The sequence below is a fragment of the Streptomyces sp. NPDC006643 genome (assembly GCF_042870175.1).
GTDB lineage: Bacteria > Actinomycetota > Actinomycetes > Streptomycetales > Streptomycetaceae > Streptomyces.
In genome coordinates this window covers 1-55,298 of record NZ_JBIAHA010000015.1, presented here as the reverse complement: position 1 = coordinate 55,298, position 55,298 = coordinate 1, and the positions used below count along the sequence as shown (strand labels likewise).

General features: G+C 69.4%; 66 protein-coding genes, 2 tRNA genes and 1 pseudogene (1 of these 69 running past the window's edge). 57 read left to right on the top strand and 12 right to left on the bottom strand.

Annotated elements, in window-relative coordinates; genetic code table 11:
• The 3 genes and pseudogenes from arsB to ACFYNU_RS20945 all read left to right on the top strand — a co-directional run.
• On the top strand, window positions 1-194 hold the 3' portion of the coding sequence (gene arsB / locus ACFYNU_RS20955; protein WP_356590507.1) for an ACR3 family arsenite efflux transporter. Its footprint begins 898 nt before the window's first position; 194 of the gene's 1,092 nt are visible here — the last part of the coding sequence; its start codon lies off the left edge, out of view; the stop codon is at window positions 192-194.
• A pseudogene (locus ACFYNU_RS20950) lies at window positions 187-594 on the top strand (arsenate reductase ArsC); the annotation flags it as partial. The gene arsB and the pseudogene ACFYNU_RS20950, both read left to right, overlap by 8 nt.
• Before the next feature lie 21 nt (window positions 595-615).
• The gene (locus ACFYNU_RS20945; RefSeq protein WP_356590700.1) at window positions 616-1,104 is read left to right on the top strand and encodes an N-acetyltransferase family protein; all 489 of its coding nucleotides are present in this window, start codon (window positions 616-618) and stop codon (window positions 1,102-1,104) included.
• A 173-nt stretch (window positions 1,105-1,277) separates the two neighbouring features.
• Here the strand turns inward: ACFYNU_RS20945 and ACFYNU_RS20940 are convergent, their stop codons facing one another.
• A complete protein-coding gene (locus tag ACFYNU_RS20940) occupies window positions 1,278-1,670 on the bottom strand; it encodes a DUF3883 domain-containing protein (protein ID WP_356590505.1) in 393 nt (130 codons plus the stop codon).
• A gap of 185 nt (window positions 1,671-1,855) precedes the next feature.
• Between ACFYNU_RS20940 and ACFYNU_RS20935 the strand changes: the two genes are divergently transcribed.
• The 3 genes from ACFYNU_RS20935 (at window position 1,856) to ACFYNU_RS20925 (ending at window position 5,605) form a co-directional block, all read left to right on the top strand.
• The gene (locus ACFYNU_RS20935; protein ID WP_356590503.1) at window positions 1,856-3,085 is read left to right on the top strand and encodes a TerD family protein; all 1,230 of its coding nucleotides are present in this window, start codon (window positions 1,856-1,858) and stop codon (window positions 3,083-3,085) included.
• Between the two features lie 167 nt (window positions 3,086-3,252).
• A complete protein-coding gene (locus ACFYNU_RS20930; RefSeq protein WP_356590501.1) occupies window positions 3,253-4,713 on the top strand; it encodes an alpha/beta fold hydrolase in 1,461 nt (486 codons plus the stop codon).
• Complete coding sequence (locus tag ACFYNU_RS20925; protein ID WP_356590499.1) at window positions 4,613-5,605, top strand: RES domain-containing protein; 993 nt, start codon at window positions 4,613-4,615, stop codon at window positions 5,603-5,605. The genes ACFYNU_RS20930 and ACFYNU_RS20925 overlap by 101 nt, the downstream gene beginning before the upstream one ends.
• A gap of 468 nt (window positions 5,606-6,073) precedes the next feature.
• Here the strand turns inward: ACFYNU_RS20925 and ACFYNU_RS20920 are convergent, their stop codons facing one another.
• Window positions 6,074-6,328, bottom strand: a complete 255-nt coding sequence (locus ACFYNU_RS20920) for a hypothetical protein (RefSeq protein ID WP_356590497.1) — start codon at window positions 6,326-6,328, stop codon at window positions 6,074-6,076.
• 143 nt (window positions 6,329-6,471) lie between these two features.
• On the opposite strand from ACFYNU_RS20920, the gene ACFYNU_RS20915 reads away from it, so the two are divergent.
• Window positions 6,472-7,758, top strand: coding sequence for a serine/threonine-protein kinase (locus ACFYNU_RS20915; RefSeq protein ID WP_356590495.1), 1,287 nt, complete (start codon window positions 6,472-6,474; stop codon window positions 7,756-7,758).
• A 391-nt stretch (window positions 7,759-8,149) separates the two neighbouring features.
• On the opposite strand, the gene ACFYNU_RS20910 is transcribed toward ACFYNU_RS20915, so the two are convergent.
• The 3 genes from ACFYNU_RS20910 to ACFYNU_RS20900 form a co-directional block, all read right to left on the bottom strand.
• Window positions 8,150-8,542, bottom strand: coding sequence for a hypothetical protein (locus tag ACFYNU_RS20910; protein WP_356590493.1), 393 nt, complete (start codon window positions 8,540-8,542; stop codon window positions 8,150-8,152).
• A gap of 253 nt (window positions 8,543-8,795) precedes the next feature.
• On the bottom strand, window positions 8,796-9,224 hold the full coding sequence (locus ACFYNU_RS20905; protein WP_356590491.1) for an ATP-binding protein: 429 nt from the start codon (window positions 9,222-9,224) through the stop codon (window positions 8,796-8,798).
• Window positions 9,225-9,270: 46 nt separating this feature from the next.
• Window positions 9,271-9,678, bottom strand: coding sequence for an NUDIX domain-containing protein (locus ACFYNU_RS20900; protein WP_356590698.1), 408 nt, complete (start codon window positions 9,676-9,678; stop codon window positions 9,271-9,273).
• A 115-nt stretch (window positions 9,679-9,793) separates the two neighbouring features.
• Between ACFYNU_RS20900 and ACFYNU_RS20895 the strand changes: the two genes are divergently transcribed.
• On the top strand, window positions 9,794-10,582 hold the full coding sequence (locus ACFYNU_RS20895) for a GntR family transcriptional regulator (protein WP_356590489.1): 789 nt from the start codon (window positions 9,794-9,796) through the stop codon (window positions 10,580-10,582).
• A 293-nt stretch (window positions 10,583-10,875) separates the two neighbouring features.
• Here the strand turns inward: ACFYNU_RS20895 and ACFYNU_RS20890 are convergent.
• Together ACFYNU_RS20890 and ACFYNU_RS20885 are read right to left on the bottom strand one after the other, a co-directional pair.
• Window positions 10,876-10,948: transfer RNA gene (locus ACFYNU_RS20890), tRNA-Arg, on the bottom strand.
• A gap of 175 nt (window positions 10,949-11,123) precedes the next feature.
• A tRNA-Ser gene (locus tag ACFYNU_RS20885) sits at window positions 11,124-11,214 on the bottom strand.
• Between the two features lie 217 nt (window positions 11,215-11,431).
• Between ACFYNU_RS20885 and ACFYNU_RS20880 the strand changes: the two genes are divergently transcribed.
• Together ACFYNU_RS20880 and ACFYNU_RS20875 are read left to right on the top strand one after the other, a co-directional pair.
• Window positions 11,432-11,908 (top strand): SSI family serine proteinase inhibitor, encoded by a 477-nt coding sequence (locus ACFYNU_RS20880; RefSeq protein WP_356590487.1) that lies wholly within the window; start codon window positions 11,432-11,434, stop codon window positions 11,906-11,908.
• A 248-nt stretch (window positions 11,909-12,156) separates the two neighbouring features.
• Window positions 12,157-16,287, top strand: a complete 4,131-nt coding sequence (locus ACFYNU_RS20875; protein ID WP_356590485.1) for a PAS domain-containing protein — start codon at window positions 12,157-12,159, stop codon at window positions 16,285-16,287.
• 76 nt (window positions 16,288-16,363) lie between these two features.
• Here the strand turns inward: ACFYNU_RS20875 and ACFYNU_RS20870 are convergent, their stop codons facing one another.
• The 4 genes from ACFYNU_RS20870 to ACFYNU_RS20855 all read right to left on the bottom strand — a co-directional run bounded on the left by ACFYNU_RS20870 (window position 16,364) and on the right by ACFYNU_RS20855 (window position 20,562).
• Window positions 16,364-18,028 carry a long-chain fatty acid--CoA ligase gene (locus ACFYNU_RS20870; protein WP_356590483.1) on the bottom strand — a complete coding sequence of 555 codons (1,665 nt, stop codon included), beginning with the start codon at window positions 18,026-18,028 and terminating at the stop codon, window positions 16,364-16,366.
• 75 nt (window positions 18,029-18,103) lie between these two features.
• Window positions 18,104-19,729, bottom strand: coding sequence for a recombinase family protein (locus ACFYNU_RS20865; protein WP_356590481.1), 1,626 nt, complete (start codon window positions 19,727-19,729; stop codon window positions 18,104-18,106).
• Entirely contained in the window at window positions 19,726-20,091 is a 366-nt protein-coding gene (locus tag ACFYNU_RS20860; RefSeq protein ID WP_356590479.1) for a hypothetical protein, read from the bottom strand. Before ACFYNU_RS20860 ends, ACFYNU_RS20865 begins: the two co-directional genes overlap by 4 nt.
• A gap of 15 nt (window positions 20,092-20,106) precedes the next feature.
• Window positions 20,107-20,562 carry a helix-turn-helix transcriptional regulator gene (locus ACFYNU_RS20855; RefSeq protein ID WP_356590477.1) on the bottom strand — a complete coding sequence of 152 codons (456 nt, stop codon included), beginning with the start codon at window positions 20,560-20,562 and terminating at the stop codon, window positions 20,107-20,109.
• Window positions 20,563-20,784: 222 nt separating this feature from the next.
• Between ACFYNU_RS20855 and ACFYNU_RS20850 the strand changes: the two genes are divergently transcribed.
• The 27 genes from ACFYNU_RS20850 to ACFYNU_RS20720 all read left to right on the top strand — a co-directional run bounded on the left by ACFYNU_RS20850 (window position 20,785) and on the right by ACFYNU_RS20720 (window position 37,555).
• Complete coding sequence (locus ACFYNU_RS20850; protein WP_356590475.1) at window positions 20,785-21,030, top strand: hypothetical protein; 246 nt, start codon at window positions 20,785-20,787, stop codon at window positions 21,028-21,030.
• Window positions 21,027-21,218 carry a hypothetical protein gene (locus ACFYNU_RS20845; protein WP_356590473.1) on the top strand — a complete coding sequence of 64 codons (192 nt, stop codon included), beginning with the start codon at window positions 21,027-21,029 and terminating at the stop codon, window positions 21,216-21,218. The genes ACFYNU_RS20850 and ACFYNU_RS20845 overlap by 4 nt, the downstream gene beginning before the upstream one ends.
• Window positions 21,219-21,284: 66 nt before the next feature.
• Entirely contained in the window at window positions 21,285-21,659 is a 375-nt protein-coding gene (locus ACFYNU_RS20840; protein ID WP_356590471.1) for a hypothetical protein, read from the top strand.
• Window positions 21,656-22,036 (top strand): hypothetical protein, encoded by a 381-nt coding sequence (locus ACFYNU_RS20835; RefSeq protein WP_356590469.1) that lies wholly within the window; start codon window positions 21,656-21,658, stop codon window positions 22,034-22,036. The genes ACFYNU_RS20840 and ACFYNU_RS20835 overlap by 4 nt, the downstream gene beginning before the upstream one ends.
• Complete coding sequence (locus ACFYNU_RS20830) at window positions 22,033-23,109, top strand: ERF family protein (RefSeq protein WP_356590467.1); 1,077 nt, start codon at window positions 22,033-22,035, stop codon at window positions 23,107-23,109. The genes ACFYNU_RS20835 and ACFYNU_RS20830 overlap by 4 nt, the downstream gene beginning before the upstream one ends.
• The gene (locus tag ACFYNU_RS20825; RefSeq protein WP_356590465.1) at window positions 23,106-23,750 is read left to right on the top strand and encodes a hypothetical protein; all 645 of its coding nucleotides are present in this window, start codon (window positions 23,106-23,108) and stop codon (window positions 23,748-23,750) included. Before ACFYNU_RS20830 ends, ACFYNU_RS20825 begins: the two co-directional genes overlap by 4 nt.
• Before the next feature lie 152 nt (window positions 23,751-23,902).
• Entirely contained in the window at window positions 23,903-24,523 is a 621-nt protein-coding gene (locus ACFYNU_RS20820) for a DNA methylase (RefSeq protein ID WP_356590463.1), read from the top strand.
• Window positions 24,520-24,666, top strand: a complete 147-nt coding sequence (locus ACFYNU_RS20815) for a hypothetical protein (protein ID WP_356590461.1) — start codon at window positions 24,520-24,522, stop codon at window positions 24,664-24,666. The genes ACFYNU_RS20820 and ACFYNU_RS20815 overlap by 4 nt, the downstream gene beginning before the upstream one ends.
• 74 nt (window positions 24,667-24,740) lie before the next feature.
• Window positions 24,741-25,730 carry a mucin-2 gene (locus ACFYNU_RS20810; RefSeq protein WP_356590459.1) on the top strand — a complete coding sequence of 330 codons (990 nt, stop codon included), beginning with the start codon at window positions 24,741-24,743 and terminating at the stop codon, window positions 25,728-25,730.
• A complete protein-coding gene (locus tag ACFYNU_RS20805) occupies window positions 25,727-26,422 on the top strand; it encodes a cell surface glycoprotein (RefSeq protein ID WP_356590457.1) in 696 nt (231 codons plus the stop codon). Before ACFYNU_RS20810 ends, ACFYNU_RS20805 begins: the two co-directional genes overlap by 4 nt.
• Complete coding sequence (locus ACFYNU_RS20800) at window positions 26,419-26,898, top strand: hypothetical protein (protein ID WP_356590455.1); 480 nt, start codon at window positions 26,419-26,421, stop codon at window positions 26,896-26,898. The genes ACFYNU_RS20805 and ACFYNU_RS20800 overlap by 4 nt, the downstream gene beginning before the upstream one ends.
• Window positions 26,895-27,059, top strand: coding sequence for a hypothetical protein (locus tag ACFYNU_RS20795; protein ID WP_356590453.1), 165 nt, complete (start codon window positions 26,895-26,897; stop codon window positions 27,057-27,059). Before ACFYNU_RS20800 ends, ACFYNU_RS20795 begins: the two co-directional genes overlap by 4 nt.
• Before the next feature lie 109 nt (window positions 27,060-27,168).
• Entirely contained in the window at window positions 27,169-27,669 is a 501-nt protein-coding gene (locus ACFYNU_RS20790) for an HNH endonuclease signature motif containing protein (RefSeq protein WP_356590451.1), read from the top strand.
• A gap of 3 nt (window positions 27,670-27,672) precedes the next feature.
• A complete protein-coding gene (locus ACFYNU_RS20785; protein WP_356590449.1) occupies window positions 27,673-28,164 on the top strand; it encodes a single-stranded DNA-binding protein in 492 nt (163 codons plus the stop codon).
• A gap of 94 nt (window positions 28,165-28,258) precedes the next feature.
• Window positions 28,259-28,930 (top strand): hypothetical protein, encoded by a 672-nt coding sequence (locus ACFYNU_RS20780; RefSeq protein ID WP_356590447.1) that lies wholly within the window; start codon window positions 28,259-28,261, stop codon window positions 28,928-28,930.
• Window positions 28,930-29,259, top strand: coding sequence for a hypothetical protein (locus ACFYNU_RS20775; RefSeq protein WP_356590445.1), 330 nt, complete (start codon window positions 28,930-28,932; stop codon window positions 29,257-29,259). The genes ACFYNU_RS20780 and ACFYNU_RS20775 overlap by 1 nt, the downstream gene beginning before the upstream one ends.
• The gene (locus tag ACFYNU_RS20770; RefSeq protein ID WP_356590443.1) at window positions 29,256-30,005 is read left to right on the top strand and encodes a hypothetical protein; all 750 of its coding nucleotides are present in this window, start codon (window positions 29,256-29,258) and stop codon (window positions 30,003-30,005) included. The genes ACFYNU_RS20775 and ACFYNU_RS20770 overlap by 4 nt, the downstream gene beginning before the upstream one ends.
• On the top strand, window positions 30,002-30,274 hold the full coding sequence (locus tag ACFYNU_RS20765; protein WP_356590441.1) for a hypothetical protein: 273 nt from the start codon (window positions 30,002-30,004) through the stop codon (window positions 30,272-30,274). The genes ACFYNU_RS20770 and ACFYNU_RS20765 overlap by 4 nt, the downstream gene beginning before the upstream one ends.
• Window positions 30,275-30,292: 18 nt before the next feature.
• Window positions 30,293-31,156 (top strand): hypothetical protein, encoded by an 864-nt coding sequence (locus ACFYNU_RS20760; protein ID WP_356590439.1) that lies wholly within the window; start codon window positions 30,293-30,295, stop codon window positions 31,154-31,156.
• Between the two features lie 166 nt (window positions 31,157-31,322).
• Window positions 31,323-32,477, top strand: coding sequence for a hypothetical protein (locus ACFYNU_RS20755; protein ID WP_356590437.1), 1,155 nt, complete (start codon window positions 31,323-31,325; stop codon window positions 32,475-32,477).
• A gap of 62 nt (window positions 32,478-32,539) precedes the next feature.
• Window positions 32,540-33,166, top strand: a complete 627-nt coding sequence (locus ACFYNU_RS20750; RefSeq protein ID WP_356590435.1) for a hypothetical protein — start codon at window positions 32,540-32,542, stop codon at window positions 33,164-33,166.
• An 80-nt stretch (window positions 33,167-33,246) separates the two neighbouring features.
• Complete coding sequence (locus ACFYNU_RS20745) at window positions 33,247-33,678, top strand: hypothetical protein (RefSeq protein WP_356590433.1); 432 nt, start codon at window positions 33,247-33,249, stop codon at window positions 33,676-33,678.
• Window positions 33,679-33,721: 43 nt separating this feature from the next.
• Complete coding sequence (locus ACFYNU_RS20740) at window positions 33,722-33,976, top strand: hypothetical protein (RefSeq protein WP_356590431.1); 255 nt, start codon at window positions 33,722-33,724, stop codon at window positions 33,974-33,976.
• A 180-nt stretch (window positions 33,977-34,156) separates the two neighbouring features.
• Window positions 34,157-34,684 (top strand): helix-turn-helix domain-containing protein, encoded by a 528-nt coding sequence (locus tag ACFYNU_RS20735; RefSeq protein ID WP_356590429.1) that lies wholly within the window; start codon window positions 34,157-34,159, stop codon window positions 34,682-34,684.
• Window positions 34,674-35,906, top strand: coding sequence for a PBSX family phage terminase large subunit (locus ACFYNU_RS20730; protein WP_356590427.1), 1,233 nt, complete (start codon window positions 34,674-34,676; stop codon window positions 35,904-35,906). Before ACFYNU_RS20735 ends, ACFYNU_RS20730 begins: the two co-directional genes overlap by 11 nt.
• Window positions 35,907-35,919: 13 nt before the next feature.
• The gene (locus ACFYNU_RS20725; RefSeq protein WP_356590425.1) at window positions 35,920-36,102 is read left to right on the top strand and encodes a hypothetical protein; all 183 of its coding nucleotides are present in this window, start codon (window positions 35,920-35,922) and stop codon (window positions 36,100-36,102) included.
• Entirely contained in the window at window positions 36,089-37,555 is a 1,467-nt protein-coding gene (locus tag ACFYNU_RS20720) for a phage capsid protein (protein ID WP_356590423.1), read from the top strand. The genes ACFYNU_RS20725 and ACFYNU_RS20720 overlap by 14 nt, the downstream gene beginning before the upstream one ends.
• A gap of 7 nt (window positions 37,556-37,562) precedes the next feature.
• Here the strand turns inward: ACFYNU_RS20720 and ACFYNU_RS20715 are convergent, their stop codons facing one another.
• Complete coding sequence (locus tag ACFYNU_RS20715; RefSeq protein ID WP_356590421.1) at window positions 37,563-37,691, bottom strand: hypothetical protein; 129 nt, start codon at window positions 37,689-37,691, stop codon at window positions 37,563-37,565.
• A gap of 200 nt (window positions 37,692-37,891) precedes the next feature.
• On the opposite strand from ACFYNU_RS20715, the gene ACFYNU_RS20710 reads away from it, so the two are divergent.
• The 20 genes from ACFYNU_RS20710 to ACFYNU_RS20615 all read left to right on the top strand — a co-directional run bounded on the left by ACFYNU_RS20710 (window position 37,892) and on the right by ACFYNU_RS20615 (window position 54,712).
• Window positions 37,892-40,105: a phage minor capsid protein gene (locus tag ACFYNU_RS20710; RefSeq protein ID WP_356590419.1), complete on the top strand. Its 2,214-nt coding sequence runs from the start codon at window positions 37,892-37,894 to the stop codon at window positions 40,103-40,105.
• A gap of 9 nt (window positions 40,106-40,114) precedes the next feature.
• Window positions 40,115-40,285, top strand: a complete 171-nt coding sequence (locus ACFYNU_RS20705) for an Rmf/CrpP fold protein (RefSeq protein ID WP_356590417.1) — start codon at window positions 40,115-40,117, stop codon at window positions 40,283-40,285.
• 118 nt (window positions 40,286-40,403) lie between these two features.
• Complete coding sequence (locus tag ACFYNU_RS20700) at window positions 40,404-41,147, top strand: hypothetical protein (RefSeq protein WP_356590416.1); 744 nt, start codon at window positions 40,404-40,406, stop codon at window positions 41,145-41,147.
• A gap of 66 nt (window positions 41,148-41,213) precedes the next feature.
• The gene (locus ACFYNU_RS20695) at window positions 41,214-42,071 is read left to right on the top strand and encodes a phage head protein (RefSeq protein ID WP_356590415.1); all 858 of its coding nucleotides are present in this window, start codon (window positions 41,214-41,216) and stop codon (window positions 42,069-42,071) included.
• Between the two features lie 18 nt (window positions 42,072-42,089).
• Complete coding sequence (locus tag ACFYNU_RS20690) at window positions 42,090-42,230, top strand: hypothetical protein (RefSeq protein WP_356590413.1); 141 nt, start codon at window positions 42,090-42,092, stop codon at window positions 42,228-42,230.
• A 4-nt stretch (window positions 42,231-42,234) separates the two neighbouring features.
• Window positions 42,235-42,627, top strand: coding sequence for a hypothetical protein (locus ACFYNU_RS20685; RefSeq protein WP_356590411.1), 393 nt, complete (start codon window positions 42,235-42,237; stop codon window positions 42,625-42,627).
• Window positions 42,624-42,941 carry a hypothetical protein gene (locus ACFYNU_RS20680; protein ID WP_356590409.1) on the top strand — a complete coding sequence of 106 codons (318 nt, stop codon included), beginning with the start codon at window positions 42,624-42,626 and terminating at the stop codon, window positions 42,939-42,941. Before ACFYNU_RS20685 ends, ACFYNU_RS20680 begins: the two co-directional genes overlap by 4 nt.
• Window positions 42,938-43,291 (top strand): minor capsid protein, encoded by a 354-nt coding sequence (locus ACFYNU_RS20675; RefSeq protein WP_356590407.1) that lies wholly within the window; start codon window positions 42,938-42,940, stop codon window positions 43,289-43,291. Before ACFYNU_RS20680 ends, ACFYNU_RS20675 begins: the two co-directional genes overlap by 4 nt.
• Window positions 43,284-43,712, top strand: a complete 429-nt coding sequence (locus ACFYNU_RS20670; protein ID WP_356590405.1) for a minor capsid protein — start codon at window positions 43,284-43,286, stop codon at window positions 43,710-43,712. The genes ACFYNU_RS20675 and ACFYNU_RS20670 overlap by 8 nt, the downstream gene beginning before the upstream one ends.
• 13 nt (window positions 43,713-43,725) lie before the next feature.
• Entirely contained in the window at window positions 43,726-44,178 is a 453-nt protein-coding gene (locus ACFYNU_RS20665; protein WP_356590403.1) for a phage tail tube protein, read from the top strand.
• On the top strand, window positions 44,175-44,663 hold the full coding sequence (locus ACFYNU_RS20660; protein ID WP_356590401.1) for a hypothetical protein: 489 nt from the start codon (window positions 44,175-44,177) through the stop codon (window positions 44,661-44,663). Before ACFYNU_RS20665 ends, ACFYNU_RS20660 begins: the two co-directional genes overlap by 4 nt.
• 263 nt (window positions 44,664-44,926) lie before the next feature.
• Window positions 44,927-47,155, top strand: a complete 2,229-nt coding sequence (locus ACFYNU_RS20655; protein ID WP_356590399.1) for a hypothetical protein — start codon at window positions 44,927-44,929, stop codon at window positions 47,153-47,155.
• 2 nt (window positions 47,156-47,157) lie between these two features.
• Window positions 47,158-48,468: a phage distal tail protein gene (locus tag ACFYNU_RS20650; protein WP_356590397.1), complete on the top strand. Its 1,311-nt coding sequence runs from the start codon at window positions 47,158-47,160 to the stop codon at window positions 48,466-48,468.
• 13 nt (window positions 48,469-48,481) lie between these two features.
• Window positions 48,482-49,483: a hypothetical protein gene (locus ACFYNU_RS20645; protein ID WP_356590395.1), complete on the top strand. Its 1,002-nt coding sequence runs from the start codon at window positions 48,482-48,484 to the stop codon at window positions 49,481-49,483.
• A gap of 13 nt (window positions 49,484-49,496) precedes the next feature.
• Entirely contained in the window at window positions 49,497-50,597 is a 1,101-nt protein-coding gene (locus ACFYNU_RS20640; RefSeq protein ID WP_356590393.1) for a hypothetical protein, read from the top strand.
• Between the two features lie 81 nt (window positions 50,598-50,678).
• A complete protein-coding gene (locus ACFYNU_RS20635) occupies window positions 50,679-51,416 on the top strand; it encodes a hypothetical protein (RefSeq protein WP_356590391.1) in 738 nt (245 codons plus the stop codon).
• A gap of 1 nt (window position 51,417) precedes the next feature.
• Window positions 51,418-52,992 carry a hypothetical protein gene (locus ACFYNU_RS20630; protein WP_356590389.1) on the top strand — a complete coding sequence of 525 codons (1,575 nt, stop codon included), beginning with the start codon at window positions 51,418-51,420 and terminating at the stop codon, window positions 52,990-52,992.
• A 77-nt stretch (window positions 52,993-53,069) separates the two neighbouring features.
• A complete protein-coding gene (locus tag ACFYNU_RS20625) occupies window positions 53,070-54,149 on the top strand; it encodes a peptidoglycan-binding protein (RefSeq protein WP_356590696.1) in 1,080 nt (359 codons plus the stop codon).
• 75 nt (window positions 54,150-54,224) lie between these two features.
• Window positions 54,225-54,455: a hypothetical protein gene (locus ACFYNU_RS20620; RefSeq protein WP_356590387.1), complete on the top strand. Its 231-nt coding sequence runs from the start codon at window positions 54,225-54,227 to the stop codon at window positions 54,453-54,455.
• Complete coding sequence (locus ACFYNU_RS20615) at window positions 54,452-54,712, top strand: hypothetical protein (RefSeq protein WP_356590385.1); 261 nt, start codon at window positions 54,452-54,454, stop codon at window positions 54,710-54,712. The genes ACFYNU_RS20620 and ACFYNU_RS20615 overlap by 4 nt, the downstream gene beginning before the upstream one ends.
• Window positions 54,713-55,298 lie beyond the last annotated feature (586 nt).

The following is a 55,298-nucleotide window of genomic DNA, read 5'->3' as shown; positions in this document are numbered from 1 at the left end:
GCAACAACTTCGAGCTGGCCATCGCGGTGGCCATCGCCACGTTCGGCGCCACCTCCGGCCAGGCTCTCGCCGGTGTCGTCGGCCCGCTGATCGAGGTGCCGGTCCTGATCGCCCTCGTCCACGTCGCGCTGTACGCGCGCCGCTTCTTCCCCTCCCCAACAGCCATCACCGAGGAAGCCCCCTCCCATGCCTGACACCGCCCGGCCCTCGGTCCTCTTCGTCTGCGTCCACAACGCGGGCCGCTCACAGATGGCCGCCGCCTTCCTCACGCACCACGCGGGCGACCGCGTACAGGTGCGCTCAGCGGGATCGGCCCCCGCCGACGCGGTGAACCCGTCCGTCGTCGCGGCCATGGCCGAACTGGGCATCGACATCGCGGCCGAAACCCCCAAGATCCTCACCACCGAGACCGTGCGGTCCTCCGACGTCGTGATCACAATGGGCTGCGGCGACGCCTGCCCCGTCTTCCCCGGAAAGCGCTACCTCGACTGGCAGTTGCCCGACCCCGCCGGCCGGGGCATCGACGCGGTCCGCCCCATCCGCGACGACATCGAACGACGCGTACACGCCTTGATCGCCGAAATCGCCCCGGCCGCCCGCAAGCACATCGTGTCCATGACCCCGGACCACGCAGAGGAAGTCCTGGCGATCTACCAACTCGGCATCGACGAGGGCGACGCCACCTTCGAAACGACCGCCCCCACCTGGCAGAAGTTCGACGCCACCAAACTGCCCGACCACCGCCACGTCGCCGTCGACGCGACGGGCAGAGTCCTGGGCTGGGTCGCCGCGGCACGGGTCTCCGACCGATCCGCCTACGCCGGCGTGGTCGAGCACTCGGTCTACGTCCACCCGGCCGCCCGCGGCCAGGGCATCGGCGCCGCGCTCCTGCGCGAACTGATCGCGTCGACGGAGGCGGCGGGCATCTGGACCATCCAGTCCGGCATCTTCCCCGAGAACACCGCCAGCCTCGCTCTGCACCAGAGCCTGGGTTTCCGCATCATCGGCACCCGCGACCGCATCGCCCACCACCACGGCACCTGGCGAAACGTCACCCTCCTCGAACGCCGCAGCCCCACAGTCCTCCAGCCCCACCGAGCCTGACCACCACCCGCCACACCCCACAAGCCGGCTCCAACGCATACGACGCCTAGGAGTCGAACCTCTTCGGCTGGAACGAATGATTGGTCCGAACGGGATACGCAGAGGGCTGTCAGACCGGTAGTGGGTGCTGACTATTGCTGGGGCCGCCGTACTTCGTTGTTGTACGGCGGCGCTCAGAGCAGCCGTTCTGCCTGGTCGTACTCGGCTGCTCTGAACGTGGGCCAATACGTGATCTGGGGTCGGGTCCGCTCGATCATCGCCCGAAGCTCGTCACCGTGCACGATGCGGACACCGGTCGCCGCCCCGTCGCGACCCGCAAGGTTGTCGACCACATAGAGGTAGTAGTGCTCGGGATTCGCCTTGAAGGCCTCCACCTGCCGGTGCTCCAGCGGCAGCGCCTCACTGCGCGCCGAACGGCTGAATGCCTTCACCTCGATCATGCGCGGCGGACTCTCCACGTCGTACGGGAGTCCCGAGGTACGAACATCCTTCGGCTCCCGTCCGGCGGCCCGCTCCAGGGCCATCACATGCCCAATGGCAGCCAGTTCCGTCTCCTGATTACCCACGACACCTCCCTGTGTGCCCCATCGCGCCGTGGAGGCCCTCGACTTGGGATGGGGCCGGCCATTGATGCGGGGACGGCTCCCGGCACATGGTCGTCGCGGACACGTTCTCCGCACGACATCAGCGTTTGCCCTGCACGGATCGACCAGGAAGACCAGTATGTACGAACCACCATGAGAGGCCACGCATGACTACGACTCTCACCAAAGGCGGCAACGCTGTCTTGCCTACAGCGGTGTGCCGCGTCACTCTCAGCTCCTCAAGCACCGGCGTAGACGTGTCTGCCGTCCTTCTCGGCCAGGACGGCAAGGTGCGGAGCGATGACGGTTTGGTCTTCTACAACCACTTGTCACAGGACATGGTTGAACTGAACGGCCAGACGATCGTCGCGGATCTGCCCGCGATCCCTGCGGCAGTCGACCGCATTGTGGTTGTCGCCAGCATCGACCCCGAGCTGCGAGCCACTCACTTCGACGCGAGCAACACCCCCCGGGCGGTCGTCGAATGCGGAAGCGCACGAATCACCTTTGAGCCGCCGCCACTCACGCACCGGGAGACGGTGGCAATTCTCATCGAGCTCTACCGACGCGCAGACACGTGGAAGGCAAGAGCCGTCGGCCAAGGATGGGACACCGGGCTGGCAGGTCTCGCCTCGGACTTTGGCATTGTTGTAGATGACCCGGAGCCTGCCGCAGTACAGGTCTCGCCTTTGATGCCCACACAGGGCCAACACACCACTGCACCGCCGGTGGTCCCACCGGCTCCATCCACGACGCCGGTTCGTCCTCTCGTCCCGCTGGGTAAGGTCGCCCTCTCCAAGGCCGGACAGGCGACCATCGACATGCGCAAGGACGACCCGAGCCTCGTCGTGACAGCCACACTTGAGTGGAACGGGGGAAGCGCTGCTCGAAGACAGGCCGGTGCCGACCTCGATCTGTATGCCCTCTACGTCCCTGAGAGTGCTGTCACACCACTCGGCAAGCGTCCGAACAAGTCAGATCAGGTCGTCTACTACGGGCAGCTCGGAACATCCGCCGCGCCGCCCTACATCGCGTTGGACGGCGACTCCAGGACCCCGGGCCGCGAGACGATCACCATCCGTCGCCCAGACCTCCAGGGGTACGTCCTCCTCTGCGCGTACAGCGCAGTGGAGAACGGGACGGGTTCGTTCAAGTCCTTTGGCGCTCGGGCGGTTGTCACCGACGGGCGAGGCTCCACCGTAACGGTGCCACTATTCAACAACCGCAACTTGTCCTATTGGGTCGCCATCGCCTTGATCGATTTCACAGTACCGGGCGGCGCCCAGATCCGACATGTGGAAAAGTACAGCGGCAACCATGTCGAGGCCCGTCCCACGCTGTACTCGAACGGGAACTTCCGAATGAGCACCGGAAAGGTCGAGTTCAAAACGAGTTAGCCGTTGGGCGATTTTCGTACGCTCGCTCGCGAGCAATTGGCGTGCGAGGCCGAAGAACGCGGCGCATGCACGAAGCAGTGACCCTGGGTGGGACTCAGATATCGGGGTGAGGGTTGCCGTTCCGTCAAGAACAGCACGCACACTCTGACCGAGATCGAGGAAGAACCTTGAACAAAGCCGTCATTGTGTTTATCCATGGGCTCTTCTCTTCGGCGTCCACTTGGGATAATTTGACGAATGAACTCTCTAAATTGAACGGAGTTCGCGAGCAATTTGATATCGAGTGTTTCGAATATGCCACCCCTCGCTTCGCGTGGAATCCTTTAAGGCGAATGCCCGACCTCAACGTGGTGGCCGAGAACCTTCGAGGATTTATAACCGATGTGGCAGAGTCGCACGAGCGGATCGTGCTGGTCACGCATAGCCAGGGAGGTCTGGTCGTCCAGCGATTCTTGTCTCGCATGCTGGCCGATGGGCGGGCCGCCGAACTGGCGAAAATTCGACGGTTAGTGATGTTTGCATGCCCCAATAGCGGATCGGAGCTTTTCCTACTTTCCAGGCGAGGACTACTGTCATTTACCCGCAACAGTCAAGAAAGAGAGCTCAGACCCCTGCAATCCTCAGTCGTGGATGCCCAACGGAGAGTCATGCACGGCGTGGTGCAGGCCACGGAACTTTCACACAACAAATGCCCGATCCCAATAGTTTCTTACGCCGGGGAAACTGACAACGTCGTCGCACCCGCATCAGCGTTGAGCATCTTCCCTAATTCAGCGGTACTTCCCGGTGACCATTTTTCCATCATCAAGCCCAACTCCAATGGAAGGTTGCTCTCTGCGATGCGGAGGGAATTGTCCGAAGGGCTGATGGAGCCGTTCCCAGAGAAATACTCGGACGATCTGCCCTCACGCCGCCGGCTACCCAAGGACCAAGATGGAGGATTTCTGACCGAACAAGAGCTCCTCGGTCCTATTTCCATTCGTACCGCTCCTGGCATAACTACCCGTTTTTTTGTGCATGGTGGACCTGTCGAGCAACTCTCCAATGTCGATGTGGTTCTGTCCTCCGAGAACACCTATCTTCAGATGTCTCAGTTCTTTAAGTCGTCGACGTCAGGCAGCCTGCGCTTTGCTTCTGCCATAAAAGGAGCCGGCGGTGAGATACTGGAGGATGTGGCCGGAGATCACCTCGTTGCTTGGTTACGCAGCCATGCCACGTATGGGCTGCAAGTGCAAGAGGGAACAGTTGTGCCAACTCCCGCCGGGGCTCTCGCGGCCAAGAATGTGCACAGAATTTACCATGCCGCCATCGTGAGTCCGGTTTCAGGTACGAATAATTACACAGTCAACCCATTGGCTGTGACGAGAGCCGTTCACAACATTTTCAATCTGGCACGACGGGAGCGAGAGGAGCTGAAAGTTCAGCTTACTTCGATCTGCATCCCTCTGTTTGGTGCCGGCCGGGGCGGTATTAACATCAACAAAAGCTTCGACCTCATCTGGGACCCGCTGATGAGCGAACTCTCCAATGACGCCTCGTGGGAGATTCACTTCACCACGCGGCGTCGACAGAATTTCGATCAGGTCTACAAACTTCTACAGGCGAAGAAGGACGCCGAACAACTTTAGCCGCTCATGGCTGACGGGATCTACCTGGGGAGCGTCGCCGCCGCACTTCCACTCACCTGCTGATGCAGTCACAACAGAGGTCGTGGAGTTTTTCATGGTTTGTATCTGCGCCAGGGGGAGTATCTTGCTGGAGACCTGGGAAGCATTCTGTTATCAAGTGAAACACCACAGACGCTACTCTCTCTTGTCGGATGATTCCCATCCAACAAGTCCCGCAGAGTTCACCCCTTCCATCTCTCCGGTTGAGAGATTGCGCGATTTATCTTCCACTATTAGCGAGGTCGGGCTCCTCTGCCAGGTTCCCTCGGGGCAACTAATCTGGCGCGGCCGAATGCGTTCGGATCGAGAAAAGGTAGAATATACGGCTGCCACTCTGGGGTCCACGCCTCACAGCAGGGCCGCCAGCAACAGAATGAGCCCTGCCGGAATCTCAATGTTCTACGGTTCGGACGACCCTCAGACAGCGGTAAAAGAAATATCTGCGCATGATACGCGTCCATACGCAGCTGTTGCAGCCTTCGCGTTGACTCGTTCAGCCACCGTAATCGATCTCATCGACCTCCCGCCGCGAATCAGCAACTTCGACGGCGGGCGAATTGAGTCCTCGTGGCCCATCAACTTCATCCGCTCATTCGCCAAGGATCTGAGCAGGCCCGTGACGCTGGATGGCCGCGAGCATCTTGAGTACGTCCCCACACAAGTTCTCACCGAGTACTTTCGTCATTTTTCCCCCCTGCGGGTGGACGGCATCCGATTTCACTCTGCACAGAATCGTGGAATCAACTACGTTCTGTTCGTCGGTCCTGAAGGATGCACGGATTCTGTGACTGATGGACCAACTGCATTGCTTAGATTTCGGCCGGATACGCAGCATATTCTCGACCGCTCATAAGTGAATCCCGAGCTTTCTGAGCCGCTGGCGTAGTGGTCAACAGCTTCGGGCGCTCCAGAGCCGGCCGACGAACGAGACTCCAGCTCCCCGAGCGCGTGTCCGACAAAGGCCTCATGGTGCCGACCGCCGCGCTCGGCCGGTCGCACTTAAGGGTGCGCTCGAAGATCGTTCAACGCGTCCCCCGGCACTCACAGATCGCCATGCCGATGGAGGTCTACGTCAAGGTGGTTGGTGCGCGCTCCGCTGCTGTACGCGCCAACGCCAGAGGCCCCGGATGTCGTCCGGGGCCTCTGGCCTGCTGTGCACTCGGCAGGATTCGAACCTGCAACCTTCTGATCCGTAGCTCTAGCCGGTTCGGTCAGCAGGAGTCATACCGGCCGCTGCGAGGCCCCGGAGAGGCGGTAGCTGCTTCGGGCGGTTGCTGAGGTTGCGGTACTCCGCTGCTGTACGCCATTGGCAAGTGCTGTCTCAGGCCTCCGGTTCCTCCTCCTCCGCCCACTCGACATCTACGTCCGTGTACTGAGCCGAAGTCTCGGCCCATCTGTAGTCCCAGGTCATACGGCTACGAACGGTCGTCACGCTGCCTTCAAGCAGCTCCTTTTTCGCCGCTTCAATCGCGCTGCTGACTGCCGCCTCGTAGGCAGCCTTGATTCGTGCGGCATGAATCTTTCGATCGCCCATCTCGAACTCAAGGTTCACGGTAAGGATCTTGGGTGTACTCATGTGCCATCCCTCCCCGTAGAGACTCCTCATCCACTACGTCCCAGAGTCAAGCACTTCAAGCAAGACTCTGTGCTCATCGTGTCGATCTCGTTACAGTTAGCTAGAACATGTGATGTTTCTGGATATTAGGTGGGTGGGGTCCGGTGGCGCAGTTTCGCAGGATCGAGAAGATGGGCGCCGGTGGACAGGCGACGGTCTGGAAGGCAACTGCGCTGGAGACAGGCCGGTTTGTGGCCATAAAATTTCCACTCGAATCAACTGATCTCTCTCCGGGGATAGAGAATCGAGCTCGTTTCGAAAGGGAAGTCCGATGCCAAAGCACACTGCGACACCCAGGTGTGATGCCGATTATCGCAATGAATTTGAGAGGTGAGAAACCATTTTACGTGATGCCGATCGCCAAGCACTCCCTTCAAGACGTGCTTGATGCTGGAAGCCTGGATTCCGTAGAGGCTGTAGGAATCATCACGGAAGTACTCAATGCCCTCGCCTACGCTCACGCCGAGGGGATAATTCACCGGGACCTAAAACCTGAGAATATTCTATTTCTCGACAATCGATGGGTGGTGTCCGACTTCGGCCTGTGCAAGGACGTAAATTCTGATAGTTTGACCATCACCCGAACTGAGACGATTTTTGGATCGTTGGCCTATATGGCTCCAGAGCAATTTGATGACGCCCACAACGTGACGCTAGCTGCGGACGTCTACGCCATAGGCCAAATCCTCTACCGGTGCGTGGTGGATGAAGTCCCTTACCCGCGTGCTAAAGTTGCCAAGATTCCAGCAGAATTTCGCTATGTAATCACCAAATGCATCGCCGAGGAGCCTTCTGACCGGTTTCAGTCCGTAGCTGATCTGCGACGGGCCTTGGAGGTCGCAACTGCACCTAGCGACGAACTGGCCGCGCCGACAGAGCACGCACAAGCGCTGCGCGAACGAGCCTTGGAGCAAGAGCCAGGAGCCCTGTCTGAGCTTCTTCGATTCCTTTCCGATCGATCCGATGATGAGGTCTTCTTTAAGGAATTCCTCACCTCGCTCCCGGATGTTCTCATAAGAGAAATGATCGCCCGAGATTTCTCTGTATTCTCTCAGGTAGTCCGAGTCTTTGACAGCTATTCAGAGGGCAGCCACCCATTCAGCTACACGGATGAGATAGCGAGCTTCTTTCGTAATGTTTGGAATGCCGCCGATGATTCCATCCTTCGTCAAGTTTGCCTGAAAAGAGTTTTTCGAGTCGGCGTGGACCATAATCGCTTCTATGTCGGCGATGTGTTTTCTTCGATGGTACGCATGATTACTGCACCGCATGAAGTGCAGTACTTGGCCGACCTGCTCCGCAGCGACGCTGACGGGGCTAGATTTATGGCCCCTTACCTGAATCAGTACGCGATTCCGGATGCCATTCGAAGGATCCTGCCGATTGCCTAGCGGCTACTTAGGTCAGGTCCAAATGCCGCAGGAGCCCAGTCGGTGGAGCGGGTTTGGCCGGTGTCCTGCCCGGTTTGGGGTCGAGCATGATCAGGGGGCCGTACGCTGGCCGGCAACTCGGGCAGGCTGTGCCCCTGCCCGGAATTTGAACGAGTGGCCCCCTGGTCTTGCTCGACGCGGGACCCGAACCGGGGAGGTGGCTAAAGCCGTGGAGCCGACCGCCCCAGCCACAGCGGGTTTCTCCGTGCCACTGGCGTTCGCTTCAGTCGCGCGACCGGCGTAGCCGGGGCCCGGAGCGGGGCGGAGACAGGAGCGGCGGGGGCCCGGCGGGGAGCCGGGGAGCGCGCGGGGAGCGGAGCGAGGCGCCTTGAAACCGTATAGAAAGTTGTGCTCAGGCTGTTAGGCAGGGCTTGGTGGACTCGTGTGTGCAGGCTGGGGAGTTGATGCCTTGGCGGGTGGTGGGTTTGAGGAACTGGGTTGGGCGGGCGGTCCATTGGATCGTTGTGGAGCCCTGGCGGAGTATGAGAGTGACCGGCTCGCCCTGGATGAGGGCTTGGCGCGTGTCGTGGTGGTCCTCCGAGAGCCATTGCCACGCTTCCTCGAACGCTTCGGAGTTGAGGGCCGGCGAGAGGGTGCGCACGGCGACTCTGATCCAGCGGACCGCTTGGAGCGCGGTGTCCACGTCGGCCGAGCCGAGCAGCATGGTGGTCTCGCCGTTCGTGGGACGGCTCGTGTGGCATTCGCATCGGTAGCCGCGTAGAAGCACGGGCGTCGGGCGGGTCATCGTGTCCGTCCTGTGGGGCGGGCCGAGAGCACGTAAACCTCGCCCTGCGCGAGTGCTGATCGGGCCCGCTCGTGTTCAGGCTCGTCCAGGAACCAGTGGCGTCCGGGGGCCGCGTAGTGTCGGTCGAGTTGGGACGTGACGTCCCGAACCCTGTCGCGAAGCCATCGGACAGCGAGTCGTGGACTGTTCGTGAAACGGCCGCCGAGGTGGACAACGGGGGCGCTGCACCAATAACCGGTCTCACGTGCGCCTGTCATCGCCATGGTCGGCTGCCGGGGTGGTGGGAGATGAGTTCCGCGGTGACGGTGAAGCCCTGGCCGGTGCCGTGGATGCTGACGTTGTGGGCGAGTGAACTGACGATGTCGAGGCCCCGGCCGCGTAGTGCTTCCTTCTCCGCGCGCTCCACCTCGGGGAACGTGACGCTGCCCCCGGCATCGGTGACGGACACCGCGATCGCATGGTCCGAGAGTGCGAGCGTGACTTGGAACGCGCCGTTCTGCTCGCCGCTGGCCGTGTAGAGAAGCGCATTGCTGCCCAGCTCGCTCACGATGAGCGTCACGTCATCCGCCCTCGGGTGTCCGGCAAGGACGTCGCGGGTCCACCGCCGCGCTCGGCCGACCTCTTCGCGGAGACCTGGGCAAGTCAGCCCCCAGACTCGAACCTTGCTCGTATACTCGTGCATACAAGTCCCTTCATGCTGATGGGCGGGCATGGACCGTTGTTCAGTGCTAGATGAGTTTCACGCCGTCGTGCGCACGGACAGCGGGCGGAGATGCTTCGTCCAGTGCGTCCTGGACGCGGATCGCATACGCCTCGTCAGCCAGCTCCGCCGCTTCGTCGCGAGTGACCCAGCGCAGAGCATTGGTCTCGTCGCCCGTGGTGGGCCGGCCCTCGATTGCCTGGCAGCGGAAGACGAGCGAGACGATCAGGCCCGTCATGTTCTTGTAGACGCCGGTCAGGGTCGCCGGAAGGGCGATCTTGATGCCGGTTTCCTCCAGGACTTCCCGCTGGAGCGCGTCGGGGAGAGTTTCGCCGGCCTCGACCACGCCGCCCGGCGGTTCCCACTGCCCGTTGTCGCGTCGCTTGATCAGCAGGGCGCGACCGTGGTCGTCCACGATCACCCCGGCGACACTCACCGAGTGGGGACGTTCGGCGGTGGTCACGTTCGGCAGTCCTCGTCCAGTTGGCTGACTAGGCTCTCACCGTAGCAACTGGACTCAGCCTCTTGTCTAGATATCTAAAGGAGTACACGTGGCCGCTCTTACTCCCGGTCTGCTCGGCTCGCTGGACCCGACCAGTGACCGTGCCGTCTTCCGGCAGATCGCCGATCAGCTGCGGGAGGCCATCGACAAGGGACGCTTCGCCGAGAGCTCCAAGTTGCCCTCGGAATCGGAGCTGGTCGAGCACTTCAGCGTGTCCCGCATGACCGTGCGCAACGCGATCTCCATGCTCCAGAGCGAGGGCCTGGTCTCCTCCGAGCACGGCAAGGGCGTCTTCGTCCGGCCCCGCCCTCCGGTGCGCCGCCTGGCATCCGACCGGTTCGCGCGGCGTCATCGCGAACAAGGAAAGTCGGCGTTCATCGTGGAGGCCGACGCTACCGGCAGTCACCCGGAGGTGGACAACCTGGAGGTCAAGGAGGAGCGTCCGACCCCGGACATCTCGACTCGGCTCGGTGCCCCGCGTCGCGTCCTGGCCCGGCGTCGCCGGTACCTGCTGGACGGCCGGCCCGTCGAGTTCGCCGTCTCCTACCTGCCGCTCGACCTGGCCCGTAACACCCCCATCGCCCAGCCCAACCCTGGCCCCGGCGGGATCTACGCCCGGCTCGAAGAACTGGGCCACAAACTCGACCACTTCGAGGAGGAGATCCGGGCCCGCATGCCCTCCCCTCCGGAAGTGAAGACACTTCGGCTCGCCACCGGCGTCCCCGTGATCCATCTGATCCGCACCGCGTTCGACACCAAAGGCCGCGCCGTGGAGGTGTGCGACACGGTCATGGCCGCAGACGCGTACGTCCTGAACTACCAACTGCCCGCAACCTGACGGCCAGTGGTGCGCGGGATGCGGCGGCGGCCACGAGTACTGCTGTCCCGATTGCGCCGACGATCACCCCTCAGTACGTCCGGCGAGAACCGTGGACCGGCACCGCCGCCCGGCGAGCGCGACGGCATCAGGTCGTGTACGCGCAGCCCGAGGTTGCGGTAGTCGAACGCGATCATCAGTGCGCGGGCCCGATCACGAGGTTGGACGCCGGGTGAAAATCGCCGCCGAACCCTCCCCTCACGCCCACACGCCAGAGGCCCCATCGATTCCTCGATGGGGCCTCTGGCCTGCTGTGCACTCGGCAGGATTCGAACCTGCAACCTTCTGATCCGTAGTCAGATGCTCTATCCGTTAAGCTACGAGTGCTTGCTGTGGTGGGCTTTTGGGGCCCGTCCGCGTTGCGAGAACAACATTACATGACCTGCGGCGTCACGTGAAATCCATTAGCCGGACCCGGTCTGAGCTGCGGAAACGTGCCGAAACAGGGGCCGGTGACGGCCGAAGCCCCGGCCTGGTGGACGGGGCTTCGGTGTGTCGTGCGCGGAGGCGGAGGGATTTGAACCCTCGATGGGATTTAAGTCCCAAACCGCATTAGCAGTGCGGCGCCATAGACCGGACTAGGCGACGCCTCCAGCACACCCGCGCGGGCGCGGGTGGTGCGTGTCAGATGATGACACAGCCGAGCGCGGTGTCACCAATCGCCGCCCACGGTACTAGGCGGGAAGCCCGCAGGGCAAAGCGCTTCTTCGCGCCCCTCGCCTGTGCGCAACGACTCGGGCTCGCGCGCGTTAGTGATGCCGGGCGCGCACCGTCGGGCCCTTCGGAATCGTCTGCCGTACAGGAGCTCCCGTGTCGCGTCGTTTCTCCCTCACCGCCACCGCCGTCTTCGCCGCCTCGCTCGCAGCCGGGGGCGCCTTCGCGCCCACCGCCGTCGCCGCCGCCGCGCCGCTCGGTCTGGCGCCGCTGCCGCTGTCGTCGCTGCTTCAGGAGCGGGAGCCGGACCGGCTCACCGTGACCGTCGCCGACACCAACATCACGCGCGCCGACGGCACGTACGAGCTGAGCTGCGAGCCCGCCGGCGGTTCGCACCCCGAGAGCGCGTCCGCGTGTGCGCGGCTGGACGAGCTGGCCGGCGAGTCGGCCGACCCCTTCGCGCCGGTGCCCAAGGGCCAGATGTGCACCATGCAGATGGGCGGGCCGGCCACCGCCCGGGTCACGGGGACGTGGCAGGGGCGCAGCGTCGACGCGACGTTCAGCCGTAAGAACGGGTGCGAGATCTCGCGCTGGCAGAACCTCGTCCCCGTACTCCCCGCCGCCAGGGGCTGACCCGCGGGAGCACGGAAGGCACGGAAAGCAGGGGAGCACGCGAGGCACGGAAGGCACGGAAGGTGGGAGGGGGCGCACAAGGGGGTGCGTACCAGGTCCGCACACAACCTTGGTGAGAGCTCCCCCTCATCCGCCGCCCCGCCATGCCCCCAGCCCTTAGACTCCCTCCAGTGACAGGCTGAGACTCCGAGGGGCAAGATGGGACCGGCCGTCCGCAAGGTGCAGTGGGTCAGGGAGGAAGCGTCGTCGTGAGCAGCAGGCCATCCCGAGGCGCTGCTCGCCTCGCGGCGATACTTGACGCGCTCCCCGACGGGCTGGTGCTCGTCAACAGCAACGGCACCGTCGTCAATGCCAACACCATCGCCCTCGAAACCTTCGAGACCCCTGGTACGGCCCTGGTCGGGCGCGGTCTGCTCGATCTCCTGCCGGAGTTCGACCCGCGCCTGATCCCCGGTTCGATGCGCCGCCCGGAGGCTTCCGACGAGCGGGGCCGTACGAAGCCGACGCGGATGATCGCGCGGCGTACGGACGGCAGTGAGTTCCCCGTCGAGGTCACCAGCGCCAACCTGGAGGACGGCCAGCAGGCCCAGGCCTACGACCTGCACAACTACACCGGCGACGAGTTGTTGATGCTCGTCGTGCGCGACTTGTCGGGGACCGTCGACACCGAGGCGGAGCTGGCGCGTTCGCAGCGGCAGACCGAGATGATCCTGCGGGCCGCCGCCGAGGGCGTGGTCGGTACGGACACCGACGGCCGCGTCGTCCTCGTCAATCCCGCCGCCGCGCAGATCCTCGGCTTCCGGGCCAGCGATCTGGGCGGTCAGGAGCTGCACCCGCTGATCCTGCACTCGCGCGGCGACGGTGAGCCGTTCCCGTACGAGGACTCGCCCCTCGCCGACACCCTCAAGTCGGGCCGTAAGCACCGGGTGCGCGGGCAGGTGCTGTGGGCGAAGAACGGCAAGCAGGTGCCGGTCGACCTGACCACCGCTCCCGTACGGGACGGGGAGCAGCTCGTCGGCGCGGTGATGACGTTCACCGACCGGCGGCCGTACGAGGAACTGGTCGAGGCCCACGCGACCGAGGCCAGCGAGGCGGCCGAGCGGCACGCCGCCGAGCTGGCGGAGACGATCGAGCGCCACGAGGCGGAACTCGCCGCGGCCGTCGAACGGCACACCGCCGAACTCGCCGACCGCAGCGACCGGTACGCGGCCGAGATCGAGGAGTTGGCGGAGCGGTACGACAACACGGCCCGTCGCCACCATCAGCTGGCGGCCGTGCTCGGCGGCGCGCTGCGCGGGCCGCTGGAGGAGCTGCGCGGCGAGTTGTCGACGCTCGCCGCCGATCCGGCCGGGCAACTGTGGCCCGAGGCCAACCAGATGCTGCACCATCTGTCCGCCGGCTACGCGCGGATGACGACGCTCGTGGACAACGTCCTCGGCTATCAGCGGCTCGACGAGGGTCTGGACCGGCTGACCAAGGTCAACGTCCTGCTCGACGGGGTCGTGGCGGCCGGCGTCGAGGGTGCGATCGAGCTGATCGGCCCCGGCCGGGCGCAGTTCGCGGTGCACGCCCCGCCGATCGAGGCGGAGGTCGACCCCGTACGGCTCGCGACGGCGCTCGCGCATCTCACGGCGGATGTGGCGGGTGTCGACTCCACCGGGCGTACGCGGGTGGTGCCGGGCGGCGGTTACGTCGACTCGACGATCGTGGTCGCGGCGGCGCAGCGCGGGGATGTCGTACGGATCGAGGTACGCGGACCGTTCGCGGGCGGCGATCCGGTGCACGAGCCGATCGTGCGCGGGATCGTACGGGCGCACGGCGGCGTGTTGCAGACGCACGAGATGCCGGGCATGGGCGGCAGCGCGTATGTGCTCGAAGTGCCGCTCGGGGGCGGGGCGGGGACGTTCCATCCGCCCACGGCCGAGGAGAGCGCGGCGCCGGTTCAGCAGACGGGCGAGCAGGGGGAGGCGCCGGGGTCGACCGGCGGTTCCGGCCGCTCGGGCGGCGGCGTCAGTGGTGGCGGTGGCGGGCGACGGCGTGCGCGGCGTGCGTCCACCGACGCGTTCCTCGGGGCGGCGGGTGAGGAGCCCGCAGGCGAGCCCACGGGGCGTCGCAGGGCTCGTACGGAGGCGGCCCCGGCGCCCGAGGCACCCGTGGGGCAGGCCGCTCCCGACCAGGATTCCGGCGACAGCGGTGGCGGGGCCCCCGGCGGAGGTACGGGCCGAAGGCGCGGCCGGCCGAGCCCGGCGGAGAACGCACCCGGGGTCCCCGTACCGGGCGCCGAGATCGCCCTGTCCGGTCCTCCCGCCTCCGCAGCTCCCGCCGCGCCCGCCCCTTCCGAGGGGTCGGTCGTGACGGCCGCCGAGGGCGCCCGGCCGAACGGGCGCGCGGCCCTCGGTCAGGCCGTACCGCCGCAGGGCGTACCGCACGGCGCGCAGCAGGAGGCCGTCGCGGCCGGTACGGGACGGCGCGCCCGGCACGGTGGGCAGAACGCCCTCCCGGCCCTGCCCGCCGGCCCGTCGCCCACCCCTGCCTCGCCCACCCCCGCCGCACCCCCGCAGCATGTCCCGGCACCGCAACAGGGCACGGCAACGCAGCAACCGGCCGTCCGTCGTGCCCGGCGTGCGCTGGCGCCCACGCAGCAGCGGCCCGCGCCGGCGCCCGCCGGCGATGCCGCGCCTCCCCGCGCGCAGTTCGCGCTCCCGCCGGCCGACGCCGACCGCGCACCGCGCCACGACTCCGCCCCCTCGGACCCGCGCGCCGACCACACACCGATGAAGCCGCACCCGGTCTCGCCTCGGAAGGATCCCCGCCAGGCGCCGGTGGCCATGCCCGCACCGGCGCCCGCGCCGATGCCTGTGCCCGAGCCGGAGTCCGTCGGCGACGGCGCCGCGCCCACGGATCCCAACAGCTGGGCGCCCGGGATGCCCACCGCCTCGGGTGTCGGCGTGATGCCCGGCGCGGCCGGGCAGCCGTCGTGGCCCGTCCCCGGAGCCGTACCGCCGACCGAGCACGCGCACCCGCGCCCGCACCCGACGGACAAGGGCGACAACGGCGGCGACACTCACGGCGGACGCGACGGCGACGGTGCCGACGGCCCGGCGGCCGGAACCTCCCAGGACCCGCGCGCCGCACAGCCGTTGCCCCCCGCGCAGCCGCTGCCCGAGGAGGCGCCGGTGTCGGCGGACTCCACGCAGGGGCGGGCGTTCAGCGTCCGTACGCTGGGCCAGGGCGTGCCCTTCTCGCAGCAGATCACCAAGCAGCAGAACCAGACCCTCGGCGCCGGCCGCCGCCGCAGGCTCTCCTCCCCGCACGACCCTCACGACCCGCAGGACGCGCACGACCCGCAGGGCGCGCATGACCCTCGCGACCCGCAGGGTGCGCATGACCCTCACCACCCGCAGGGCCCACGCGGCCCCGAAGGCACCAACGCGAACACGGCCACCGGCAGCACCACCCGCGCCCCCTCCGCCCCATCCGGCCCCTCCCACGGCGGCCAGGGCGGCCCGCTCGCCCACGGCCCCCACTCCGAGGGCCGCGCGTACGCCATAGGCGCCCCGGACGAGGGCGCCGAGGGCCCCCAGCCGCTGGACGGCCCCGGCGGCGCGGTCGAGGTCGCGAACCGCCCCCAGCCCCGCCCCGTCGACGACGAGCTGCCCCCCGAGCCGCTGGACAACCCGCGTCGGCTGCTCGTCTGGCCAGCCCCCGACGTCTCCACCCAGCAGGCCCTCAGCGACCGCGGCTACCGCCCGGTGATCGTCCACTCCCGCGAGGAGGTCGACGCGCAGATCGCCGCCTTCCCCGCGGCGCTGTTCGTGGACCCGCTGACCGGCCCCATCACCCGTACCGCGCTCCAGTCGCTGCGCCAGGCGGCCGTCGCCGCCGAGGTCCCGGTGCTGGTGACGGCCGGGCTCGGGCAGGCGACACGGGAGGCGGCGTACGGCGCCGACCCCGCCGTACTGCTCAAGGCCCTGGCGCCCCGCGACAGCGAACAGCACCCGTCACGCGTGCTGTTGATCGAGGAGAGCGAGGAGATCGCGCTCGCGCTCACGGCGACGCTGGAGCGCCGCGGCATGCAGGTGGCGCGCGCGGGGACGGACAGCGACGCGGTCACGCTCGCGAGTCAGATGCGGCCGAACCTGGTGGTCATGGACCTGATGCAGGTACGGCGCCGGCGCGCGGGCATCATCGACTGGCTGCGCGCGAACGGCCAGTTGAACCGTACGCCGCTGGTCGTCTACACCTCCACCGGCATCGACCGCGCCGAACTGCCGCAGCTCTCCGCCGGGGAGACCGTGCTCTTCCTCGCCGAGCGGTCCACGTCCGAGGACGTGCAGGCGCGGATTGTTGACCTGCTCGCGAAGATCGGCACCAACTGACCCGGCACCGACTGACCCGGCACCAACTGACCTTCGTCGAGGTTCAGTTGGTGCCGTCGGAAGTGCTCCGGGTGGCCTAGAGGAGCGTCACGTCCAGCTCCCCGTCCGCGTACTGCTTGCGGATCACCTTCTTGTCGAACTTGCCGACGCTCGTCTTCGGCACCGCCTCCACCGCCGACCACCGCTCAGGCAACTGCCACTTGGCGATCTTCGTGGCCAGGAAGGCCCTCAGCGACTCGTAGTCGGCGCTCGCGCCGTCCTTCAACACGACTGTCGCGAGGGGCCGTTCACCCCACTTGTCGTCGGGCACGGCGACGACGGCGGCCTCGGCGACGTCCGGATGCGCCATGAGCGCGTTCTCCAGCTCCACGCTGGAGATCCACTCACCGCCCGACTTGATGACGTCCTTCGCGCGGTCGGTGAGGGTGAGATAGCCGTCGGGGCTGATGACGCCGACGTCGCCCGTCTTGAGCCAGCCGTCCGCGCTGAACTTGTCCGCGGGCTTGAGCGGTTCGGCGCCGACGCCGCCGTAGTAGGAGCCGGCGATCCAGGCGCCGCGTACCTCGAGCTCACCGGCCGACTCGTTGTCCCACGGCAGCGTGTCGCCGCCGGGGCCGGTCAGCCGCGCCTCGACGCCGACGGGGAAGCGGCCCTGGGTGACGCGGTAGGGCCACTCCTCCTCGGCGGTGAGGCCGGCGGGCGGGTTGGAGGTCGTGCCGAGCGGCGAGGTCTCCGTCATGCCCCAGGCGTGGCAGAGCCGTACGCCGAGCTTGTCGTACGCCTCCATCAGCGCGGGCGGACAGGCCGAGCCGCCGATCGTGACGCGAACCATGGAGCTGAGATCGCGCGGTTTGGCGGTGACCTCGGCGAGGAGTCCCTGCCAGATCGTCGGCACGGCGGCGGCGTGCGAGGGCTTCTCGCGCTCGATCATGTCGGCCAGCGGCGCGGGCTGGAGGAACCGGTCGGGCATCAGCATGCCGATGCCGGTCATGAAGGTGGCGTGCGGCAGGCCCCAGGCGTTCACATGGAACTGCGGTACGACGACGAGGGTCGTGTCCTTGTCCGTCAGCCCCATCGACTCGGCCATGTTGACCTGCATGGAGTGCAGATAGATCGAACGGTGCGAGTAGACGACGCCCTTGGGCTCGCCGGTGGTGCCGGAGGTGTAGCACATGGCCGCGGCGGTGCGTTCGTCCAGCTCGGGCCAGTCGTACGTGGTGGGGCGCCCGTCGATCAGCTCCTCGTACTCGTGCACCTGGACGGCGGAGCCGGCGTTCGCGACGGCGTCGGCCAGCGGGGTGCGGTCACCCGGGCCGGAGACGACGACGTGCTCGACGGTCGGCAGGTGGGGGAGGAGCGGTGCGATGAGCGGCAGCAGGGAGCCGTTCACGAGGACGACGCGGTCGGCGGCGTGGTTGACGATCCAGATCAGCTGCTCGGGCGGGAGACGGAGATTGAGCGTGTGGAGGACGGCCCCCATGGAGGGGAGCGCGAAGTATGCCTCGACATGTTCCGAGTTGTTCCACATCAACGTTCCCAAAACACTTCCCTCGGTTACTCCGAGTTCGTCGTGTAGGGCGTTGGCGAGCTGTGCGGCGCGATCACCGATCTCAGCGAATGTACGGCGGTGAGGCTCTGCCTCACCGGTCCACGTGGTGACCTGGGACCGCCCGTGGATGCTTCGGCCGTGCTCCAGAATCCTGCTGACCAGAAGCGGTACGTCCTGCATGGTGCCGTACACAGCATCCTCCCGAGGGTGCCGTCGCCACGTCGCGACAAGTAGGAAGATTCTGCGCACATACCGATTGGTATGTCACTACCCCTCGGTAGTCTTCTTCTGCTTGGGGTCCGGCCACGGGTCCGGCTCCCACATGGGGTGAATCTCAACCCTGTGGTTCTCGACCCCCGGACCCTTCCGGATGATGGCGACCCGGCGAATGATCTTGCGCAACACCGCGTTTCGCTCTGTGACGTTGAAGGTCTTCCACTCCGCCACCGTTCCGACGACCAGCGGCACGAACTCGGCGCGGTCCGGAAGCGGCTCCACGTCGGGGATGCTGTCGAGTAGCTTCTCTGCCTCGGCCCGCTTGCCGCGGATCACGTCGGCCGCTTCCTCATACTCCCCCGTTCCGAAGTCTTCCGGGTTGGCGGCGTGCTCTGCCCTGAGTCGGGCGAGCGCCTGGCGCTGCTTGTCGACCTCGGCCTGTGCACGGGCGCGCGCCGTCAGGTTGGCAGCCTGCTCCTTCGCAAGGTCCCGCGCGGGAGCGGCCTCGGTCGGCGGTGCGGCGTCGATCCCCGCGGCGGCCTCGGCCGTAAGCCAGTTGAACACCTCTTTTTCGACGAACTCGCGCTCAACGAGAATTCCCCCGCACGCGGTCGCGCCCGACTTCGCACGCTTGCTGCACCGATAGGCGAACCCGATCACGTTCACCCCCTCGCGCTTGGCCGTATTCAGGCTGGTCCCCTGCCGGCACTCGGCACACCTTGCCAGTCCGGTCAGTTCGTAGAGGCCGACGCGGGATCGCGGCATGGTCGCGGCTACTTCCTTCCTGCGCTGCCGATACCGCTCCCAGAGGTCGAAGTCAATCAATTCTTCTTGGGCCCCCTGAATGAAGACGTGATTCTTACAGGTCCCGTTAGTCTTCCGGCACCGACACTCAGGGTTGTGCACGGTGAGTAGGCCGGCGGGAAAGCCGCTGTCCATGTAGCGACAGAGGGTTTCTGTACTCCACATCGTCCCCTGCGTGGTCCGGTGCCCGGCACGGTTGAGGCGCCCGCACAAGGCGCTGAATCCCTTGCCGTCGACGTAGTCGATGTAGAGCTGTGCGCACACAGGCCCGGTGGCCTCATCGGGTATGTACTGCTCCTGTCGCAGCTTGCCTGTGGTGGCGTCGTACCGGCGATGCCAGACGTACCCCCACCGCTTGCGCCCCTGTGCGGGCAACCTGAGCTTGTACCGACGGTGGTCGTGCGTCTCTCGCCACTGCTCGCCGGCGCGGTCGCTCTCGAACGCCGCGAACTCCAAGATCATGCCCCGTTGAAACCGGCCGATCGCTGTTGTGGCGTCAACCGGCTCGGTCGCCGATTCAAGCTCTCCGCCCGCCTGTTGGAGTCTGGCGAGGTTGATCGCATTACCCGTACGATCGCGACCGAATCGCGAGTAACGCCAGACGGCGACGCCGCGCGCCTCGCCGTTCTCGACGCGCTCAATACAGGTCATGATCTTGCGTTTGAAGTGGCGCCCGGAAACGTCGAGGTCTTCAATCCATCCGATAATGCGGCGCCCTGTCTGGCGGGCCCATCGGCTGATTGCGTCCCGCTGAAGCTCCGGGCTGATCTTCTCCTCTTTCCAGGTGGATACGCGGATGTATGCGAGCCACGGCTCGCCGTCCTCATCAGTCGGCGAGCCGCGAAAGGTCGCGGGGATGTCGAGTTGGGTCACTGTGCCTTCCGTTCGGGTGGGTTGGGATGGTGCGGGCGCAGTGTGATCACGTTGCCCGCGGCCTGCTCGTCGCGGTCGTGGCGGTGGCCTCCGCTGTGGGGTGCGTGAGCGTCGAGCAGGCCGCGCGCGACGTGGTCGAGCGCGCGGAAGTAGCCGGCAGTGTCGGCAGCGGCGAGCTGGTCGTCGCTGACTCGGTGCGAGTCGTGCACGGCGCGGACGATGAACAGCGGAACGGCCGTCAGGACGAGAAATACGCCGGCCCGCCACATGTCGTTGTTGTTGCCCAGTAATCCAATGACGCCCGATGAAAGCCCCACCAAAAGCAGGGTGAAGGCGAAAATGGGCGCGTACAGGTGGGTCACTGGTGCCTCCGTGCGTTAGTTCTCGGCGACGTGTCCCTCGCCGTTTTCGGCTCGCTGCTTTCGCAGGGTCTCGGTCATCGAGACGAAGAGTTCAATTTTCTGGGGGTCGGTAATTCCCAGCTCCCCGGCTGCCGCCTCGGGTGTCAGGGGGTCGGGTCGAGGGCCCTTTTCTTGAATGGCTTGCAGTACATCGCGGGTGAGGATGCCGGCGGCGACCAATACCTCGGCGAGGGGAACGCGGAGAAATTCGGCGATCGTTTCGAGGACTCGCACTTCCGGTGCTCCTTGGCCACGCATTGCGCGGCTGAGGGTTCCCTGTGCGATTCCCGCGTCGATGGCGAAGCGGGTTTGCCCGCCGCCCCTAGGTCGCACGTCGTAACCGCGGCGCCCTAGTTGATCTTTGAGCCATGCGGCGAACTCTTCGGGTGTGGCTCGGTCTTCTTCGTTCCCGTGGGGGTTCGTTCGTTCCATGGATGGAACATACCCCGCACCGGACAGGGCTACCACAGCATCGACTTAACCCGCCCGCAACGCACATGTATGCCACGGTTCACCCCCCTGAGCTGCGACGCTGCAACTCGAACAGGTGACCGATTGTTGCCAGTTGTGTGCCGTCTGTCAACGAACTTAGAAGATCCATTCCCTCGTACACGCGTACGTCGAACGTCTGTCCATCGTGCTAGCGTTCCATCCATGGAAGGAACTCACCATCCATGGAAGGGCGATGACTGTATGTACGACCGCACTGCCCTGGTCAACGCCGCACAGGCAGCGGGTGACCACACACCGTCAGACACCGCACGCCGGTTGAAGGTTGCACGAAACACCGCATGGCGTCTGTGGACTGGCAAGACCGCCCCGAGCGTCGGGCTCGCCGCCGCTGTTGAGCAGCACTACGGCGTGACCGCCGGTCAGCTCATCACGCGGGCCGCCGCATGAACGGCGCCGTCATCCCCCGCGAGCAGGCATTTGCCGCCGCCCGCCGAGTCCTTGACGCCGCCCGCGCCCGTCGCGACAGCGACCGCGCCGCCGGCCGGCTCGCCCCCGAGGTCGAACTCATCTTGCGCCGCCTCGAACGGCAGCAGTGCGCCCAGGCGCCCGCCGTCGAGCACCGCGCCGCCGCCTGACAACGCGAAGGGCCGCCCGGATGCGACCCGGACGGCCCTCACGACCGAACCCCGAGAGGCCCGATTGTGAACACCACCCAGCGTATCGCCCGTCCCCGTACCGGCGAGGCCGTCGAGGGCGCCCTCGCCGCCCGGAAGCGCCTTGCTCTTACGGGCGTACTGGCCCGTCAGCTCGACGAGATCGCCCCCGGTACCGCCCGCGTGCGGACCGTCCCCGTGCACACCGACCGCGACGGCGAGCAGCGCGTCGCGACGTGGGTCGTCCTCGACGACGTCCTCGGTCTGCCGATCAAGGCCGACCGCGCCGCGCACGTCGCCGCCCGCCGTCTGCTGCGTCGTGCGTTCCCCGCCGCCGACTGGACCCGCCCGCAGGTCTACGACGCGCTCACGGGCGACCTCGCCCTCGACGAGGCGTCGATGCCCGAGGAGCTGCACGGATGATCCGGCCGACGCTCAGCGCCGACGGCCTCGCCGTCCGCCTGCCGATCGGCGCCCGCGCCGAGACCCTGCTCGACGACCTCGCCCTCGCGTACGTCGCGGACCCCGACGCCGTCGGGCGCCTGCTCACCCGCCACGGCGAGAACGTGCGGGACCTCGACCAGGCGATCTACGGGCACGACGTGCCCGAGTACGAGACGGCGATGCGCGCCGCCGCCGCGGACGGGAGCCGCGAGGCCCTGGCCGCCGAAACCCCGATCGCCGCCGACCTCGACGACCTGCTCGCCCCCGACGCGGCGATCACGCTCGCCGGCCGGATCACCCGACTCGCCGCCCACATCCGGCACCACGCCGCCCCGGAAGGAACCACCCGCACGTGACTGTCACAGCCCTGCACCCGGCCGCGCCCCCGCCCCCGCCCACGGTCGAGGCCGAGCCCGCCCCGCTCATCAAGACCGCGTACGAGCCCGCCCCCGCGGGCACCCCGGCCGATCTGCCGCGTGTTTTCCAGGTGATTCACGGCGTCATGCGCGACGTGATGCCCGTCGGTAAGGACCAGAAGAACAGGCAGCAGGACTACAGCTTCCGTGGCGTGGATGACGCCATGTCCGCCATGGCGGGCCCGATGCGCAACCACGGGTGTTTCATCGCTCCCGAGATCGCCTCGCACAACCAGCGGCCCCGCGGCGAGAAGGGCACGCACACCGTGATCAAGATGCTTTACCGCATCTACGGGCCCGCGGGTGACTGCCTCCACGTCACCGTCCCTGGTGAGGCGATGGACACCGCTGACAAGTCCACGAACAAGGCCATGAGCGCCGCGCTCAAGTACATGCTCTTTCAGGTGTTCATGATCCCCGTGGACGCCCGGTCAATCGACGACAGCGACCGCGACGACTCCGTACCGGCCGAGCACCGCGTCGAGCGCCAGCGCACCCAGGGGCGCCGCCAGCAGCGCGGGCAGCAGCGCCAGCAGCCGCGGCGCAGCAACCGCGCCGAGCCGGGCCCGTGGGAACAGCCGGCCGCCCAGGGGCAGCAACAGCAGCCCGAGCGGCCCGACTACCTCGCTCACGCCGAACGCGCCACCTCCCCCGAGCAGTTCGCCAAGATCCGGGCCGCCGCCGCCGGGGCCGGCGCCCCGGCCGACTACCTCGCCAAGCTCGACGCCGTCGCCGCCCGCAAGCGCCAGAGCGCCCAGGGGCAGCAGCAGGAAAAGCAGGGCACCCCGACCGCCCCGACGCAGGGTGAGCAGGCCCCGCCGCCGCCCGCGCCGAAGACCGCGGAGGCCGCCGCCGCCGAGGCCGAGAACGCGCTCAGGCTCACCGCCTCGCGTGCGAACTTGCCGACCCTCGACGCCGATTTCGAGCGCGTCTACGGCCTGCCCATCGCGCAGGCCCCGGCCGCCCAGCTCGACGCGTTCCGCGCCATGATCGAGAACGGGGGCGCCCGATGACCGAGCAGCCCCAGGCCGAGCAGACCGAGACCAAGCCCACCGCACCCGATCCGGTCGTCGTCCGCGACGCCGTGACCCGACAGGCCGTACTCGGCGCCCTGCTCGCCGAAGTCAAGGACGCGTACGGCAAGGCCAAGACCGCCGCCGACGACCTGCTCGACAAGGCGTACAAGGCCGGCGCCACGACCCAGGTTGACGCGTTGCTGCCCGACGGGACGAAGGTCGGTTCATCGTCGCGGCAGGCAGGTGAGCGCGCCGCCCAGGTCGTCGACGAGGAAGCGTTCCGCGTGTGGGTCCGGGACAACTTCCCGACCGAGCACGTCGTCGAGTTCGTGCCCGCCCAGGTGGTGACCACCGTCCGCCCCGGTTTCGCGGGCAAGGTGCTCGCCGCGACGACCGCCGCCGGGACGGCGAAGTTCGTCGACGAGGACACGGGCGAGATGCACGACGTGCCCGGCGTCGAGATCCGGCCGTCGAGGGCGGCCTCGCACCGGCTCACCTTCACCCGAGGCAGCAAGGCGCAGCCGATCAGCGGGCGCGACCTGGTCGCCACCGCGTGGCGCACGGGCGCCCTGGCCGAGCACCTGCCCGCCCTCGCCCCGGCCGCGCCCGCCACGGCCGCGGCGGAGCCCGAGCAGTGACGGCCCCGGTCCTCGATCGTCCGGGCACTGTCCACGTGCCCGGACAGTTGGACCACTCCCAGGCGTCGGGACGAACGGGTTTCCCGCTCCCCCCTCGCCCGTGGAACGGCCTTACGGTCCTCGACGCCTGTTGTTGCGCGGGGGGCGCCGCCATGGGTTGGTACGCCGCCGGTTTCGACGTCGTCGGCATCGACCAGGACGAGCAGCCGAACTACCCGTTCGCGTTCGTCCGCGGCGACGCGATCGAGTACATACGGGCCCACGGCCGCGAGTTCGACATCATCCACGCGTCGTGGCCGTGCCAGTACGGCGCCGCGATCACCAAGGGCACGAACCGGCACTTGCGCAAGACGTACCCGAACCTGATCGGGCCCGGCCGCGAGGCCATGCTCGCCGCCCGCCGGCCGTACGTGATCGAGAACCCCGACGCACGCCCCGACGTCGTGCTGTGCGGAACGATGTTCGGTCTGCCGATCCTGCGTCACCGCAAGTTCGAGGCGCACGGCTGGTTCCCCCTCGCGCTCCCCCACACTCCGCACCGTGGGCGCGTCCGCGGACACCGCCACGGCAAGCACTACGACGGCCCGTACGTCGCCGCCTACGGCAACGGAGGCGGGAAAGCCACCGTCGCCGAGATGCAGCACGCCATGCGGATCACGTGGACGGACGTGCGCCACGAACTGACCGAGGCCATACCGCCCGCGTACACGCAGTTTCTCGGGGAGCAGGCCGCCGAGCAGATCCTCGCCGAGCGCTACGGCAGGGCCGCATGAGCGCCCCCCGCGAGGAGACGCCGCCGAAGGTCTGCGGACACGGCAACCCGCGATGCGGAGCCGTGCCCGTCCGCTTCTACCCCTGCGGCTGGAAGTGCGACGAGCACCAGCCGGCCCGCACCACTCGCCGCCCGACCCCGTGACCGGCCCGGCGGCGAGGAGAGCCACCGACGCCCCTCGCCGCCGGCGCCCCACCCCTGACAGGAGCACAACCCCCGTGACGTGGTTCAAAGTCGACGACACCGCGCACGCGCACCCCAAGCTGTTGAAGGCCGGTAACGCCGCCCTCGGCTTGTGGGTCCGCGCCGGCGCCTACGCCGCCCAGCACTTGACCGAGGGCGTGATACCGGGCGTCGTCGCCCAGCTGTACGGCACCGCGCCCCAGGCCCGGAAGCTGGTCGCGTCTGGTCTGTGGCACGCGCACGGCCACGACTGCACCGGGTGCGAGCAGCCGCCCGCCGGCGATTTCGTCATGCACGATTTCCTGACCTACAACCCGACTCGCGCGCGCGTCGAGGACGACCGCGCCGCCGCCGCCGAGCGCCAGAAGCGGGCCCGCGACAAGGCCGCCGAGCGCCAGAGACTCGCCGAAGAATGGGCCACCGAACAGCGGAACCAGGAGCGTAATCCCGCTGATCCGAGCGCGAATCGTCAGCGAATCGACGACGATCCGACGCCGGAAAATCGTGAACCGTCCCCGAATCAGATCGAGTTCCTGGAAGACATCGCAGGTCAGGGATACCCGTCACACCGTGACGGTATGGACCCGTCACGGTCCCCCCGTCCCGACCCGACCCGACCCGCTGTACCTCCTACGGAGGTACAGCAAGCTAGCTACGGCTCGACCCCGGCCGTGCCCCCGAACGTCGTCCCGTTGCGTGACGCGCTCACCGCCGCCGGGATCGTCGTCGAGTGGTCGCTCGAAACCGCAGAGTGGTTCCGCCTCGAAGCGATCGTGAAGCGGACCGCCGTCGCCGCCCTGGTCGACCACGCCCGCGGGCAGTTCGGCCGCGCCCGATCCCGCCCGCGCTCCGTCCGGTACTTCCTGCCCGGCTGGACCGCGCTCCCGCCCGTTGCCGCCGGCGCCCCCACATCGCCGAGCGCCGACGTGATCCCCCTCAACGCCGCCCGCCCCGGCCGTGTGGCCCGCGCCGCCGACCTGTTCCGCACGGCCGCCCTCGATGCCCCGAAGGAGTCCGCCCAGTGAACCGCCAGGAAGTTGCCGCCCTGCTCGCCTACGCGGCGCGCCTCGACCCGCGCAGCGCCCCGACCGACCAGACCGCAGCCGACGAAACCCTCGACCAGTGGCACGACCTGCTCTCTGACGTCGCCACGATCGCGCCGCACCCCAACGGCCGTCACTGGGACGCTGCACAGGTCGTACGCCACCACATCGCGACAAGCCCGTACCCGATCAAGCCGTCGGACGTATCGCGCCCGTGGCACGACTTCAAGCGCGACGTAGTTGACCGGCACCACGACCCCGTCCCGGCCGTCGACCCTGACGACTTCGCGGCGTACCGCGAGGCCCTGGTCGCCACCCGACAGGCCGTCGCCATCGGTGCCATCCCGGCCGCGCCCTACCGCGAGTTGACCGGCGGTAAGACCCGCGAGGAACGCGACCAGTTCGCCGCCGGCCGTCTCGCCGCCCTCGGCAGCTACGTCCCGCGCACCGTTGCCCAGACCCTCGCGACCTACCGGCCACGCCGCGCCGAGCGCGAGCAGCGCGCCGCCGAGGGACTGCCCGACCCGCTCGACGTGGCGTGCCCGTACGAGCAGTGCCTCGCCGCCGTCGGCGACCCGTGCCGGACGCACCACCGCACCCCGCGCAGTACCGCCCACCCGACGCGCCTCGACCTCGCCACCGAACGCCACTACGCCCCGAAGGAGCCGGCATGAACCGGAACAAGAAGCACCCGGAGCGCCAGCCGCACCGCCGCCGTGCCACCGCGACCGACCGCACCCGGAACACGCGCGGTTACCTGATCACGGGGTCGTGGAACCACCGCGCGGACCGGCCCGCGGTGAAACCGACCAGCGACCGTAACGCCGCGCGCCGGATCGCCCGCAGCATGGCTGACAAGGGCGCCTACGTGGTCGTTGAGCAGCGCATCGCAAACGGTCGGTGGTTGACGTGGTTCGAGGTCGACGGGCCCGCCCTGGTCGCCGAGCGCCGCCGGGTGGCCGACGAGGAACGCCGCCGCCATGAGGAGCAGCAGCGCACCGCCGTCGAGGCCGAGGCCGCCCGCCGTGCCGCCGCCGTACGGACCGAGCGAGACCGCGCCGACCTCGCCCGCATGATGGTGCGCCCGCCCGTCGCCCGCGACCAGTGCGGACGCCGTGAGGCCCGGCACGTGACCGGGGCGCAGCGATGATGCCGCCGGCCGCCGTCGCTGCGATCCGTGGCGCCGTCGAGGTCGCGCGGGACAGCGGTCTACGGAGCGCCGCGGACGTGGCCGATCGGGTCGCCGCCGAACTGACCTCCGTGGGCTGGACGATCACCCTTGACGAGGCCGAGAACGACCCCCACGGGTAATCCGAACGGGTCATCGATGGCACATGTGTACTATCTTCCATCCATGGAAGGCACGCGCCATCCATGGAAAGAACATCGGCACGACCTACATCCCGACGGAGGTACATCCATGGACCGGCCTACCCCGGCCGCCCGGTTCGCCGCAAAGGTGAACACCGCGGGCCCCTGGTCCCTCCGTCGGGACTGCCCCGGCCCCTGCCACCTGTGGGACGGCGCGCAGAACGAAAAGGGTTACGGCACGTTCTACGTGGCCCGACGCACCGTCAAGGCCCACCGCTACGCCTACGAGCAGCACGTCGGCCCGATACCGGCCGGCCTTGAGGTCGACCACCGATGCCGCCGCCGCGCGTGCGTCGCACCCGACCACCTCGACGCCGTCACGCACCGCGTGAACGTTCTCCGCTCGACGAACCACGTCGCACAGCGAGCCGCCGTGACGCATTGCCCGGCCGGCCACGCCTACGACGAGGCGAACACCATCCGCGCGAAGAACGGGACGCGGAAGTGCCGGAAGTGCAAGAACGACCAGGCCCGCGCCGCCCGTGCCGCCCGCCTCGCCGCCGTCGAGCCCATCCGCCCCCGCACAACCCACCTCGAAAGGGCCGCGTAACCCATGAGTGGCGAGACCACAATCACGATGATTGGCAACGTCGTTGCCGATCCCGAACTCAGGTTCACCCCGTCCGGTGCCGCCGTGACGAACTTCCGAATGGCCTCGACGCCCCGGAAGTTCAACCGACAGACGAACGAATTCGAGGACGGCGAGCCCCTGTTCCTCGGCGTGGCCGTGTGGCGCCAGCAGGCCGAGCACGTCGCGGAATCCATCAAGCGCGGCGACCGCGTGATCGTTGTGGGCCGGCTGACTCAGCGCCAGTACGAGGACCGCGAGGGCGCCAAGCGCAGCAACTACGAGATTCAGGCCGACGAGGTCGCCCCGAGCCTGCTCCGCGCGACCGCCGCCGTGACCAAGGCCAACAACACCACTCAGGGCGCCCAGGCGCGCCCCCAGCAGCCGTACGGCCAGCAGTCCCAGGGATACAGCCAGCAGCAGCCCGCCGCCGACCAGTGGTCGACCCAGGGATACAGCAACGAGCCCCCGTTCTGACCTCGCTCCGCGGCCAGCGCGCGACCGGTCGCGGCCCTTCCCGCGCGTGCGAGCAACACCTCGCCCCCTCGAACCGAGACAGGAGCACCACTCCGTGACCCGCATTCCCGACGCCGTCGCCGTCGCCAGCCTCGACACTCACCGCCTGATCGTCACCGTGCCGAACGAAGGACCGGCCGACGTCGCGTGCAACCTCCCCCGCCCCGTCGCCGCCGACATCCTGCGACAGCTCGCCAACTCCCTTGAGAGCCCGGCTGGCGCGTGCGACACGGCGTTCGCGACCGGCGCACCGTGCCCCCTTCACGACGCCCCCGTACCGCACCCCGCCGGACTCGACGCCCTGCTCGCCGCCGTCGCCGACCAGCTGCCCGCCGACGATCCCGACGTCGCCGCCCGCGGCCTCGCCGCCATGCCGACGCCCGAGCAGCGCGCCGCCGAGACGACGCGCCCCCGTGTGCTCACCGAAGGCGAGTACGACGCCGCGTACAAGGCCGCGCGAGCCGCCGTCGGCTCGTACGGGCCCGTCATGGGCAGCGTCAGGATTCAGGCCGCCATGGACGCCGTTCTCGCCCTGTTCGGCATCCTCGGCCCGCGCCCGGAACCCGAGCCTGACACGTGCGACGAGATGTTCGCCGACCTTGCCGGCGACTGGCACCAGTGCACCGACGCCCCCGGCCACGACCCGGCCGAGGGTCACCAAAACGGCGAATGGTCGTGGCCGCATGGGGAGATCCAGGCGCGCCCCGAGCCCGACGAGACGTCGTAGTGAGCGGCGCAGCGTGGGCGATCGTCGTCGCCCTGGTCGTCGCGTCCGGCGTGCCCCTCGGTCTGTGGGCATGCCGGCGCGACCCCGGCCCCCTCGCCCGCCCGCGCATGGCCCGCCGTCAGGGGTGGCGCTACCTCGCACACCGCGGCGGCCTGCTTGTGTCCCCGAGCCTGCTCTACGGCGGCATTCCGTACGGCACCGCCCGCCAGCGCCGCCGACGTGCCGACCGTGCCCTCGCCCGCCTTGCGCGCGGCGAGGGCCGCGCGTGCCCCCGCGGCTGCACCACATGCCGAGAGATCACCAACCGCGCCCAGGAGAACCACAGATGAGCCGCCGCACCACCCGCGCCGCCCGCGCCCGGAGCAGCCGTGACGCCCGCCGCGAGTCCCTGCTCGTACTGATCGCCCGCACGCAGCGCGGAAGCAGCCTCAGCCCGGCAGAGGCCGCCCTGTTGCGCGCCCACGTCGAGGCCGAAGTCGACGAAGCCAACCGGTACCGTGCCGAGGCCGGAGGACAGGCCACCGCCGTACGCCGCGAACAGCAGCGCACCAGGGCCGCCGAGGAAGCGATACGCGAGGCCGAGCAGCGCGCCGCGGACGCTGAGGAACAGCTCCGGATGTTCCGGGCCGTGTTCGGCGAGGACTCCCTCAACGCCTACACCTACGCCCTCGCCCGCCTCAGCCGCGCCGAGGGCGCCCTCGAAGCCGTACGCAACGCGACCGGGCCCACGTCCGAACGCGTCGCAGTCGCCGAGTACGACCGCACGGCACGCCTCGACGCCGAGGAGCGCGCCGATCGCTACCGGCTGCACTCCGAGAAGCTGCGCCACCAGCTCGGCGCCGCCGAGGACCGCGCCCACCGGTTCGAGAGGGACGCCCGCGACAACGGGGCCGATCTCCGCGCCGAGCGCCAGCACGCCCAGGCCGCCGAGCAGCAGCTCGCCGCCGTACGGGCCGTACTGCCCACGGAGCCCCGCCCGCGCCTCGGCCTGCCCAACACCCTCGCCTACGAAGAAGGCCGGCACGACCAGGCCGACGCCGTACGCGACGCCCTCGGAGAGCAGGTGCGGACGTGACCGAGCAGCAGCCGGCCCCGCCGACGGCCGTCGACCCCGAGCAACTGCGCGCCGCTGTAGAGCAGTTGGGCGCCGCATTGCGCGCGTGGGTCGTGGCCGTCACCCCTGCCGTTCGCGCCGCCGCCCAGGCCCTCGCCCTTGCCGCCGAGGCCGCCAGTACCGCGAGCAGGGACGACTACGCCCTCGCCCCGCCGCCGCCCGCAGCGCGCGACCGCCCCGCGTGGCGATCCCCACACGGGCCCGCGCACACCCGCCGCCGCAAGCACTGAGCACAGGAGCAGCCCAGCATGACGACCGCCCTCGACCACGCCGCACCGCCGATCGCCCGCCGCGCCGCCGGCGACCTCGCATCCGTGCGCGAGCAGTGGGGCGACCTGCTCGCCGCCATCGGGCGCCGCCCGGCCGCCGAATGGCCGCCCCGCGACTCCCGCGCGTACATCGACGGACACCTCGCCGAGCAGGCCGACGAGGACGAGCAGCCCGTCGAGACCGTGGGCCGTCTCCCCCTGCTGTTGCGCGAGCACCCGGCCCCGCTCAACCTCGACGCCCTCGACGCAGCGATCGAGGTCGAGCGCGAGCTGTTCGACCTCGCCGACGCCATAGCCGAGCAGGTGCAGCGCTCCGTACGGCGCGTGCCCGTGCCGTTCCTCGCCGCACACACCCTGTGGATAGCCGACCCGGACGACCACAGCGACCCCGCCCGATGGCACCTGCCGACACACAACGCATCCGTCACCGCCCGCGCGGTGTCCCCCGGTTCCCGCGTGTACGGGCTGCATTGGGCCGCCGTCTGGATCGAGGGGCGCACCCTCGACGAGATGAGCGGCGACCTGTTCGGGCCGATCCCCGCCCTACTGCTCGACCACGTCGCCCAGACCGCCCGCAGCGCGCGCCGCACCGTCGATCGCGCCCTCGGCCGCGACGGGCGGACGACCCTGCTCGACGACCCGTGCCCGTTCTGCGGCGGACAGCTCGCCGGACACTCCCGGCAAGGGGGCGAGCCGGTGGTTACCTGCTCGACTGGTCAGGCGTGCGGGGCTCCGGTCCTGCTCGACGAGCGCCAACGCCGGGCGTGGCGGGGCGCCGAGTTGGTCGACCTGTGGTCGGGGCTCATGGCCGCGCGCGGGCAGGCCGCGGAGCAGCAGCCGTAGCAACTTCCGTGGGGCCGGTCCGAGTTGGGCCGGCCCTTCTCCCCACCTTCTTCTGAACTAGATTCTGAATCGAGTTGTGTACTTGGTTCAGAACTAGGTACGGTGATGTCCTGCCGGACGTCACCCGGCGGACCACAGACCGACGAGCCAAAGGGAGCAAACCCCAATGAGCACAGTCACCATCCCCGGCGCCCTCGCCGACCACCTCACCGGCCAGACCATCGCCGACGCCGAAACCGTCGACGCCCTCGCCGCCGCCCGTCGCGGCCGAGGCCGGACCCTGGTCGTCGATCTGGCCAGTACCCGCGTTCTTCACGTGATCAGCGCGTACGCCGAGGCGATCCTCGAAAACCGCAAGTTGCACACCCCCGCCCAGGTGCGCGCCGCTCGCCTGTGGATTCAGCGCGCCGGCCACGCCGTCCCGGCACCCGTCGCTGTCGTCGAGCAGCCCGTCGCCGAGCAGGCCCCGGCCAGCGTCCGCGACGAGCCGTCGGACTGGTGGACCATCACGGACCCGACCACCGACGAGGAGATCGCCCGCGTCTACGGCGAGACGTACCAGGAGATGACCCCCCGCGCCGAGGCCCTGCCCGAAGTCCGCGCCGTCATCCGCAGGCACAACGGATTCAGCCGCCGACGCCTGTACGTCTCCGAGTTGACGCCCGCGCAGCTCGCCGAGCAGGTCGAGGCCGCCGTCGTACAGGCCGCCCCCGTGGCGACGAACGCGTTCGAGCAGGGCGCCACCAACGTGCCCGACGACTTCGCCGAGACCGTCATCTGCCCGACCTGCCACGTCCCCGCGGGCGCCCGCTGCATCACCCGCGCTGGCAAGCCCGCCCGCGAGTCGCACGGCCGCCGTTTCGAGGCACTGGAGCAGGCCGCCGGCATCACGGAGCACCGCGCCACCGCACGCCGCGCGCAGCAGGCCCGCGGCGCGTGGCCGACCCTCGACAGCAAGGCCGAGGACGCCCTGTTGGCGGCCTACGCCGACCGCCTCAACGACCGCGCCCACCTCGACGACGACCAGGCCCCCGCCGCCGAGGCCCACCTCGACCAGGTCGAGGCCGAGACCGCCAAGGGGTTCGAGCGCTCCGCACGGGCCGTCGACGCCGTCGAGCACGCCGAGCACGTCGAGGCCGCCGTCGAGACCGTCGCGGACGCCGAAGCCCTGTACGCCGCCCAGTTGGTCACGGAGGCCGAGGCCACCGAGGGAACGTGGCAAGGCGCATGGATCGGCGAGCACCAGGCCGACGACGTCCTGTTCGTCGTCGACGGCTCGACGGAACAGGGCGCCTTGTTCGACGGCCGCGCCGCCCAGTAACCCACCGACCGGCCCGCCCTCGACCGAGGGCGGGCCCCGTACCGACCATCAGGAGTGCACAGGTGAACAACACCGACCAGCCCGACGAGCAGGGCAACCAGCAGGGCGACGAGCCCACCGTCGCGCACTACACCCGCGCGGACGCGAGCAACTTCCCGACGTCCCTTGCGGGGCAGCAGGCCGCTGTAGAAGGGATGTTGGCCAACACGGGATGGAAGCAGGCCGACCAGGAGGAGCAGGGCACCGTGTGGACGCCGGGCCGCATCCGCCGCGCCATGAAGGGACCTCTTGAACCCACCCCCGCCGGCCGGCGCCTCGCCGCCCAGATGCTCGCCATGATCAACAAATGGGAGCAGGAGCGCCGCGCCGAGATCATCGCGGCCGGCGGCGACCCCGACGAGGACCGCGACCCGTTCGAGTACGTACGCGCCATCGCTGACGAGTGGGCCGACACCGCCAACGACGCCGCCCGCCGCGCCGCTCTGCTCGACCGCCTCGCCATCGACCTCGACACCAGCGAGGTAGGCGCGCTGCGCCTTGCCGCCGAGGCCGCCGCCGCCGTCACTCCGCGGCTCATCTACGCCGACGCCGATGACGGCGTCGCCGTCGCGGCCACCGCCGAAGACCTCGGCGTGTCAGAAACGTACGTCTACCGGATCTTGCGCCAGCGCCCCGCCGCCGATCAGTAACCCCGTACACAGGTGCGGCCCGCACACGGTGACGTCACCACCGGGCGGGCCGACTAACCACGATGGGAGCAAACCCCACCATGACCAACGCCAACCCTACCCAGGGCAAGCAGCCGACCGCACCGAAGGCCGGCACCCGTCCGACCGTCCGCGTGACCGACGCGTTCGCTGATGACCTCGCAGTCATCATGAGCACCATGGGCGCCGACGGCACGTTCGCCGACGCTGTCCGACAGGCCGTCGGACAGGTCGCCCAGATGTACCGGACCGCGTGGGCCCACGGTGTCGTTCCCCGCGGCGTCGCGCCGACGCTCGGCGCCTATCAGTTCGTCGAGCAACTGCCTGCCAGGCGCCCGACCAGCGGGTACGACGGACCGTCGGACAGGGGCGCCGCGCGTCCGACGCCGCCCGTCGGTCGCAGGCTCACCGGACCGCCGCCCGGCCCGCACATCCGGCACCAGTACGCCGACGAACTGCTCGGCCGTCCGACGGGAACGGCACCGTCCGCGTGACCGAACAGGGGCGATGTCGGACACTCACGAGAGGATTACCGCCATGGGACAGCAGATCATCAGGCAACCGGACGGCCGACTGGCTGTCTTCGACTCCGTCACCGACTCGTTCATCGTCGTGGACGCGACGCGCGAGGAAGTCGTCGAGTGGCGGGCAGAAGAAGCGGCCGAGGCAGCGCGCGACCGTACCGAGGCCGAACTCGCCCGCGTTCTCGACAGTGACAGGCCCTATCACCAGTTCACTTTGACGTGGGAGGAAGCGTCAGAGCGCCACAAGAGGAACCACACCGGTAGCTGATTTCCGGTACGCGCGACCGGTCGCCGACGGCGCCGCGCACACGAGTTGCGCCGTTATCCGTTCGTGACCTAAAGTCGGACGCGACCCCGGCGTGCCCGGAAACGGACGCCCTCCCCGAACGCCCCGCCGCTCCCCGACCAGCGGCGGGGCGTTCGCATGTCCTCGGCGAGGGGGTGAGCCGTGGGCCGCCCCATCGACGACCACGACCGCGCCCAGGTCCGCAAGCTGCACACCGCGGGCAAGAGCCGGAACGACATCGCACGGGCGATCAAGAGATCACCCTCGACCGTGTCGAAGATCGCCGCATCGTTCGACCCCCCGCTGTCGTTCGACCGCGCCGCCGAGGTCACCGTCGCCACCCAGGTACGCCGTGCAGACCTCGCCGCCCGCCGCGCCGTCCTCGCCATCACCCTCCACGACATCGCCGAGCGCGAACTCGCGAAGATGACCGAACGGCACCTGTACTTCGAGTGGGGCGGGAAGGATCACACCTACGCCCAGAAGTGGCAGAACGAGCCGACCCCCGCCGACCGCCGAACCATGATGGCCACCGCCGGCGCCGCCCTCGACCGGTCCCTGAAACTCGCACCGCCCCGCGAGGAAGCCGGCGAGCAGTCCCGTTCCGTGATCGGTCGCCTGATGGACGGCCTTGCCCGGAACTACGCCGAGCGCCACGGCGCGCCGACCGGCGGCGACGATGAACAGTGACCTCGGCCTCTCCCCGAAGCAGGTCGATTCGATCGTCGAGGCTGCGGCATTCCTCAACATCTGGGAAGGGTCGGTCAGGTCGGGTAAGACGATCGCCAGCCTGCTCAAGTGGTTGGGATACGTCGCCGACCCGCCCACGGGCGGCGAACTGGTCATGGTCGGGCGCACCCGCGACAGCCTCGCCCGGAACGTGTTCGGTCCCCTGTCGAACCCCCACGTGTTTGGGGAGCTTGCTCAGGACGTCCATTACACGAGCGGGGCCCCGACGGCGACAGTCCTCGGCCGTACCGTGCACGCCCTCGGCGCCAACGACGCCCAGGCCGAGCCGAAGGTAAGAGGGCTGACGTGCGCCGGCGCCTACGTCGACGAGGCAACGACGCTCCCCAAGAGCTTCTTTGACCAGCTCACCGCCCGTTGCAGCGTGCCCGGCTCGCAGATCTTCGCGACGACCAACCCCGACAACCCGCAGCACTGGCTACGCCGCGAGTACCTGCTCAGGCCGGAAGAGGCCCGACTCAGGTCGTGGCACTTCGTACTCGACGACAATCCGGGACTCGATGACGAGTACAAACAGCGGATCAAGTCCACGCACCGCGGCCTGTTCTACAAGCGCAACGTCTTGGGCTTGTGGGTCCAGGCCGAGGGCGCCATCTACGACATGTGGGACGAGTCCGAGCACGTCGTCGACGAGTTGCCCGAGATGCGCCGGCACTGGATCGGCGTGGACTATGGCACCGTCAACGCCACGTCGGCGATCCTGCTCGGCGAAGGTGTCGACGGCCGGCTGTACGCGTGTGCCGAGTGGCGCCACGACTCCCGCACCGCGCACCGGCAGATGACCGACGCCCAGTACAGCGCAGCATTGCGCAAGTGGGTCGCCGACCTCGGCATCAAGGCCGAGTGGACGTTCATCGACCCGAGCGCGGCGTCGTTCATCACGCAGCTGTGGGCCGACGCCTACGAAGGCGTTGCCCGCGCCTCGAACGAGGTCGTGGACGGAATCCGCAGCGTCTCGAACCTGCTCGGCGCCGGACTGCTCCGCGTGCACCGGTCGTGCGAGGGACTGCTCTCGGAGCTGCCCGGCTACGTCTGGGATGAGTCGGCCGCCGACAAGGGCGAAGACAAGCCCGTCAAGCAGAACGACCACAGCTGTGACGCACTGCGGTACGTGATCCACTCGACCGCCCACGAGTGGCGACACCTGCTCACCCTCGCCGCGTAAGGAGGCCGCCGACATGGCCACCGAGCCCATGCTCACCCTGCCCGTAACCCTCACCGTCGGCGATCACACCGTCGAGGTGGGCGACCTCATCCTCGAACCCGGCAACACGGTTCGCGACGCGCTCGGCGCCCTGTTCCGCCGCGCCGCCGACACGTGCGAGGCACCACAGGAAGGGGGCGACGATGGCACTCCCTGAGAATGGCGCCGCGTGGCCGCCGCCCGCGTGGGCGCCGCACTACGCCGCAATGCGCGTTGACGACGCCTGGTACAGCGGAGACCCGAAGCGCCTCGCCCGCGTGCACGGCGAGCAGGACCGGCACGCCGTGCGGCGTACGTGGGGGCGGAAGCCGGCGCAACGCGCCGACCGTGAAACCCGCCTACACGTTCCGCTCGCCGGCGACATCGCCACGACCAGCGCCGACCTGTTGTTCGCGGACATGCCCCGGATCACGGTCGAGGGCAAGCCCACACAGGATCGACTCGACCAGCTGCTCGACGAGGGCCGCGCGCATGCGACGTTCCTCGGCGCCGCCGAGCAGGCCGCCGCCCTCTCTGGCGTCTTCCTCCGGGCGACATGGGACCGCGACCTAGTCGACCGCCCCCTGTTGACCGTGTGCCAGGCCGACGCCGCCATACCCGAGTTCCGGTTCGGCATGCTGCGCGCCGTGACCTTCTGGCGCGAGCTGGACGGCTCGACCGAGTCGGTCGTCTGGCGGCATTTCGAGCGCCACGAGTCGGGTCGCATCGTGCACCGGCTGTACCGCGGTACGCGCGACAACGTCGGGCGCATCACGCCGCTTCCCGAGCACCCCGACACGGCCGAACTGGTCGGCTCCCTCGACACCGACGGCGACAGCATCGCGACCGGCATCCGGGATCTGACCGTCGCCTACGTGCCCAACATGCTTCCCAACCGGCTTCACCGGGCGAGCCCGATCGGACGCAGCGACTACGCAGCACCGATCTATGACCAGTTCGCCGCCCTCAACACGACGTGGACATCGTGGATGCGCGACATTCGCCTCGCCCGCGCGCGGTTGATCGTGCCCGATGGGTACATGCGGAACGAGGGTCCCGGCCGCGGGGCGTCGTTCGACGATGACCGCGAAGTTTGGCACGGCCTCAAGATGCCGCCCAACGAGGGCGCGGGCATCACTCTGGCGCAGTTCGCCATCAGGGTTGAGGAGCACGCCCGTACTGCGGAGAGCATCACCAGGCAGGCCGCCCAGTCCGCCGGCTACAGTCCGCAGAGCTTCGGCCTTGACGGCGATGGACAGCCCGTCACTGCGACCGAGGTCGACAGCCGCAACGCCCGTTCGATGGTGACCCGTCGGAAGAAGGTAGGGCACTGGAAACACGGCGTGGCGGACATGTGTCACGTGCTGCTGCAACTCGACGCGAAGCTGTTTGGCCGGCGCATCACGCCCGCGCGTCCACGCGTGGAGTTCGGTGACGGCGTCGCGGAGTCGGCCGAGCAGACGGCGACCACGCTCGACCTCCTCGCCCGCGCCGGGGCCGTGTCGACCGCGACGAAGGTCAAGATCCTTAACCCGGCGTGGGACGACACGGCAGTACAGGCCGAGGTGCGGGCGATCCTCGCCGAGACCGGCGCCGCAGCCCCGGACCCCGTCGGGGCATTTCCAATGTGAGCGTGCCTCACTCGGTTCGGAAAATGATCCGTAGCAGCCGCTCAGCAGTGGCGCGCAAGCGCGGGTCAGGGTGGGCCAGGGCGACGAGGACAAGCGCTGTCAGTGCGCCACCGAAGGCGTCAAGTGATTCAGTCATGTCGCCGACGATATTTCTTACCGGACCGGAAGCCGGGCGCCGGGAGATACATCCAGCCCGCCAACTGCGACCAAACGTGACCGTGCGTGAAACTCGCCGCTCAGGAGCCCGACCGATCGGTCGGTGCCCTAAATACCCCTTTTTGAAATTGGCTTGTACTGATCCATGATCAGCACGCTTTATCGGCCTAGGGGGTGAACGTGCCGATTCACCCGGGCATGGTCGAAGACCTCGCCGCCGGTACGCGCGACCTGTACGCCCAGGCCGAGGAACGTCTACTCGGCATCATCGCCCGGCAGCTCGCCGCCGGTCTCGACGCGCCAGGGTGGGCCGAGCGCAAGCTCGCCGCCGTCCAGGCATTGCGCCGTTCGTCACAGGCTGTCGTGGATGAGCTGGGGAAAGCGGTCGAGCTGGAAGTGTTCGACGTGGTCGCCGAGGCGTACAACACCGGGCACCGCGCCGCCGTCGCAGAGATCGGCGCCCTGTCCGACAGCGCGCGCGCCCTGGTCGACGACGTGACCCCCAACGCCCAAGCCGTCGACCGCCTCGCACAGGAAACGGTCGACGTTGTCACCTCGACCCACCGCTCGATTCTGCGCGCCGTGGTCGACGGTTTCCGGGCAGTCGTCGCCGAGGTCACCGCAACGCCCCTGCTCGGCACCGGCACCCGCCGACAGGCCACCCAAGACGCCATGCGCCGGTTCGCCGATCAGGGCATCCGGGCGTTCACCGACCGGGCCGGCCGCCGATGGCAGCTCACCAGCTACGCGGAGATGGCCGTACGGACGTCCGTCGGACGGGCCGCGACCGAAGCTCACATGCGGACCCTGTCCGACGCCGGTATCGAGCTGGTCATCGTCAGCGACGCCCCGCGCGAGTGCCCCCTCTGCCGCCGCTGGGAAGGCCGCGTACTGGCCATCGCCGGGCCGACCGGCGAGCGCGAGGTCGAGGTCGAGCACGCCATCGAGGACGGCCGCATGGTGCCCGTACGGGTCGCCGGCACCCTCGACGAGGCCCGCCTCGCAGGGTTTCAGCATCCCAACTGCCGTCACAGCGTTTCCGCGTACACCCCAGGTCTCACGACCATGGAGAAGGCCAGCAGCGACCCCGCCGGCTACGAGGCCGGCCAGCGACAGCGCGCGATAGAACGGAACGTCCGGAAGTACCGGAAGCACGAAGCCGCCGCCGTCACTCCCGAACAACTGCGCGCCGCACGGCTCAAAGTCAGGCAGTGGCAAGGCGCCATGCGCGACCACCTCGCCGCCCACCCCGACCTACGCCGGTTGCGACACCGCGAGCAGCCAGGCGCCTCGAACCTTCCCAAGAAGCGCACCGAGGCGACGCCCGAGCAGGTCGAGGCCGCGCGCGTGTGGTCGGGCGACGCGCAGACCGTACGGGAGGTGAGCGACGACCAGCTCGCCGCAGCCGTCCGCTCGAACCTGCTTGACGGCCCCGCCCGCGCACGGATCGAGGCCGAGGCCGACCGCCGCGACCTTGACGACCTGCTCGCCCGCATCCGTCCCGGCGGCGCCCTCGCCGAGGACCTGACGCAGTTCGGCGACCAGGAACTCGCGAGGGCGTTCCCCCACCTCGACGACGCCGACGCACTGCGTGTCATGGCCGAGATGGACCGGCGTGACCTCGCCACCCGCCTACCAGGGGTGTCCGCGGACTTGGTCGGCCTGTCCGACCACACCCTCGCCGCCCGCGCCCGCGGAGCCGACTCCGACACGCTCGCCCTGCTCGCCGCCGAGGCGTACAGGCGCGACCTGCTTGCCCGCCTGTTCCCCGTCGGACAACTGCGCGCCGACCTGTCCGACGTGTCCGACGATGAACTCGCCTGGTGCATGCAGTACGCCACCAGCGAGGAACTGCTCAGGATCGCCGCAGAGATGGACCGGCGCGACGCCGTCGACATGCCGCAGCCGGCGGACACGGGTGACGCCGTCGACAACCTGCTCGCCGACACGAACGCCCTCGCCGATGCCCTCGCCCCCGCAGAGAATCCGGACGGGTGGGGCGCGCTCGCCGATGACGCCGTGTGGGCCGCCGCCGTCGGCGACGCTGGCACCGCGCCGGACACCGAGGACCACGACGACGAACCGCGCATCAGCCGCCGTCAGGCCCGCGAGATGTACGACGAGTACGTCTATCTCCAGTACCTCAAAGCGGAAGAAGACTGCCGCGGCTACCTGCTCAGCAAGAAGGCCGCCGCCGAGGGCCGCAACCCCGAGAGCCTGTTCCGCGGGCCCGCGCACATCGCCCACGCCCAGGCGTCCGACGAGCTGAAAGAGTGGTGGGCGACGCACGGCCGCATGACTCAGGCCGAGTTCGTCGAGAAGGCCACCGGCCAACCGCAGCGCGGAGCGACCGCCGCCCGGTTCAATGAGGCCAAGGCGCAGCAGCGGAGATAAGGGGGCGCCATGGGCACGCGCGAGGAGATCGCCGCGGCGATCATCAAGGGGCGCACAGCAGGCGAGGCCGGCGAGAAGCCGACCGCCTGCCCGTACCCGAGCACGTCGATTCTCCGAACGGCGTGGATCAAGGGATACGCGCCCGCCCGCCGCGCGCGCGAACGCGCCGCGACCGAGTAGCCACACCACAGACAGCACCACCCCGGAGGGGGCCCGCCAGGCGCGGGCCCCTTTTCGCATGCCCCAACACGCGGAGCGCCAGGCGCGCGCCGCATCCGACTCGGCTCCAGGAGGGCCCATGTCCACCCCGACCCCGTCCGTCCCCGCAGCGCCGGCCGCACCGGCGGCGCCCGCCGCGCCCTCGGCCCCGGCGCCCGTTCCGGCCGCACCGCCCACGCCGCCCGTCCCGGCGGCTCCGGTCGCTCCGGTCGCTCCGGTCGCTCCGGTCGCTCCGGTCGCTCCGGTCGCTCCGGTCGCTCCGGTCGCTCCGGTCGAGGGTAGCGAACCGCAGGACGTTGCGAGCCTGCCCGCGTGGGCGCAAAAGCTCATCACCGACACCCGTGCCGAGGCCGCGAGTTACCGCACGCGCGCCCAGGGCGCCCAGTCGCCGACCGACGCCGCGCCCGCGCCCGCGCCCCAGGGCAGCGAGACCGACCTCACGCGGCTGCCGCAGTGGGCGCAGCGACTCGTCAACGACAGCCAGGCCACCGCCCGACAGGCCGCCGTACAGTCCGCCGTCTACCGCGCCGCACCGACGGCCGGCGCCGACCCCGTCGCCCTGCTCGACAGTCAGTCGGCGATGACCGCGCTGGCCGCGGTCGACCCCAACGACGCCGCCGCCGTTACCGCAGCGATCACCGCCGCCATCACCGCCAATCCGCGCCTGTCCGCACAGCCCACCGGGCCCGCCCGCGGGGGCGCCGACTTCGGCGGTACCGGAGCGGGTGAGGTCACCCCCGCCCAGTTCGCCGCCATGGGCTACGCCGAGCGCGTCGCGCTGCACCAGTCCGACCCCGACACTTACCGGCGCCTCGCCGGGTAACCCCGCCCGGCACCGCGCCGGGCACCAACGCCCGGCGCACGGCGCCGGAGAGAGCGAGCAGCAGCAATGCCGCAGACCACCGCCGCCGCGATGATCGTCCCCGAGGTCTGGGGCGACATGGCACAGGCCCAGTTCATCGGCGCCGTGCGCGTCGCCGGCTCCACGGCCGTGATCGAGGACAACACCCTTCAGGGGGCTCCCGGCGAGCTGATTCACTTCCCGAAGTGGGGAGCGCTCGGCGAGCTGGACGACCTCGACGAGGCCACGCCCATGACGCCGACGGCGATGTCTACCGACGACGCCACGGCCAAGATCAAGGAGGCCGGTAAGGCGGTCGAGATCACCGATAAGGCGCGTCTCGTTGCCCTCGGCGACCCCGAGGCCGAGGCCCGCCGGCAGTTCGGTGTCCTCGCCGCCCGGAAGGTCGACGGCGCCCTGATCGCCCAGGCGCAGGCCGACGAGACCGCACAGGGCGGGGGCAACCCGCTCCGCTTCACCACCGCCGCCACCAAGACCAAGTTCACATGGCTCGACGCCATGATCCCCGCCATCGGTCAGTTCGGCGACGAGTGGGAGCCGGACGACTTCGCCGGTCTCTACCTCAACTCGGTGCAGCTCGGCGAGGCCATGGCCGACCCGCAGTTCGTCGACGCGTCCAAGCTCGGCAACGGCGCGAGTGCAGCCGTCACGGGCAGCATCGGCCGTATCGGTGGCGTGTCCGTGTTCATCACGAACCGCGTGACCGCCGGAAAGTTCCTGCTCATGAAGACGGGCGCGCTCGGCCTGCTCTACAAGCGGCGCCCGCTGGTCGAGGACGGCCGCGACATCCTCGCCCGCTCCACCGTCGTGACGACCACGCTCCACTACGCGGTGAAGCGCCTCAACGATCGCGGCGTCGCCGTCGGCACCCTCGCCACCACCTGAGAAGGAAGGAGGCGCCGCGTGCTGCTGCGCCGCTATCACTCCCGCACCCCGGACGAGCCGGACACCGAGCCGGACGAGCCGGACACCGAGACCGACGCCCCGCGGGCCGAGAAGCCTGCGGGGCGTTCGCGTTCCGGCAAGAGCACGAAGGGGGAGTGATCCGGTGGCCGGCCGTGTCTACGCCACCCCCGAGCAACTGACGGCGTGGACCGGCCAGCCGGCCCCCGAGGACGCCGAGCGCCTGCTCGCCCGCGCGAGCGAGGACGTCGACGACGCCCTACTCAGCGCCGTGTACGCGGTCGACGGTCTCGGTATGCCGACCGACCCGGCGATCGTGACCACCCTCGGCGAGGCCGTGTGTGCCCAGGTCGAGTACCAGGTCGCGACGGGGGATGACGGTACGGGCGCCGCGGGGAAGTGGGGCAGTGTCTCGATCGGCCCCGTGTCTCTCGGCGACCGCCGAGACGCCCCCCAGGCCGTCGGCGACGTTGATCTCGCGCCGCGCGCTCAACGGGCCCTGACACGGGCCGGATTGCTGCCGGGGGTGATCTGGTGAAGCTCCCCCCGTGGTTGCTCAGGCACCGGATCACGGTCGAGCCCTACCTCGGCGACTCCGCGTACGGGCCGACGTACGGGCCGCCCGTAGCCGACGTGCCCGCGCTGGTCGCCGAGACCATCCGGACCGTGCGCGACCGCGAGGGACGACAGGTCACCTCAACCGCGCAGATCATCGCTGGCCCTGACCTCAACTGTCCGGCCGAGTCGCTGATCACCCTCCCCGACGGCCGCAAGACGAAGGCACTCGCCGTTGCCGCCCATACCGCGCCGGGCCTGCCGGTCCCGGAGTGCACGGAGGTGAGCGCCGAGTGACCCAACGGACCCGCCTCAACTGGAACGGCGCCGCCGCACTGCGTGGCACCCGCGCCGGGGCCGCGCGAGGTCTGCGGATCGCCGCCGAGCATGTACTCGCCGAGTCGCGCAAGGTCGTTCCGATCGAAGAGGGCGCCCTCGAACGCTCCGGGGTCGCCACTGTCGACGAGTCGAGCCTCACGGCCGCCGTGTCGTACGACACCCCGTACGCCGCGAGGCAGCACGAGGAGCTGAACTACCGGCACGACGCCGGGCGTTCGGCGAAGTACCTCGAACGCCCGCTCACCGAGCAGGCCGACGCCGTCGCCGAGATCATCGCGGCCCAGCTGCGGAGGTCGCTCCGTGGCTGACCTCGACCCGCTCGACGGCGTCGCCCGCCTGCTCGCCGCCCGCGGCCTGGTCACCTACGACCCCGACGGCACGACCGGCGATCTGTTCGTCGAGATCATGCCGCCCGCCCCCGATGTCGCGGTCGCCCTGTGGCTGTACGACGGCGAGGCGCCCGACACCCTCAACGCCTACGACACCCCGCGCCTACAGGTGCGCGTGCGTGGCGGCCCCGACCCCCGAGTGTCGCGTCGCCGCTGTTGGGCGATCTACAGCGCGTTGCACGGCCTCGCTGGCGTCGAACTGCCCGACGGCACATGGCTGGTGCTCGCCGCCGCGCGCAGTACCCCGGCCCCGATGGGCCCCGACTCTTCCGGCCGGCACGAACACGTCGTGAACTTCGATCTTGACGTGTCGGCCCCCACTGATCACCGCACCGAATAGGAGGGGCCCGTACATGGGACGGCCCATCGACGCCCGAGGCTGGGAATTCGAGATCGAGACCGGAACGGCGGACACGTTCGTACGCCTCGGCTCGCTCAAGAGCTGGACGCACAACCCCGGTGAATCCGAGGAGACCGCCGACACCACCACGAACGACAGCGACGGGTATTACGAGCAGGACATCATGCAGCGTGGCGCGACCATCGAGGTCACGGGCCTGTTCGCGGCGACGTCCGGCACGCAGGACCCCGGACAGGAGTACATCGACAAGACATGGGCGTACCTGTTCGGCGAGGAGTCGCGCGGGACCATGCGCTACCGCCACACCTCACAGACCGAATGGACCGTGTGGGAATGCACGGTCACGCCCGGCGAGCAGGGCGGCGAGACCAACGCCAAAACGTCATGGTCTGCCAAGTTCACGCGCTGCGGCGCCCCGACAACCGCTGAGGTGGTGGCGCCGTGACCGACTCCACGATCGAGCCGGCCGAGGCCGAGGTCGAGGTCGAGGTCGCCGACTTTGACGCGTTCTTCGCCGAGCAGGCCCGGCCCAAGCGGAAGGGTGTGCCGTTGCGGCTGTTCGGCCACACGTACACCCTCCCGGCCAGCCTGCCCGCGCTGTTCACGCTCCAGCTCCACCGTGTGCAGCACTCCGCCCGGCCCGAGGACATCCGGCGCCTGATCGGCTCCCTGTTCGGCCCGGAAGCGGTCGACGCCTTCACCGAAGCCGGGATGGACGACCGCGAACTCGGCATCGTCCTGCTGTGGTCGACGGCCAACGTCGCCGAACCGCACAGCATCAGCATGGAGCGCGCCGCGCAGCTGTACGACGAGCGCGAGGCCGCCAAGGGAAAAGCAGCGCCGCGGCCGGCCCGGACCAAGCCCAAGAGCAAGGGCAAGGGCAAGGGCAAGGGCAAGGGTCGGCCGCGGAGTTCTGGCACGCGGTACTGACCCACTGGGGCGAGGTCGAGGCCGACCTCGCCCACACGTACGGCCTGTCGGCCGAGGACATCGCGCGCCTGTCCACGCGCGCGTTCCTGGTCAGGTTGTCGGGCCTTCCCTCCGACTCCCGGTTCGCTCACGCGTGGCGCTCGACGCCCCGCGTCGTGTCGGACCCCGACGAGATCGCCCGTCTCACGGGGCGGTGACCAGCACGACAACTGAATAACAACTGAATAACGCGCCCTTGCGGCGCGCGTGGTGGGGGGTGCTCCTTGGCCCTCACCATCGGGGAGCTAACCGGCTTCATCGACCTCGACGACTCCGGGGCACAACAGGGAGTCGACCGTACCGAGGCCGCTCTCGCCGGTCTCCAGCGGGACGCAGACGGCCGGCTTCGCGACCTCAACGGCCGGTTCATTGCCGCTGGCGCGGCGATGGGCGGCGCCCTCGGCGAGGGCATCGGCGGGGGCGCCGAGGAAGCCGGGCGCGGACTCGCCGGTATCGGCCCCCTGCTCGGCGTCGCGGCGACCAGTACCAAGCTGCTCGCCGGCGGCGCGGTCGTCGCGGCGGGCGCGCTCGCCGCCGTCCCGCTGGCCGTAATCGGTCTCGGCGCGAAGGTTCTCGCCGAGAACGAGCAGGTAAAGAGCGCGTTCTCGGACCTGTCCGAGGACGTCAAGGGCAAGATGCAGGGGCTCGCCGAGCCCCTGGTCGAGCCGTTCGTCGCCGCCGCCGACCAGCTCGGCGGCATCTTCGACGATCTCGCCCCGCAGATCGGCGCCCTGTTCGAGGGCGTCGCCCCGCTGGTCGAGCCCCTGGTCTCAGGGATCGGCGCCCTCGCCAAGGGCGCAATGCCCGGCCTGGTCGCGGCTGTTGAGGCTGCGGGCCCGGTCGTCGACGCGCTGTCGACCGGTCTCGGCGCGGTCGGCGAGGGCGTCGGCGGGTTCTTCGAGGGCATCGCCGCCGGGGCCGGCGGCGCGGCCGAAGGTCTCGGCGGTCTGTTCGGCGCGGTCGGGGAGATCCTGCCCGCGCTCGGCGGCCTGATCGGCGCCCTCGCAGAAGCGGGCGGGCCCGTCCTGTCCGCACTCGCGGGCGCGCTCGGCCCGCTGGTGTCGTCCCTCGCGGGCGCACTCGGCCCCGCGCTCGCCCGTCTCGGCCCCCCGCTCGCGCGGCTGGTCGCGGCACTCGGCGAGGGTCTACAGCCGATCGTCGACGCGCTCGGCCCCGTACTCGCCGCCGCGGCTGACGCGTTCGGCGTCCTGATCGACGCCCTGTCGCCGGTCCTGCCGATCGTCGGGCAGCTGGTCGCGTCGCTGCTGCCGGCCATCGCGCCGCTGCTGACCGCCGTCGGCGACGTCATCGCCCAGGCGGCGCCGGTCGTCCTGCTGCTTGCGGAAGCCCTCGCGGGCGCCCTGCGGCCGATCCTCGCCCAACTGCCGGGACTGATCACCCCTTTCGCCGCACTGCTCGGCGAACTGGCAGTCACGGTTTTTCCGGTCCTGGCCCGGCTGGTCCTCGCACTCTCGCCCGCACTGGCCACGATCGGCGCCGCGTTCGGGCAAATCCTCGTCGCGCTCGCGCCGCTGCTACCCGCCGTCGGCGAGCTGCTGGTCGGCGTCCTGCTGGCGCTCATGCCGATCATCGAGCCGTTGATCGGCTTGGTGGGGCAGCTCGCGGGCATCCTCGCGAACGGCCTCGCCGCCGTGATCGAGCAGGTGGTCGTACCCGTCATCGGCGCCATCGTGGCACTGCTGTCCGGCGACTTCGGCAAGGCGTGGGAGCTGGCCAAGGGCGCCGTCTCCGCCGCCGGCCGGCTGATCGGCGAGGCCGCAACCAAGATCGGCGACCTCGTCGGCAAGGGCATATCGACCGCCGTCGACTGGATTCGAGGTCTGCCCGGCCGCGCGTACAGCGCGCTTGCTCCGCTCGCCGGGCAGCTCGCCGCACGCGCCCGCTCGGCTCTGTCCAGCTTCAAGGACACCGTGGCGGCCAAGGGCGGCGAGGCCATCGCGTGGATGCGCGGTCTGCCCGGCCGTATCTCCTCGGCCATCGGCTCTCTCGGCGGTCTGCTGGTCAGCAAGGGGAAAGACGTCGTCCGCGGCCTGTGGAACGGCATCAAGTCCATGGGCCCGTGGTTGAAATCCACGCTCACCGGGTGGGCGAAGGATCTCGTACCGGGCCCCATCGCGAAGGCTCTGGGCATCGCCTCGCCGTCCAAGGTCATGGCGCGCGACGTCGGTCGGTGGATTCCCGCCGGTCTCGTCAAGGGCATTGAGGGCGGCGCCGGCGCGGTCGATCGCACCATGCGCAATCTCGTCTCCCCGCCGGCTGTTCCCTCGTTCTCGCCCGCCCTCGCGGGCGCTGCGGGCTCGTACGGAAACCCCTTCGCCGCCGGTACATCGGGCGGCGCGACGGTTCACGTCGAGCACTGGCACGCCGCCGAGAACGGCACCCCCGACGACAACGCCCGCGCGCTCGCGTGGCTGGCCAAGGCGAGGGGGTGACCGTGGCTCCCGGTTCCCTGATCACCCGGCCCGGACAGGTGCAGTACGGCGAGCTGCTGCTCGGCGCCGGCACCGCCTACCGGTGGCGCGACATCAGCGGATGGGAAGACCTGCCCGCGCTCGACTCCGGGACCGTATCCCGCTCGGACGCGCATGGCGCGTTCCCCGGCGGCCTGCTCGCACAGGCCCGGACGATCACCGTTCAAGGGATGGTCGTCCGGGCCCCGCGCGCCACCATCGGCGCGGTTGTCGGCACGCTCAACCGCGGCACTGTGCCCGTCGAGCACGAACTACCTCTCGTCGCGTGGCTCGACGAGCGCGGGCCCTTGCTCGTGTATGCCCGCGCCACCCGCCGGGCCATCCCCGTGACTCTCGGGTACCGGCTCGGAACGATTACCGGCGGCGCGCTGGAATTCGTCGCGACTGACCCCCGCCGCTACGCCCTGGTCGAGCAGGTCGTCGCGGCCACGCTGCCCGCGCCGGAAAGCGGCCTGGTGTGGCACACCGACCCCGAGCAGGTGCTCGACGACGACCAGGCCGGCGGTATCGGCGAACTGTGGCGCTGGTGGACCGACGGCGACCCGGTCATCGCCGGCGACGGCGTCGGCACGGCGAGCGTCCAACCGCTCACCCCCGGCGGTGAACTGGTCTGGTCGGCCGAGGCGAGCGAATACGGATTTCCCGTATCTGTCGGCGCCGAGGCCGTGTTCACGTCCTCGCTCGCCGCTGCCCAAGGGGCAACGATCACCCTCCGATGGTGGGACGCCGCCGGCGTCTACCTCGCCGACTCGACCGGCGGTGCCGGCGACGGCGCGCTCACCGGCACCGCCCCCGCCGGGGCTGCATGGGTGCAGCCGGTCGTACTCCTCCCCGCCGCCCTCGCCTCACCCGTCCCGATCGGCACGTCGTCACTGTTGATCGGCTCCCCGTCCGGCGCCCTGTCGTGGCCGCTCGACTTCGGCACGCCAGGAAGCACCGGCACGCTGTCGGTCGTCAACAGCGGCGACGCCGCGACCCATCCACTGATCGAGTTCCGCGGCCCGTTGGAACGGCCTTCGCTCACCAACGTGGATACGGGCGACGTCCTCGAATACGACATGCCGCTCGCCGCCGAGGACGTGCTCGCCGTCGACACCGCCGCCGGCACGGTCACCCTCAACGGCTCCGCCTCGCGCCTCTACACCGTGACCACGCGCAGCGTGCCCGAGCTGACTTTCACGCTCCCGAAGGGCGCCTCTCAACTGCACTTCCGCGCCGCATCCGGTGCCCCCGCCGCGACCGCGACCGTGCGCTACCGCTCGGCCTACTGGTAAGGAGAACATCCCTGTGACCGTGCGTTCCGCATGGCTGCTGCCCCTTGGGCAGACCCGAGAAGACACCCGCCTCGCCCCCGTATCGCCGGTCGTCCACGAGACACCGATCAGGGTCCGCGACGGAGTCCTACCCGGCGGCGACCCGTTCGCCGCGACCGGCGCCGCCGCCATGCAACTCCAGATCGGAGCAGGCCGCGCCTACGTACAGGGCACCGATGCCCAGGGCGCCTACCCGATTGCCAACGACGCCCCGCTCACGCTCACGTTCACCGACGGCGACGCCCAGTTCGGCCGTATCGACTCCGTCGCGGTGCGCGTGCTGGACGCCCTGTTCGACCAGGACGGGCAGAACCTCGCCCTTATCGAGGTCATCGTCGGCGAGCCGACCACGACGCCCACCGCGCCCGAGATGCCTCCGGGCTCTCTGCGTTTGTGGGACGTGTCTGTTCCCGCGGGCATCTCCGCAGGCGTAGGCGGGATCAACTGGGGTACCGCCCTCGCCGACCGGCGCCGCTACACCGTAGCCGCCGGCGGGATCATCCCGCGCGGCTGGGGACTTGGATTCGACGGCGCGTACGAAGGCCAGTACCGCGACAACGGCGCCGTACTGGAGCGCTGGTCTGCCACGGCCGGCGAGTGGCAGACCTACCGCGCACCGCGTCAGACCGAGTCGACCACGACCGGGTTCGTCATCGCCTCCGCCTACACGCTCAACACCTTCACCGCGCGCCGCAACCTCGACACCGGCATGTGCTCGTTCTTCGTCGAGGTCGTCCACAAGGGCGCACCGCTGGACGTACCCGCCGCCGGCAACATCACCGACGAGACGATCGGGACTCTTCCCGGCGGCTGGCGCCCGGCCGTTGACGCAGAACTCAGCGTCTCCGACGGAGTCGGCGGCGGCACCGCCCGGCTGACGACCGCCGGAACCATCACCCTGCGGACATGGTCGGGAAACGGGTCGCTCCGCAACGACCGCAACATTCGCACCTCAGCCACGTTCATGCTGCCGTGACAGGGGGTTGCCCGTGCACATCGCGCCCCCGTACCGGGTCCTGCTCTGTGACCTCCGTACCGACCAGCTGCTCGACGCGCTGCCCGTACAGGGCGTCAGCGTCGACGACTTCATCGGCAAGACAGGCCGTTTCACCGGCACCGTGCCGATCCCCAACCGCCACATCGCGGAGCGGGCCCGCCGGGCGATCTTGCCCGGACGCACCGGCGTATGGGTCGAGCGGGGGCGCGATCTGTGGTGGGGCGGCGTCCTGTGGACGCTGCAACTCGCCTCGGACAGCCGCGGTTTCCTCGGCGCGCAGATCCAGGCCGGCGGATGGGAGTCCTACCTCTACCGCCGCCTGCTGTACGACACGCAGACCGCCGAAGCCGTCGACCAGTTCGACATAGCCCGCGGCCTGGTCGACTACGCGCAGCGCGCGACCGGCGGCGACATCGGCATCACGTACGACACCGACGTGTCGGGCATCGTCCGCGACCGCACGTTCCTGCGGTACGACCTGCCCACGATCGGCGACCTGCTCGACGACCTCGCCGCCGCCGAGGCGGGGTTCGAGTGGCGCATCGGATCGTTCCGCGACTCCGACGGCCGCCGTATCAAGCGGCTGCAACTGGGACACCCGACGATCCGTACGGGCGCGTCCGACATCATCCTCGACCACCCCGGCCCCGTCCTGTCCTACACGTGGCCCGTTGACGCCACGGTGAAGGCGAATGCCTGGCAGTCCCGCGGCGCCAGCATCAACACCAACCAGGCCGCCGACTCGTTCCCGCTCACGTCACCGGTCTTGGTCGCCGAGGACGACCTCGCCGCCGGGTGGCCGCGCCTCGACGGCAGCAGCGACTACACGACCGTAGAGCGACAGGACACCCTCGACGCGCACGCTCGCGCCGACTGGACCGCCGTCCGCGACCCCGTGACCATCCCGGAAATCACGGTCTTGCTCGGCGGCTCCATCACGCCCGCCCTGGTCGGCTCGACGATCCGCCTACGTGTCCGCGATCTGTGGCACCCGACCGCGCTCGATGCCCGATACCGGGTGGTCGGAATCAGCGTCAGCCCGCCCGAGCGCGGGCGCCCCGAAACCGCGCAGCTCTACTTGGAGGCCCCCTAAGTGCCGTTCGTTCCGCAGGATGTACTCGACCGGATTGCCGCTCTTGAACGCGAGGTCCGACAGCTGCGAGGCCGTGCGCAGATGCGCCCGGCTCTCAACCAGGTGTTGAACGGCGACGTCGTGATCGGCGAAGGCGGACGCCTGATAGTGAAGGACCCCGACGGCGACGCGGTCTTTCAGACGGGGCAGTCGGGGACCGCCGGCGACTACTACACGATCATGAGCCGCGCCAACGGCGCCCAGGCCCTCGCCATCGGTGCCAACTCATACCCGGACGACGACGCCCCCTCACAGATGGTCCGCATGTGGGACCGCAACGGAAACGCCGTTGTCATGGATGACTACTACTCCGACGAATTCCTCGGCCGGCCGTGGATTCCCGTTCAACTGCACCCCACCGAGCGGCAGTTCTACACCGGCACGTCGTACGAACCGGCGTGGGTCGGCACCACACCGGCACACAACGCTGTTCTCTACCTGTCCCTGATGACGTACGCCAACGCCGGCGGCGCGCAAGTGCGAATAGTCCTCACCCACGACGGCACCGAGACCGAACTCGCCGAGTACGACTGCCCGGCAACCGGCTGGACCGCGCGGCAGATCACGCACCCGCTCGACGGTCTGAGCTTCCTGTCGTCCTTCGGACTCCGGATCGAGCACCGCGCCAAGTCGGCCGGCCAGAACTGCGAAACGCGCCTCTACAGCGCCTACACCCGGAACACCTTCACCGAGGCCGAGGCACCCGACGTGCCGACCACCCCCATGGCGAACGCCGCGGGCGCGGCCCCCGCCTCGACTCCGCCCACCGAGGATGTGTGACGTGCTTCCCGAAGGCATACCCACCGTGGTCGTCAGCGGCCGTTTCCTGTTCCCCGACGGCCGGCCCCTGTCCGGACAAGTCTCGTTCCGAGCGCCCAGCTTGATCACGTTCGGCGCATACGACGTGATCCTCGGCGGGCCCGTTGTCGCCTCGCTCGACGCTACGGGCGCGTTCCAGGTGACGCTACCGGCGACCGACGCCCCCGGCATGAACCCGAGCAACTGGTCGTACCAGGTCGCCGAACAACTCACCGGCGTGCCGATCAACCGCGTCTATCAGGTGTTGCTACCGGCCGAGTCGCCCGAGGTCGACCTCGCCGACATCGCCCCGACCGACCCGACGACCCCGACGTACGTCGCCGTACGGGGCGACTCCGCGTACGAGGTCGCCGTCGAGCAGGGTTTCGCCGGCACTGTCGAGCAGTGGCTCGCCTCTCTGGTCGGCCCGCAAGGTGTGCAGGGTGAGGAGGGTCTACAGGGCGAGCAGGGCCTCGAAGGTGAGAGCGCGTACGAGGTCGCCGTCGAGGCTGGATTCGTGGGCACCGTTGAGCAGTGGCTCGCCTCTCTGGTCGGCCCCACGGGCGCCACTGGCGACCAGGGCCCCGCCGGGGCGCCGGGCGTCGTCCAGTCCGTCAACGGCATCAGCGAGGCCGACGTCGTGCTCGACGCCGCCACCGTGGGCGCCGTGCCGGACACCGCGCCGGGCGCCCCGCTCGGCGTCGCCCAGCTCGACGCGTCCGGGAAGGTTCCGGCCGAGCAGCTGCCCGAGGGGACCGGCGGGGGCGCCGTCGCCACGGTCAACAGCATCAGCCCGGATGTGAACGGCAACGTCACGCTCACCGCCGCCAACGTGGGCGCGGCGACTGCCGGGCACACGCACACCGCCGCCCAGGTCGGCGCCGTCGCGACAACCGCGGTCGGTGTCGCGTCCGGCGTAGCCCAGCTCGACGCCGCGGCGCGGCTGCCCGCCGCCCAGGCCCCGGCAGCCTCGCCCCGCAACGTCTGGACACCGCACGCGTTGGGGTTCGCCGCATGGTCGTGCGACCCGTTCGGCGTGGCCAACCCTGTGGCGAAGTATCTGACCTTGCAGCGCCTCTACTTGACCGGCATCAACATCACGGAGCCCACCACCGTGAGCCGAGCAGTGATGTTCGCCCGCGGGTACGGGGGCGTCCCGGCGGATCGGTTCATGGCCGGTATCTACCGCGAGAACGGGACGCGCGTCGTCGCGTCGAGCGCGGTCGCGCTCACCATGGCCGGACAGGAAGCCGGAGCACTGCCCGCCATGGCGTCCAACCACATCGGCGCCGTTCCGCTGGCGATCACTTCAACCGCCCTCACACCGGGCCGGTACTGGGTGGCGTGGCTCATGACCGTGGGCGCCGCCTCCGACTTCGCGTTCTACCACGTGCAGAACGAGGCCCCGGTCGCCGCCGCGAACTTCTTCATGCCCGGCAGCCCGTTCCCGCGTGCCTGGTACATCGCGGGACAGAGCACGCTCCCCACCACCGTGAACCCCTCGGCCGCGACCGCGCTCGCCGACCACGACATCCCGATCATGGCTCTCGCCGCCTGATCACCCCACACCACCCGTACGCCCGCGCGCACCGCGCCGGGCGTTTCTTCATGTCTGGAGCCTTTCCCGTGGCACGTATGCCCGGCGCCCAGTGGCGCCCCATCCCGATCAACCACACCGACGGCGGACAGGCCGAGGTCCGCGGCGTCGTCGTGCACATCATGGCCGGCACCCTCAGCGGAACCGATGCGTGGTTCCGCAACCCGAAGGCCCAGGCGTCGAGCCACTTCGGTACCGGCAAGGGCGGCGCACTGTGGCAGTGGGTCGACACGAGCGACCGCGCATGGGCGCAGGCCGCGGGCAACACCGCGTGGCTGTCCGTCGAGAACGAGGGACAGGGCGGCGACACCCTCACCGACGACCAGCTCGACCGCAACGCCGAGGTACTGGCGTGGGCCCACAAGACCTACGACGTGCCGCTCAAGGTCGCCACCTCGACCGGCGACCGCGGCCTCGCGTACCACGGTCTCGGCGGTAGCGCGTGGGGCGGACACACGTCGTGCCCCGGCTCCCGGATCGTCGCGCAGCTGGCCGAGGTCGTCGCCCGCGCGAAGCAGCTCGCTGGCGACACCACGCCGGACGAGCCGGCCGTCGCCCGCTACCGGGTGACGATCAACGGGCTTGCGTACGGGTACGGCGCCGAGGGCGACCACGTCACGAAGGTGGGCCGCGCGCTGGTCGCCAAGGGGCACGGCGACCACTACGCCGAGGGCCCCGGCCCGACGTGGTCGGACGCCGACACGCTCAACTACCGCGACTACCAGAGGTCGTTGGGGTACAGCGGAACGGACGCCGACGGCGTGCCGGGGGAAACCACCCTCCGAAAGCTGCTCGGCACCCTGCCCGGCAAGACGCCGCCCAAGCCGGGCCCGAAGGTCGTCGACCTCTCGTTGTTGATCGCCGCGGCCCGCCGCGACCCCGCCAAGACCGGCACCCCCGTGTCATACGCGGGCGCGCGCATCGTCGAGGACGCCCTCGCCGCCGAGGGACTGCTCGACCGGAAGTACGTCGACGGCCATTTCGGCTCGACCACAGTCGCCGCGTACCGCCGCTGGCAGCAGCGATGCGGATACAGCGGCGCCGCCGCCGACGGCATCCCCGGCCGCGACTCCCTCGCCGCCCTCGGCCGAAAGCGCGGCTTCACCGTCATCGCGTGACCGCGCCCCCCTTCCTGCCCGCCCCGCCGGCCACCGCGCCACTGGGCGGGCTCACACCGAACAGGAGCACCATCCATGCAGCCCACCACCAAGCGCACCGTACGGACCGTCCTTCAAGGCGCCGTCGGTTTCGCCGTCGCCCTCCCCGCAATCGTCGACGCGTCCGGCGCACCCGAGTCCCTGCCGTGGGTCGCCGCCGGCCTCGCCACCGCCGGCGGCCTCGCGCGCGTCATGGCCCTGCCCGCCGTCGAGCAGCTGCTCGACCGCCTCGGCCTCGGCCTCCGCGACGACGCGCCGAGTAAATGAGCGAGCCGAACAACGCCGGGGAAGGCGTGGCAGTCGCTCTCGCCGAGTTGCGCGGCACGATGGCCGAAGGCTTCGCCACGGTCAACGGATCGCTTGCGCTGCTCAATCAGCGCGGTGAGCAAACGGACGAGAAACTGAAAGACCACGAGCAGCGCCTCGACGCCCTTGAAAAGAGCCGCTGGCCGCTCCCCTCCCTGGTCGCCCTGGTCGGCCTGGTCGGCCTCGCTCTCACTCTCTGGCAGGCCACCCGACGGTAAACGACAGAGTGCCCCCTGTACGGCCGAGCGTGGCCGTACAGGGGGCACTCTGTCTGTTTCTCAACCTCCGTGCGGGCAGGTGGCACCAGCACGCGGGCAGGCCACCAGTGCGCGGGATACGTACCGCCCCTGTTTCGAGTAGTAGCCCCACACCGTGTCAGCACCGCGACTCAGGTCGTCGTCTACATAGGCCATCCGCGCATCGAGCGGGAACGACTCTTCCGACGCGTACGGCTGCTCCTCGCCGCCCTTCCGCATCCACAGTGAGGCAGCGCCAATACCGGCGGGGTCGTTCTGGAATGTGTCCGCCATGAGCCGAGCGGGCTTCCTCAGCCAGTGTGCAACTTCGAGCGGAGGCGCCGCGTTGTTCGGGTCTACCCTGATGTTGTCCGGCGGTCGTTCGTGTCCGACCCAACCGAACGCGTGCCAATGCCTGGTCACACTGCCCCTTCCCTGAAACGAGTGGGTCGGGGCGCGCCGCCGGGGGGGGGGGGGCCCCCGCCGCCCCCCCCCCCCGGCCGGTAAACGCCACATTGGGTGTTTTTGGGGCGGGGGAGCCGGGGCCCGGGGGGGGGGGTGGGGGGGC

Bases quoted from the DNA above. Each gene is read 5' to 3' on its own strand.
- ACFYNU_RS20715 (WP_356590421.1), bottom strand. From the start codon at position 37,691: ATGACTGAATCACTTGACGCCTTCGGTGGCGCACTGACAGCGCTTGTC.
- ACFYNU_RS20760 (WP_356590439.1), top strand. From the start codon at position 30,293: ATGACGACCGCCCTCGACCACGCCGCACCGCCGATCGCCCGCCGCGCC.
- ACFYNU_RS20665 (WP_356590403.1), top strand. From the start codon at position 43,726: ATGGGACGGCCCATCGACGCCCGAGGCTGGGAATTCGAGATCGAGACC.
- ACFYNU_RS20905 (WP_356590491.1), bottom strand. From the start codon at position 9,224: ATGCACGAGTATACGAGCAAGGTTCGAGTCTGGGGGCTGACTTGCCCA.
- ACFYNU_RS20815 (WP_356590461.1), top strand. From the start codon at position 24,520: ATGAGCGCCCCCCGCGAGGAGACGCCGCCGAAGGTCTGCGGACACGGC.
- ACFYNU_RS20755 (WP_356590437.1), top strand. From the start codon at position 31,323: ATGAGCACAGTCACCATCCCCGGCGCCCTCGCCGACCACCTCACCGGC.
- ACFYNU_RS20850 (WP_356590475.1), top strand. From the start codon at position 20,785: ATGGAAGGAACTCACCATCCATGGAAGGGCGATGACTGTATGTACGAC.
- ACFYNU_RS20720 (WP_356590423.1), top strand. From the start codon at position 36,089: ATGGCACTCCCTGAGAATGGCGCCGCGTGGCCGCCGCCCGCGTGGGCG.
- ACFYNU_RS20700 (WP_356590416.1), top strand. From the start codon at position 40,404: ATGTCCACCCCGACCCCGTCCGTCCCCGCAGCGCCGGCCGCACCGGCG.
- ACFYNU_RS20730 (WP_356590427.1), top strand. From the start codon at position 34,674: ATGAACAGTGACCTCGGCCTCTCCCCGAAGCAGGTCGATTCGATCGTC.
- ACFYNU_RS20910 (WP_356590493.1), bottom strand. From the start codon at position 8,542: ATGACCCGCCCGACGCCCGTGCTTCTACGCGGCTACCGATGCGAATGC.
- ACFYNU_RS20945 (WP_356590700.1), top strand. From the start codon at position 616: ATGACCCCGGACCACGCAGAGGAAGTCCTGGCGATCTACCAACTCGGC.
- ACFYNU_RS20855 (WP_356590477.1), bottom strand. From the start codon at position 20,562: ATGGAACGAACGAACCCCCACGGGAACGAAGAAGACCGAGCCACACCC.
- ACFYNU_RS20825 (WP_356590465.1), top strand. From the start codon at position 23,106: ATGACCGAGCAGCCCCAGGCCGAGCAGACCGAGACCAAGCCCACCGCA.
- ACFYNU_RS20635 (WP_356590391.1), top strand. From the start codon at position 50,679: ATGCGCCCGGCTCTCAACCAGGTGTTGAACGGCGACGTCGTGATCGGC.
- ACFYNU_RS20790 (WP_356590451.1), top strand. From the start codon at position 27,169: ATGGACCGGCCTACCCCGGCCGCCCGGTTCGCCGCAAAGGTGAACACC.
- ACFYNU_RS20785 (WP_356590449.1), top strand. From the start codon at position 27,673: ATGAGTGGCGAGACCACAATCACGATGATTGGCAACGTCGTTGCCGAT.
- ACFYNU_RS20725 (WP_356590425.1), top strand. From the start codon at position 35,920: ATGGCCACCGAGCCCATGCTCACCCTGCCCGTAACCCTCACCGTCGGC.
- ACFYNU_RS20935 (WP_356590503.1), top strand. From the start codon at position 1,856: ATGACTACGACTCTCACCAAAGGCGGCAACGCTGTCTTGCCTACAGCG.
- ACFYNU_RS20920 (WP_356590497.1), bottom strand. From the start codon at position 6,328: ATGAGTACACCCAAGATCCTTACCGTGAACCTTGAGTTCGAGATGGGC.
- ACFYNU_RS20800 (WP_356590455.1), top strand. From the start codon at position 26,419: ATGAACCGGAACAAGAAGCACCCGGAGCGCCAGCCGCACCGCCGCCGT.
- ACFYNU_RS20620 (WP_356590387.1), top strand. From the start codon at position 54,225: ATGCAGCCCACCACCAAGCGCACCGTACGGACCGTCCTTCAAGGCGCC.
- ACFYNU_RS20820 (WP_356590463.1), top strand. From the start codon at position 23,903: ATGGGTTGGTACGCCGCCGGTTTCGACGTCGTCGGCATCGACCAGGAC.
- ACFYNU_RS20615 (WP_356590385.1), top strand. From the start codon at position 54,452: ATGAGCGAGCCGAACAACGCCGGGGAAGGCGTGGCAGTCGCTCTCGCC.
- ACFYNU_RS20845 (WP_356590473.1), top strand. From the start codon at position 21,027: ATGAACGGCGCCGTCATCCCCCGCGAGCAGGCATTTGCCGCCGCCCGC.
- ACFYNU_RS20705 (WP_356590417.1), top strand. From the start codon at position 40,115: ATGGGCACGCGCGAGGAGATCGCCGCGGCGATCATCAAGGGGCGCACA.
- ACFYNU_RS20770 (WP_356590443.1), top strand. From the start codon at position 29,256: ATGAGCCGCCGCACCACCCGCGCCGCCCGCGCCCGGAGCAGCCGTGAC.
- ACFYNU_RS20625 (WP_356590696.1), top strand. From the start codon at position 53,070: ATGCCCGGCGCCCAGTGGCGCCCCATCCCGATCAACCACACCGACGGC.
- ACFYNU_RS20795 (WP_356590453.1), top strand. From the start codon at position 26,895: ATGATGCCGCCGGCCGCCGTCGCTGCGATCCGTGGCGCCGTCGAGGTC.
- ACFYNU_RS20835 (WP_356590469.1), top strand. From the start codon at position 21,656: ATGATCCGGCCGACGCTCAGCGCCGACGGCCTCGCCGTCCGCCTGCCG.
- ACFYNU_RS20925 (WP_356590499.1), top strand. From the start codon at position 4,613: ATGACGCCTCGTGGGAGATTCACTTCACCACGCGGCGTCGACAGAATT.
- ACFYNU_RS20745 (WP_356590433.1), top strand. From the start codon at position 33,247: ATGACCAACGCCAACCCTACCCAGGGCAAGCAGCCGACCGCACCGAAG.
- ACFYNU_RS20740 (WP_356590431.1), top strand. From the start codon at position 33,722: ATGGGACAGCAGATCATCAGGCAACCGGACGGCCGACTGGCTGTCTTC.
- ACFYNU_RS20695 (WP_356590415.1), top strand. From the start codon at position 41,214: ATGCCGCAGACCACCGCCGCCGCGATGATCGTCCCCGAGGTCTGGGGC.